Genomic DNA, 57,671 nt, shown 5'->3' on the forward strand with positions numbered 1-57,671 from the left:
TGGTTGCAGGTCTTCGCCGAAACGCCGCGAGGCAATGAGGCGGTGGATGTCGAGGCCGCCGACGCTGAAGACATCAATACCGACTGGGTGCTGATCAACCCGGAAACCGGCAAGCAAGGTGAGCCGGACAACCTGCTGCTGTGGGAAGGTCGTGGCGCGCCGATGCTGGAAGTCGAAGGCGGCGTGAATTCCCGTGTCAGCTTCTCGATGATCCGTCACAACGAGCCGGCGGCCGTCGCGGTACGCAACAAGCTGGCCAATGACGAGCTGCTCAACTTCTCGATCCACTCCCTGCCGCTGGAAGAGCAGGCGCTGTTCAAGACCATCCTGCTGATCCCTATCGGCGCGCTGGTCGTGGTGCTGCTGCGTGTACTGGTCGGTCTCAAGACCTCCGGTACCTTCATGCCGGTATTGATCGCCCTCGCCTTCATCCAGACAAGTCTGGTGACCGGCTTGATCGGCTTCCTACTGATCGTCGCGACGGGCCTGGTGATCCGCAGTTACCTGTCGCGGCTCAATCTGCTGTTGGTGGCGAGGGTCTCGGTGGTGATCATCACGGTGATCGCGATCATCTCCATCTTCTCGGTACTCGCCTATCGCTTCGGCCTGAACGCCGGCCTGACCATCACCTTCTTCCCGATGATCATCCTGTCGTGGACCGTCGAGCGCATGTCGATCCTGTGGGAAGAGGAAGGTCCCAAGGAAGTGCTCAAGCAAGGTGGTGGCAGCCTTCTGACCGCTGTGCTGGCCTATCTGGCGATGAACAACCCGTGGGTGCGTCACCTGACCTTCAACTTCCTCGGTCTGCAACTGGTGCTGATGGCCTTCATCCTGCTGCTCGGCAACTACACCGGCTATCGTCTGCTGGAATTGCGCCGCTTCAAGCCGCTGACGGAGGATTGAGATGCTCTCGTCATGGCTGAATCGCTGGTCGCGCAACTGGACCACGCCGGGCGCCTTGCGCGCCCGGGGGGTTGTCGGCATGAATCGCCGCAACATCGGGTATATCTCGAAATACAACGACCGCCGCCTCTATCCGCTGGTCGATGACAAGCTGCAGACCAAGCTGCTATGTCAGAAGTATGGCCTGGCCTCGCCGGAGATGATCGGCAAGGTCGCCAGCCAGTTCGAGGTCGAACGTGTCGTCGACATGGTGCGCGATCACGCGGGCTTCGTGATCAAGCCGGCCAAGGGCTCAGGCGGCAAGGGGATCCTCGTCATCGAGCACCATGATGGCGAAGAGTATGTGAAGCCCAGCGGCGCGCGCATCACGCGTGCCGACATGGAGCGCCACGTCTCCAACATCCTGTCAGGGCTCTATTCGCTGGGCGGCTCTCCGGACGTGGCGCTGGTCGAAGGCTTGATCTCCTTCGATCAGGCCTTCGCCGAGTTCACCTATGAGGGTGTGCCGGACATTCGCGTCATCGTCTTCAAGGGCTATCCCGTGATGGCGATGATGCGCCTGTCGACGGCGGCCTCGGATGGCAAGGCCAACCTGCACCAGGGCGCGGTCGGTGTCGGGTTGGATATCGGCAGTGGCTGGGCGGTGCGCGGCGTGCAGTACGATCGCCCGCAGTTCGCGCACCCTGATACCGGGCACGATATCTTCTCGCTCAAGGTGCCGCAGTGGGACACCCTGCTCGAGCTGGCTGCCGGCTGTTACGAGATGACCGGGCTTGGGTATCTGGGCACCGACATGGTGCTGGATCGTCGCCATGGCCCGATGCTTCTGGAGCTCAACGCCCGACCTGGGCTCGCCATCCAGATGGCCAATGGCGAGGGCTTGCGCAAGCGGCTCGAGCTGATCGAGCGTCAGCCCGACGGCGTGCCGGTCGCCGAGCGTGTCGCCTTTGCGCGCAAGCACTTCTCGCGCAGCAAGGAAGATGTCGCCAATGTCGGCATGGCGCCCATCGCGGACTGATGTCGGTCCCGAATGTTTGCTGACCGATGCCTTGGTTGATCGACCGCTCCAGCGTCTGGAAAGACAGAAACACCCCGCCTTGGCGGGGTGTTTCTGTTTGGTAAGTCGCAAGCGAAGCCTCGGCTCAGCCGGGGTCCATGCTCAACATCAGGCGACTGCCATTGGGCACCACCGGTGAGCGATGGATCAGCCCTCGCCCTTCGTTGCCCGGCCAGCACTCGCCCTTGAGCAACGCCAGGCTGCCCGGACGCAGCTCATGTATCTCGCCGGGGGCCAGGCAGATGTCCTGATGGCCGGGTTGGCCGTGGCCCAGCGCCAGTCTGTCGGCGGCATGTTCCGGCAACCACTGGGTGCCCGGGCCATCGTAGGTCGTCACCAATCTGACTGGGATGCGATCGACATGAAAGCGCGGGCACATGGCGCTCTGGGTCATCTCCAGTCGCATGCCGATATCCTTGACCTCGAAGAGTTCGCCCATGGCCTCACCCAGCACGCAGATGTCCTCTATCAGCGCAGCCCCGGCATCCGGTGCCGGAAGGTAGCGCTCCAGCGCCTCACGCAGATCACTGATCGGGCCGCGCCAGCGCATGCGCAGCGGGTAGGCACCCGAAGATTGAGCCTTGACCGCCAACTTCAATGCCGCATCGATGCGGCGTTGCATCACGGCCAGACTGATGTCGGGATCGAAGATCGCCCCCAGGTCATGTGCCTCGTGACCGATATGCCAATGGGCCGCGGGCCTTGGCGCCGACGCGAGGGTCGAAGGTGACGAACTGGCTGCCAGGCGTGTCTCGGGCCGTGTGTGAAGGGGTGGGTGCAGCGCCTCGAACTGGGCCATGAAATCCTCCTGTCAGGGATGGTCGCGGGTCTATCCCGCGACCAGAAAGCGATAATTGTTATGTTATATCATATTGATGGCTTGTCCATGCTTTCATGTCGGCCCCTGCGCCGTGCGTTGCCTTTGAGTGACTCACGCAGCCCCGATGCCTTTGCCGGTGGCCCGTCATGGCCCATTTGCCCTAGAATAAGCATCTGGTCATTCAGGCTGCGCGCTGACGCACTTGCCCTCATCGCGCTTGACGCCTTTTGACATCCGGGATTCACGACACTCAGGATTCTTCATGCCAGAGCCACTTTCGCTGATCGACCAGGCCGAACGTCAATGTCTGGCGCGCGGTGTGCGATTTACGCCGATTCGGCGACGTGTACTGGAAATGATCGCGACCAGTCATGGCGCACTCAAGGCGTATGACCTGCTGGATCAGCTCGCCAAGGAACATGGCGCTGCCCGCCCTCCCACGATCTATCGTGCACTGGACTTCCTGCTCGAACAGGGCCTCGTCCATCGCATCGAATCACTCAATGCCTACCTTGCCTGCCACTGCCCGGAACATCAGCACGGCTTTCAGCTGTTGATCTGCCGCGGCTGCGGTCGTGTCGAGGAAATGCATGATGACGATCTCGGTACTCGGCTAGTCGCCAGCGCCGATCGCTATGGTTTCTCGATCGAACGCCAGACCATCGAACTCGAGGGGCGTTGCCAGGATTGCACCTCTCAAGCAGCTGCCATGGCAGAAAACGCTCAGTGAACGGCGCTTGCGAGCGCTTTTGATACGATATAACATTTGCTTCCCACGGAGGACGTCACATGCTGGACATCCGCATCTCACAGGCTCAAGTCGTCAACGAAGGCACCATTTCCACTCAGGATGTGGGCATCAAGGACGGGCGTATTCACGCCATCGGCAGCGACCTGTCTCACCTCGATGCACGTGAAGTGATTGATGCCGCCGGCCGCCATCTGCTGCCGGGCATGATCGATGATCAGGTGCACTTCCGTGAGCCGGGCCTGACCGCCAAGGGCAACATCGCCACCGAGTCTGCCGCTGCCGTGGCCGGGGGGATCACCACCTTCTTCGACATGCCCAACGTCAAGCCGGCGACCCTGGACAGCGATGCACTGGAAGCCAAGTTTGCCGTGGCGGCCGGTCGTGCCCATGCCAACCACGCCTTCTATCTGGGTGCCAGCAACGACAACCTGGAAGCGATCAAGACGCTGGATCCGAACCAGACCTGCGGCATCAAGATCTTCATGGGCGCCTCTACCGGCAACATGCTGGTCGATGATCCGGAGATTCTCGAAGGCATCTTCAAGCATGCACCGACGCCCATCGTCACGCATTGCGAAGACACGCCGATGATTCTCGAGAACGAGGCGCGCTGGCGTGAGCGTTTCGGGGAAGACGTGCCCTTCTCCGAACACGGCCTGATCCGCTCGCGCGAAGCCTGCATCAAGAGCTCGCGTCTGGCGATCGACCTGGCGACCCGCAACGGTACCCAGCTGCATGTCCTGCACCTGACCACCGCCGAGGAAATGGCGCTGTTCAAGGCCGGCCCGATGAAGGGCAAGCAGATCACCGCCGAAGTCTGCGCGCACCACCTGTGGTTCAGCGACGCCGATTACGACACCCGTGGCAGCCTGATCAAGTGCAACCCGGCAGTGAAGACCGCCGAAGACCGCGCCGCCCTGCGCGCTGCCGTGATGGATGGCCGTATCGATATCATCGCCACCGATCACGCGCCGCATACCTGGGAAGAGAAGCAGAACCCGTACTTCAAGGCGCCTTCCGGCCTGCCGCTGGTGCAGCATGCCCTGCTGTCACTGATCGATCAGGTACAGGACGGCATCTATGACCTGGCGACCCTGGTGCAGAAGACCAGCCACAACGTGGCGGATCGCTTCTCCATCGTCGATCGCGGCTACATCCGTGAAGGGGCCTTCGCAGATCTCGTGCTGGTCGACCTCAATGGCGAGACCAGCGTCACGCGTGACAACGTGCTCTACAAGTGTGGCTGGAGCCCCTTCGATGGCGTGACCTTCAAGGCGCGTATCGATGCGACCTTCGTCAACGGCGTGAAAGCCTATGACGGCAAGACCGTCAATCCGGTGGCCAACGGCCAGCGACTCTCGTTCAACCGCGGCTGATGGCGGTCCTGGCGTGCCGGTTCTCGGCACGTCCTGCCCGCATCATGCCGTGATCACTAGCAAAGGAAGTGGTGTCATGAGTATGCATGCGGGCTCTCCCCTGTCGTCTCGCCAAGTGTTGTGTGAAAAGCTGCTGTCCCGGGTCCAGCGCACGCTGGGTCCGCGGGCTGCGCGTGCCCTGCCGCTGAGTGTGCTGGGCGCGCTTGCCGCGTTCGCGACGCCTGCCGCCCACGCCCAGGACAGCGCCCCTCTGCATGTGGCCGTCAGCGTGCCGCCCATCGCGTGGATGGTCGATCAGCTGGCCGGTGAGCATGTCGAGATCACCACGCTGGTCAAGCCGGGCGACAGCCCGCACGCCTACGACCCGACCCCGCGCCAGGTGGCCGAGCTGTCGACGGTTCCGCTCTATCTCGCCATCGGCGTGCCCTTCGAGCAGGTGTGGTTGCCGCGCCTGGTGAAGAACAACGCCGAGATGCAGGTCGTGCATCTGGAAGGGGGGCTCAACACACGCCACTTCGGCAGTGGTGAGGCGCATGACCATGGGCATGATGAAGCGCATGCTCATGAGCAAGAGCATGATGAGCATCACGGCGCGCATCACGATGATGAGCACGACGATCATGCCGACCATGATGAACACGGCGAGCATCACGGCGAGCACGAAGGTCACGAAGAACATCACGCCGAGCACCACGATGAGCATGCTGATCATCATGAGCATGGTGCCCAGTATGACGAGGATGAGGACCTCGGCGAAGCCGACCCCCACCTCTGGCTGGACCCGCAGCGCATGCAGACCGTCGTCGAGCGTGCCGCCGAGGTGCTCGAGGCACGCCTGCCGCAGCATGCCGGCGAGATCGATGCCAATGAGCAGCGTCTGCTCAAGACCCTGAGCGAGCTGGATGCGCAGATCGCTCAGACGCTGGCGCCCTACAAGGGCCGCAACTTCCTGATCTTCCATCCCAGCTTCGGCTACTTCGCGGACCGCTACTCGCTCGAGCAGCATGCCATTGAAGTCAGTGGCCGTGAGCCCACGCCGCGCGAGATGGCCACGCTGATCACGCGTGCCAAGGATGAGAACATCGGCACCATCTTCGTCTCGGGGCAGTTCTCCCAGACGGCGGCCAAGCGGATCGCCAGCTCGCTGGAGGCCGAAGTGGCCGTGCTGGACCCGCTGGCAGAGGACTATCTCGACAACCTGAAGCACGCCACCGAAGCGCTGAAGGCGGGTTTCGAGTTGACTGACAGCCAGTAATTGCCGGCCGGGTATTGCGCATATCGTCTGTTCTTGCACAATGCCCTGCCCCATCGAAAAGTCAGACGGGCGCTCATGCGCCCGTCTGCGTTGCAACGAGGTACCTTACGTCATGGTCAGCCCCATCTCCGTTGCGCACCCGCGCACGGACAGCCATCCGGAGGCGTCAGCCACCGGGCGCAGTGTCGGACCGGTCTTTCGCCCGGTGCCGGCAGATGCACCGGATGCCATTGATATTCGCGGCGTGACCTTCCGGTATGGCGAGCAGGTCATTCTTGACGATGTCGACTTTCAGGTCGGCGCGCGCGAGATAGTGGGACTGATCGGGCCCAACGGTGGCGGCAAGAGCACGCTGCTCAAGCTGATACTCGGTCTTCACAAGCCGGCGGCTGGCTGTGTCCGTGTGCTGGGGCGCTCGCCCAAGGCTGCCGCGCGCCATATCGGCTATGTGCCGCAGTTTGCCAACTTCGTGAAGCGCTTTCCCATCCGCGTGGAAGATGTCGTGCTGATGGGGCGTCAGGGGCGTCGTCGTCAGTGGGGACCCTGGCCACGCGCGGACCGTGAGGCGATCGGTGCGGTGCTGGAGGAAGTCGGCATCAGTCATCTGCGCCGTCGGCATATCGATGCCCTCTCCGGCGGTCAGCTGCAGCGTGTGCTGATCGCCCGCGCCCTGGCGGCCGAGCCTCAGCTATTGCTGCTGGATGAGCCCACCGCGAGTGTCGACAGCGACGGCGAGCGCTCCCTGTTCGAGCTGTTCAATCGGCTGGCCAACCGCATGAGCGTGGTGGTGATCAGTCACGATCTCGGTTTCATCAGCGACTACGTCGATCGGGTCGCCTGCCTCAACCGCAAGATGATCGTCCATGACACCGAGACGCTCACCGCTGAATCGATCGAGCGGCTCTATGGTGAAAACGTCCAGATGATCCATCACCATCACTGATGTCGCGGCCAGTGACTGTCCGTCTGGCCTGTTTCACTTCCTTCACGTCGCCCGCTCTGCGCTCTAGGCTTACATTACATGAATTTCATCACCGCCCTGGGCAGCCAGGATTTTCTCCAGAACGCCCTCTTCGCCGGTCTGCTGGCCAGTCTTGCGGCCGGTCTGGTCGGCCCCTATGTCGTGGTACGCCGCATCGGCTATCTGGCCGGGGGTATCGCCCATACCGTGCTTGCCGGCATGGGGATCGCCTACTTCATGGGCGCAAGCCCGCTGGTCGGCGCCTTCATCAGTGCCATTCTCGCCGCCCTGCTGATCGGTTACATCAGCCTCAAGGGCTTTGATCAGGAAGACACCGTCATCGGTGCGCTGTGGGCCATCGGCATGGCCACCGGCATCCTGTTCATCAGTCAGACCCCGGGTTACAAGGTCGACCTGATGAGCTATCTGTTCGGCAATCTGCTGCTGGTGCCCGCGGATGCCATCGGCACCCTGGCCTGGATGGTGGGAGGCCTGGCACTGGTGTTGCTGCTGGTGCATCGCCCGCTGACCGCGGTGATCTTCGATGAAGAGTTCGCGCGTCTGCGGGGCGTGCCGGTCAAGACGCTCTACCTGCTACTGCTGGTGATGGTGGCGATCACCGTCGTGCTGCTGTTGCAGGCGGTGGGTTTGATCATGGTGCTGGCCTTGCTGTCCTTGCCTGCCGCGCTTGCCGGTCATCATGCCCGCTCACTGGGCATGATGATCGTGATCGCGAGTCTGGCGGCCATGGCCTTCACCACCGGCGGCCTGGCGCTCTCCTGGCAGTTCGACCTGCCCGCCGGCGCGACCATCGTGCTGGTGGCCGGTGTCGCCTACCTGCTGTCGCTCATCTGGCGCAGCGCCCGTGGCGGACTGCGTCGCTGATTCGCGGCTTGTGATATTGAATACTGCGTGAGCCCCTGCCAGCGTGACATGACGCTTGAGGGGGCTTCGATATGAACTCTGCAAGGAAACACCCTCAATGGCACAGGATGGACTGCTCAAGTCGCTGGAGAATGCCGACGTCGGCGAGAAGGTCGCGCTGGAGGCGCTGATCGCTGCCTTGCCCTGGAATGGCGACGGCCTGATTCCCGCCATCGCGCAACAGCATGACAGCGGCGAGGTATTGATGATGGCGTGGATGAACGCCGAAGCCCTGCGCGAGACGCTCTCCACCGGTCGCGTGTGCTACTTCTCACGCTCGCGCAGCAAGCTGTGGCGCAAGGGCGAGAGCTCGGGCCAACAGCAGAAGCTGGTCAGTACGCATCTGGACTGTGATGGCGATACCCTGCTGGTCAAGGTCGATCAGACGGGCCCTGCCTGCCATACCGGCCGCAAGAGCTGCTTCTACTGGCGCCTGGATGCTGAAGGTGCCGAGATTACCGATGCACCGATCATTGATCCGAACACCCTGTATGGCAACGCCTGAACGTCGCCACTCCCTCAGGCGCGGCGTGACGTCGGTCATGACGCGCCTGCTGACCGGCTTGCTGCGCGGCTATCAGCTGGTGCTCAGCCCGCTGCTGGGGCCGCGCTGTCGCTTCTATCCTTCCTGCTCCAGTTACGGACTGGAGGCCATCAAGGTGCATGGGCCCCTCATGGGGTGCTGGCTCACGGCCAGGCGTCTGTCACGTTGTCACCCACTGGGTGGGCCGGGTGGCGTGGACCCCGTGCCACCGCGCAAGGATCACGCCTCGTCTGCCAGCTGCTGTGATGCGCATGATCAGGACGACGCGCCCAGGCCTTGAGGGCATACGCCTTGTGAGTGACTGGGTCGAGTGCCCTGCGAGCGGCGGAGTCTTGCGGCTGGCTGTGCGCATGTGAAGTGTTTCTGTGTTATTATTCACATGTGTATGGCGTCAGCTGTGACGTCATCGTCTGTCAGCAGGAGAATGTCATGTCCACCGCAGCCGCCCTCGATCGTGTGTCCCCGACCAGCCCCAGTGCGGGCCGCGTTGCCCTCAAGTCCTTCTTCAACATCATGGAGAAGTGGCAGTGCAGCGCGGCGGATCAGCGCGTGCTGCTGGGGGGCATCGGTACCACCACCTATCACAAGTATCGCAAGCTGCCGGAAGTGCGCCTGCCCAACGACACCCTGGAGCGTATCTCCTACGTGATGGGGATCCACAAGGCCCTGCGCATCCTGTTCAGCAATACGCCCGAGATGGCCCATGAATGGGTGCGGCGCCCCAATCGGGCGGCGCCCTTCAATGGCCAGAGTGCGCTGGACTACATGCTGGCCGGTCAGGTGGTCTCGCTGGCCGACACTCGCCGTTATCTCGACGGAGTGCGTGGATGAGCGAATGGACGAGCGAAGGCAAGCATGTCGATGACTCCGCCCTGCCCGCGCTGACGCTGCCGGACTGGCAGAACGCCTGGCGCGTGATCTCCAGCGCCTTCCCGCCCATTTCGGTATTCGAGGATATTCTCGAGCCTGATGAGCTGGAGATGGCGTTTGCCATCGAGGCGCTGACCAATGACCGCCTGCGCGAAGAAGCCGGCGAGCTGAGCCGTGTCGCGCCGCAAGACCGCATCAGTGGGCCGGGCTCCACGCCGGTAATGGCGGCCTTCACGCACATCGGGCGTGCCTCGCGCTTCACCGATGGCAGTTTCGGGGTCTATTACTGCGCCAGTACGCTGGATACCGCGATCAGCGAGACCCGCTTCCACATGGCGCGCTTTCTGGCCGATACCGCGCAGCCCAGTCAGGAAATGACCATGCGCAGCTACGTCAATCGCGTGACGCAGCCACTGCATGACATCCGCGAGGGCCATGACGCCCTCTGTCAGCCAGATATGGCCAGCTACCCTGCCGGCCAGGCCTTTGCTGCCAGGTTGCGGGAGGCTGGCAGCTTCGGCCTGCTCTACCCCAGCGTGCGCCACGCTGAGGTGGATGCAAGCGCCGAGTGCGCGGCCATTCTGCGCCCGCCGGCGGTCAGCATTCCCATTCAGGGGCCGCATCTGCGCTATGTCTGGGATGGTCAGCATCAGGCCATGACCCATGTGCTGGAAGTGCGCGAGCATCGCTGAGAGCGTGCAGGCGCCCTGCTGAACAGTCTGAAATTAGCCTGAGAACGCCCTGGGTGAGAAAGCCCTGAGAAATTATTTAGAAAGACACAAAAAAAAGACGCCCGCCATTCCGCTCGAAATCTCGAGACTGGAATGGCGGGCGTCTTGCGTTACTCGTGTTGGCTCAGATCTGAAGCACAAGACCTGAAGAATCAGAGCTAAAACGCCAGGCCTCAGGCGTTGGCGTGCAGCTCGGCGACGCCGTAGATACGCTTGAGCATCGCATGCAGGCCATTGGATCGCGTCGGCGACAGGTGCTTGTCGAGGCCGAGCTCATTGAGGAAGGTCGGCTGGGTGGCGACGATTTCCTGCGGCGTCCGGTCGTTGTAGATGCGCAGCACCACGGCGATCAGGCCTGCCACGATGGCGGCGTCCGATGTCGCCTGGAAATGCAGGCGCTGCTTACTGCCTTCGCCACGCACTTCAGGATGAATCCAGACGTTGGACTGGCAGCCGTCGATCTTGGTCTCAGGGCCTTTCAGGGCTTCCGGATATTCCGGCAGCGCCTTGCCCATGTCGATGATGTACTGATAGCGGTCCATCCAGTTGTCGAAGAAGCTGAATTCCTCGACCAGTTCCGCCTGCGCTTGTTGCGCGTCGCTCATGCTGACTCCCGATGATGTCACTGCAAAGTGTCTGAAGATACGCTGTCGCCATGATAACGCCTGACCTCGCCGGACGCACGGCGCCTTCAGGCATGAGCGCGTGTAGCAGCGCTCATGAGTCGTGTTCTGGCGTCGCCAGCGAATGTCTGGCCATCTGCTGCTGCCACTCGCTGTCTTCGGCGTGCAGGTATCGCGATGTCGTATCCAGTCGCGAGTGTCTGGCGGAGCGCGACAGAAAGCGCAGCTCTACCCCGGCCTGTGCCTGATGGGTGATCGCGGTGTGGCGCAGCCAGTGAGGGCTTGCCTGATCGAGGGTGCGTGCCATCAGCTCGCTGGCATCGCCGGGACTCTGGATTCGCTGGCGCATGTCAGCGGCAGCCTGTGTGAATGTCTGCTTGATCAAGCGGTAGAGCTGGTTGTCGCCGAGCGCTGTCATGCCATCCAGGCGTGCCAGCAGCGGCAGCGACTCGTCGGCGGGCAGTGCCTGCGGCAGATCACTGAGCCCGCGCAGGCGTCGCCAGCGAACCAGCGCCTCGAGCATCGGCGGCGGCAGCGGAATCTCGGCCAGCTTGGCGCCCTTGCCTATCACCCGCCACCACCACTGGCCTTCCCGCTTGACGATATCGCCCATCCTTGCGGCGGCCATTTCCGCGATGCGCGGCGCCATCAAGTAGGCGAATGCGAACAGAAAGCGCTGGCGCTCGGCCACGAAGCGCTCGCGGAACACCCCGCCCTCAGGTGAAGCACCGAGCGGTGTCAGCTCCTCGCAATGCGCTTCGATACGCCCCCACAGCCAGTCCCACAAGGGGCGCTCGAGATAGCGTTCGATGCGCAGCGTGCGGTTGTCCATGCGGCGCTTGTCGCGCATCAGGCGGAACGGATTGCGTGACAGGTAGCCGGCCTCGATCAGCCAGGCATACATGCCCTGCAGGATCACCAGGCTCTGACGGCGGCTGGCGGGGGCCAGCGGGCCGCGAAAGGGTCGCCACTGCGGATGCTTGCGGGCGCGCACGCTGCCGATCCAGACCTCTGCAGGCTGAGGGTCGGCCAGAAACGCCTCGAAGTGCTCGAGGCGTTCGCGATCCAGACTGGCCAGGGCGGATTCTCTGCCCTGCTCTCCCTCGGCCTTGAGCCATAGCAGCAGGCGCTCCGCTTCCTTGCGATAGGCACGCAGCGTCTGAGCGCTATGACGATATTCGTTGAGCCAGGCGGCCACGGCTTCGACATCCGTGCGGGCGCGAATCAGTGAGCGATCATCAGCGGCCGTCAGCTGGGCATGCTGCTGCGCTCTGGATAGCTCACCCTCCAGATGCCCGACCAGCGCCGTAATGCCGTCATGTGTGCTTTCTTCCACCGATCAACTCCAATTGCTGCCTCTCGACTGTATATCGCCCGTCTGGCGCGTCATATGAGGCGTGCGCCGCTCTGTGGCGCCCCTGTCCTTCTCTTGTCTGCCCTTTCCTGCTCTGTCCTTCCCTGTTCTGTCCAGGCTTGGCCTGTCCTCGGGGATGATTGTGACGTTATGGCCATGATAATTCAAGATAAGGCGCGTAATCATGAATTTATAGCTCTATCCGTATCGTAAATTACGTATTACGTAATATGTAATTATCTTTATCTTGTCAGAAAACATCGCTAAGATAGGCGCCATGCTGATGACAGGCTGACGGCAGAAGAAGGCGAGCGGCATCCACGCTGACGCTCTCGCCAGATGGCGCACCTCATCCGCTGCCTTTGCGTGTATGAGAGCGCGTGCTGGAGAGTGGTAGTTGGCCGCGCTTCGTGGCGTAATGGCGGTCAAGCAGCAACGACTGACGACGTATCAATGACAGACTACGTATCAATGACGGACTACGGACGGAGATTCCCATGGCGCGCACTGGCGTCCAGTACGAGGATGTACAACGAGCCATCGAGTCACTGATGGCACGGGGCGAGGCCCCGAGCGTGCAGAAGATTCGTGAAGTGCTGGGGACTGGCAGCTTCACCACCATCAGCGATCACCTGCGTGACTGGCGCCAGCGGCGCGCCGAGAAGCGTGATGAGCCGCTGAGCCAGGCCATGCCTGACAGTCTCACCGAGACCCTGGCCACGGTCTGGAAGGAGGCGCAGTCACTGGCCAATGAAAGCCTGGTGCACTATCGCCAGGAAGCGGACAAGCAGACCGTCGAGGCGCGTGAGGCCGAAGCGCAGGCACAGCGCCGCGCGGAAGATGCCGAACAGCGTCTCAGTGCCCTGTCCGAGCAATTGGCCCAGGTGCAGGCGCGCCTTGAAGAGCGCGTGCAGGCCTTGGCGACGTTGACCAATGAGCAGGAGCATTGGCAGCAGCTGCAGGACAAGCTCGAAAAGCGTCTGACCTTGGCCCAGGAAGATATCGCGGCCATGGAGCGCACGCGCGAAGTGGACCATGAGCGTCATCAGCAGGCGATTCAGGCACAGGAAAGCGAGTGGAAGGAGCGTCTGGCGCAGGAAGAGGCGCGTCATGAAGCCAGTGAAACGCGCCTGATGAAGATGCTGGATGATGCGCGCCTCGAGAAGAGCGAGCTCGACAAGCAGCATCGGCGCCGTCAGGAGCAGCTCGAGAAGCGCGTCGAGCGTCTCGATGCCCAGGCGGCCGAGCAACGCAAGCAGCTGCAGGAAGAAGAGCGTCGCCGCTTTGAGGAGACCTCGGCTCGCCAGCAGCGCGAGACGGAGCTCAAGGACATGCGCGCGCAGCTGGAGCACTCCTCGGCGGAATACTCACGCCTGGAGGCCCAGCTGGGGCAGCTGACGCATGAGAACAAGCTGCTCAAGGAACGCCTGGCCTTTGCGCCCTTGCCGCCCTTCGTATGCTGAAAGCCTTGTCGAGTGATCGCCACGCACTTGCGGCGTGAACTCCGTGACTGACATGACGTAATTCACACGAAAACGCCGCCCATCAGGGCGGCGTTTTTTGTCAGTGCTGTCGAGTTCTCATTCTCGTGATGTCAATCTCGTGATAGCAAGCTCGTGATATCAGAGCCGTCAGTGTCGTGATGGCGACGCCATCGGGTGACTATCAGATTGTCAAAGTGTGGCGCACACCTCACAGCAGCTCTTCCGCGACCAGCGCCAGACGTGAGCGCTCGACGCACTTGAGTGTCACGTGACTGGCATGCGGCCACGAGCTGAAGCGCTGCACTGCCACCGCAAGGCCGCAGGTGTTGGCGGTCAGATAGGGAGTGTCTATCTGGCCCACATTGCCCAGCAGTACCACCTTGGTGTTGGCGCCCGCCCGTGTCAGCAGCCCCTTGAGCTGCTTGGGTGTCAGGTTCTGGGCTTCATCGATGATCAGGAAGGTGTCGCTCAGCGTGCGACCACGCATGAAGGACGGTGAGCGAATCTGGACGCGATTGCCGATCCAGGCGCGCGTGGCCTCCTCGTTCCAGGCGCTGGTGCCTTCTCCCTCCTTGCGCAGCAGGTTGTCCATATTGTCGTGGAAGGCCCCCATCCACGGCGACATCTTCTCTTCCTCGGTGCCGGGCAGAAAGCCGATCTCTTCGCCCATCGCGATCGGCGCACGGGTGAAGATGATGCGCTCGAACCGCTTCTTCTCCAGTGTCTGCTCGAACGCGGCAGCCAGCGTCATGTAGGTCTTGCCGGTGCCTGCACTGCCCGCGATCGACACCATGTCGACGCTGTCGTCCATCAGCAGGTTGAGGGCGAAGTTCTGGCGACTGTCATGGGCATTCACCCCCCAGGCGCTGCGCTCGTTGCGATAGTTCTGCAGCACTTCCAGGCGTGCATAGTCGTGCTCCAGCTCGCGCACGATGGCCTCGAAGCTGGCGCCATCATCCCCATCGCAATCCGCGATCAGCATGCCCGGGTACCAGTCCTTGGGCATCTGGCCTGACAGCTCATAGAAGGTGCGATGGTGCTCGCGCGTGACGGTGACATCGACCTGCATGTCGTCCCAGACGCCCTGGCCGTCGTGGCCGGCCTCATGAAAGAGCTTGACGCCCTCGATCATGGCGTCGCTGTCGGTGAAGGCGCGATCCGTCAGATAGTCTTCCACCGCCATGCCCAGGGCGGCGGCCTTGATGCGTAGGTTGATGTCCTTGGTCACCAGGATGACCGAGGCGTCCTGACAGCGTGCAGACAGGCTGCGAGTCTCGGCGAGAATACGATTGTCGGCGCAGGCGTCGCTCTGATCGACATGGCCGGAGAGGAAGTGAAGGTTGCCCGCGCCATTCATGGAAGGCGGGAGCGGAATTCCACGCAGGATTTCCTGAGGTGTGACATCCGCGGTGAGATCGGACAGCGTGCGGCTGATCTGGCGGGCGGTATGGGCAATCTCCTTGTTGCCATTCTTGTGCTTGTCCAGCTCCTCCAGCACCGTCATCGGGATGACGACATCATGCTCGTCAAACTGGAACAGGGCTGAGGGGTCGTGAATCAGCACGTTGGTATCGAGGACGTACAGACGACGGGACTGCTTCTCGACTCTTACCATTGGCGACATGCCTTCCGTTGGAGTGTGCCCCTTGAAGCTAGCATGATGAATATGTCGATCGTGTTGCAAAAACGCGTTCATATTTCACGCTAGCCTTGCAGACAGGTCACGCAAGGTAGGCGCATACTGTTGCTCCCTCATGAAATGCCCTCTTGCCTGGTGCCTGACAGCATCATGCTGAGCAGCGCCACCTGGCAGCAGAGAGAGCCAGCCGCGCCGCAGGCAAAGTCAGCGCCTCAGGTATAAGACAGCGCCACAGGCATGAAAAAGCCGCCCACCGAGCATCTCGGGGGCGGCTTTTGTTTATCCCCTCACGGCATCCGCCGTGAGGGTTGGCGCTGAAACGCTATCTTGTCGCGCGGATAGCGCTTGGGCGTCAGGCAACAGCGGGTTGCTGACGACGTCGACGTACCTGCAGGAAGCCGATCAGCCACAGCAATGCCAGTGCCGGCAGCATGGCGATTTCCTTCGGCGGACGCTCAGCCGTCTGCTGGATGCCATCGATGGTGTAGTCGAAATCGATGCCGGCCTGCTGCGCCACGCTGCCGTACTCGATCATGCTGACCAGTACCTGCTCGTCGCTGATATCCAGCGTCAGGCCGACATCGGTCAGACGGGCTTCGCCACTCTCGGCGTCAGAGACCGGCAGCAACACGGTCTTGGAGACCTCGTCGCCGTCCAGATTGACGCCCGAGACGTGAATCGGCAGCTTGCTGTCCACCGGCGCTTCGGCGATCAGCGTCTCGATCTGCTGCGGCGCGGCCATGGTGGTGGGCGGATAGATCATGTCCCACCAGTAACCCGGACGGAACAGCGTGAAGGTGATCAGCAGCAGGCCGATGGTCTCGTACCAGCGCGTGCGCGTCAGCCAGTAGCCTTGCGTCGCTGCCGCGAAGACCAGCATCGCCGCGACGGCCGAGGCCACCGTGATCGCCAGGTGCCAGTAGCTGTCGATGTTCATCAGCAACAGGTTGGTATTGAAGATGAACATGAACGGCAGGATCGCGGTGCGGATATCGTAGGTGAAACCCTGGATACCGGTCTTGATCGGGTCTGCCTTGGCGATCGCGGCCGCCGCGAAGGCGGCTAGCCCCACCGGTGGCGTGTCATCGGCCAATATCCCGAAGTAGAACACGAACAGGTGCACGGCGATCAGCGGCACGATCAGGCCGTTTTCCGCGCCCAGATTGACGATGACCGGTGCCATCAGCGTCGAGACGACGATGTAGTTGGCGGTCGTCGGCAGGCCCATGCCCAGAATCAGACTGATCACGGCGGTGAAGAGCAGGATCAGCATCAGGTTGCCGGCCGAGATGAACTCGACGAAGGCGGTCATCTTGAGGCCCAGCCCGGTCAGGGTCACGGTGCCCACGACGATACCTGCCGCCGCGGTGGCCACGCCGATGCCGATCATGTTCTTGGCGCCGATCACCAGGCCATGGAAGAGGTCTTCGCCACCGCGTTGCGCGGCGCCGCCGACATTGCCTTCCTTGCGGAAGATGGCCACCAGCGGACGCTGGGTCACGGTGATGAAGATCATGAACAGCACGGCCCAGAAGGCCGACAGCCCCGGTGACATGCGCTCGACCGTCAGGCACCACACCAGCACCACGACCGGCAGCAGGAAGTAGAGACCGACCTTGACGGTCGGGCCGACCGGCGGCAGTTCATCGATGTCGCCTTCCCCAAGTTCCGGGAAGCGTGCTGAATAGGCGATCAGTGCCACATAGGAGGCCAGCAGCAGCGGCAGCACGATCCAGACCGCGCCATCCCCCGCCAGGGTCTTGATCCAGCCGATGCCGTAGTAGACGACCAGCGTGAGTATCCCCATGCCGATGAAGACGGTCAGGAAGGTCAGCAAGGTCGCGATCATGCTGGTCTTCTGGGTGCGCTTGAGGCCTTCCATGCCGGCCTTGCACGCTTCCAGGTGCACGATGTAGATCAGGGCGATGTAGGAGATCAATGCCGGCAGCAAGGCATGCTTGATGACGTCAAGGTAAGGAATGCCGACGTATTCGACCATCAGGAAGGCCGCGGCGCCCATGATCGGCGGCGTCAGCTGGCCATTGGTGGACGCGGCCACTTCCACGGCGCCCGCCTTGGTGGCCGGAAAGCCGACCTTCTTCATCAGCGGGATGGTGAAGGTGCCGGTGGTGACGACGTTGGCGATAGAGGAGCCGGAGATGATGCCGGACAGGCCAGAGGCGACGACGGCGGCCTTGGCCGGTCCGCCCCGCATGTGGCCGAGCATGGAGAAGGCCATGCGGATGAAGTAGTTGCCGGCGCCAGCGCGTTCCAGCAAGGCACCGAACAGCACGAACAGGAAGACGAAGTCGGTGGAAACGCCGAGCGCGACCCCGAATACCCCTTCCGTGGTCAGCCACTGGTGGCCGAGCAGCTTGTTGAGACTGGCCCCGGCATGCGCGATGACATCGGGCATGTAGGCGCCGAACAGGCTGTAGAGCAGAAAGACGCTGGCGACGACCGCAAGGGGCGGCCCGAGTGCGCGCCGTGTGGCTTCCAGCAGCAGGACCAGGCCGATCCCCGAGAACACCAGGTCCACGGTGGTATAGGCGCCAGCGCGACGTGCCAGTTCATCACTGAAGATCAGCACATAGGCGACACCCGCCACGGCGAAGATCGCCAGGGCCCAGTCATAGAGGGGAATGCGATTGGCGGGAGCACCCTTGTAGGCCGGGTACGCCACGAAGGCCAGCGAGATGGCAAAACAGAGATGCACGGCGCGCGCGGTGTCGGAATTGAGCAGTGACAGCGGCGAGGCGTGGTAAAGCTGAAACAACGACCATGCCAGTGGAATCAGCCACATGAAGTGGCGACCCACGAAGCCCACGGGATGACGGCCGCCGGTTTCCGACTCCAGCATCTCGAGGACTTCAGCATCATGATGCGTCTCGGCGTCTGGCGCCTGAGACGTTGCTGCAGTTTGGGTTTTGGTCATTTTTTGTGATCCGGTACGCGAGTCAGGCGATGGCTGACAGGTCACCTTCTTGCTCGACCAGAAGGCCCTGCTCAACCACATGCTTATCAAGCTGGTTACGTCTTCAGTATGTCCGGCCTGACAGATGTTTCCATTGATTCACCCGATCAGGGCGTAAATTTCCTGAACGGGCAGCGAGCTAGGCTCGTGACGAGCGTGAGACCTTGCCTGGTCACGCTTGTCCATGCTGCGGCTGCCGTCACGCCACTTGCCACTCGCAGGCAAGTCTTGATTGCGCAATGACGGCGGGTGTCTCTGCTGTGCTTTCCCTGCTTGGCCTTTTCCTGGTTGGCCCTTTCCTGCTCGACCTTTTCCTGCACGACCTAAGTGGCCGCCCGGGAATGCAGACTTTCCACAAGCACGGAGACCGCAACGAGTGCGGTCTCCGGGAATTCCCTGTGCTCCCTGTGCTCGGATCCCTGAGCGCAGGGTGAGCGTTCATGCACGGCGCCTCGCAGGCGAGGCGCGCAGGGCATATCACTCGCTCAGCAGGCCAGCTTCCTTGTAGTACTGCTTGGCGCCATCGTGCAGCGGCGCCGTCAGGGAAGCATTGACCATCTCTTCCTTCTTCAGGACCTGGAACGCCGGGTGCAGGCGCTGGAACTGATCGAAGTTGTCGAACACGGCCTTGACCACTTCATAGGCGACGCGGTCTTCGACTTCGGCACTGGAGACGATGGTCGCGCGGACACCGAAGGTGGTCACGTCGTCATCGTTGCCGCGGTACATGCCACCCGGGATGGTCGCGACGGAGAAGTAAGGCTTCTCTTCGACCAGCTTGGTGACGGCGTCGCCGGTGACATTGACGATGTTCGCGTCACAGGTGGTGGTCGCTTCCTTGATGGAGCCGGACGGGTGACCCACGACGTAGACGTAACCGTCGATCTTGTTGTCACACAGTGCGGAAGACATCTCGGAGGCCTTGAGCTCGGAGGCCACGGAATACACGCTGGTGTCCTTGTCCTGCGAGGACAGCAGAGTGTCGATGGTCGAGCGCTGACCGGAACCCGGGTTGCCGATGTTCATGCGCTTGCCTTCCAGCTGGTCGAACTCGGTCACGCCGCTGTCCTTGCGGGCGACGACGGTGAACGGTTCCGGGTGCAGGGAGAACAGTGAACGCAGGTCCTTGTTCGGGCCGAAGTCTTCGAAATCGCCCTTGCCTTCATAAGCATTGTAATGCGCGTCAGACTGGGCAACGCCCATGTCCAGCTCGCCGGTACGGATGCTGTTCAGGTTGTAGCCGGAACCGCCCGTGGACTCGACGCTGCAGCGAATGCCGTGTTCGGCCTTGCCACGGTTGACCAAGCGGCAGATTGCACCACCAGCCGGATAGTAAACGCCTGTTACACCGCCGGTGCCGATGGTTACGAAGGTCTGCTCGGCGGCGCTGGCGCCTCCGGAGATCCCCATCAGGCCAAGACCTGCGGTCGCGACCGCCGCTGTCAGCGACTTCTTGATCATGGTCATGTTGAAACTCCCTTTGCTGGCTTGTTATTGGTCTTGCCGTCGTGCACCTCGATACCGGCCAGGCCCTTGCTTGTATCGCGTGTGAAACAGGCCGATTTTCAGGCTTATCCACTGCCACATGGCTGATATTTCAGTAATTTGAGGTGCATAACGCTGCACTGAGACTAGCATAGCTGAAGTGCGCGAGTACCAGCTTGTCATGCTTTATGCTACGAAAGGTGTAGGTGTTGGCAGTGAACTGCGCAGACAACGACTTGTCCCCCGCCACACGAGGATTGCCACTTCCTCATTGCGTGCAAATTTCAGCGCGGATTCTGATAGTCGCTGCTGCTGACTGTGTAACCTGCACCGTTACTCAGTAACCATGACTCCCCTTTCGCAGTTGATTTTCCCCAGGGAGCACGCAGAAGACGCATGCAAGAACGCCCCACGGCAAGGCCGTGGGGCGTTCTGTTTTCGACGTTCTGTTTCGAAGCTCAGTCATTTCGACGAGCCGTCTTCGCGACTGGCTTGTCAGGTGCGCGTGACACTGCGCATGGTGACGAACTCTTCCGCTGCCGTCGGGTGAATGCCCACGGTCAGGTCGAAGTCGGCCTTGGTCAGGCCGGCACGCACGGCGATGCCGATGCCCTGCATGATCTCACCGGCTTCATCACCGACCATGTGCACGCCGACGACCTTGTCGCTGGCGTCATCGACGATCAGCTTCATCAGGCTGCGCTCATCGCTGCCGGACAGGGTGTGCTTGAGCGGACGGAAGTCAGCGGTGTAGACGCGGATGCTGTCGAACTTCTCGCGCGCCGCTTCCTCGCTGAGGCCGACGGTACCGATGTTCGGATGACAGAATACCGCTGTCGCGATGCTGTCGTAGTCCAGGCCACCCACGACGCCGTCGCCGAAGTGCGCACGTACCAGGTGCATGGCTTCTTCAAGTGCCACCGGCGTCAGTTCCGGACCGCCGATGATGTCACCCAGCGCGAGGATGGACGGGGTGGTGGTCTCGAAGCGCTCGTTGACGCGCACGGTGCCATCGACATTCAGCGCCACATCGACATTCTCGAGCCCCAGGCCTTCGATGTTCGGCTTGCGACCGGTGGCGGCGAGGATGCAATCCACTTCCAGCACCTGGCCATCGCTCAGGCGCACGCTGTAGACGTCGTCCTGCTTGTCGATGGACTCGACCGTGGTGTTGAAGTGCAGGTTGACGCCCTTCTTGGCCATCTCGTCACGCGTGAACTCGCGCACTTCGTTGTCGAAGCCGCGCAGGAACAGGTCGCCGCGATAGCTCAGGTGCGTCTCGGCACCCAGACCATTGAAGATGCTGGCGAACTCGACGGCGATATAGCCACCACCGATGACGAAGAAGCGCTTCGGGAAGCTTTCCAGATCGAAGATGCGGTTGGAATCCAGCGCATGTTCACGACCCGGGAAGTCCGGCAGGAACGGCCAGCCACCGGTGGCGACCAGGATCTTGGCCGCGGTGTGGCGCTCGCCATTGACGACGACGGTGTTGGCATCGGCGATGCTGGCACGGCCTTCGATCAGCGTGGCGCCGGAATTGTTGAGCAGATTGCGATAGATGCCATTCAGACGAGAGATCTCGGCGGTCTTGCGATCGCGCAGGGTCGCCCAGTCAAAGCGCGGGGCGTCGCCCAGATCCCAACCGAAGCCGGCGCTGTCCTTGAAGGAATCATGGTAGTGGGCAGCGTAGGAGTAGAGCTTCTTGGGCACGCAACCGACATTGACACAGGTACCGCCGAGGTAGCGGTCTTCTGCCACGGCAACGCGGGCGCCGGTCGCGGCGGCGGTCCGGGCAGCGCGAACGCCGCCGGAGCCGGCACCAATGACGAACAGGTCGAAGTCAAACTGGCCTGTCGCAGGCTGATGGGTCTGATCGGTCACGGGAATCTCCTTGATGAATTGGCCACATGGTATCAGGACTCGCGCGGCCTCGGGAGTCCCGTGTCGCTGGGCACGGTTACCCGCGTATCGGCCTTCAGGTTGACCCTGTGGCCTCTGACACGGTAAATATGTCCAACAAGCATGTTAGACAAAAGTTACAACGTGCTGGCACAGGGGCTTGCACCGTCATTGGCGAAGCGCTCCGCGGGCGCGTAACATTGTTGCTCGTAGCATTAGCGCTCTGACGTCTTGCCTGACACTGCCGTGAATGACTGCCTGTTGGCCTGAGCCAAGAGGCTCTACGCCCGAGAGGCACCACGGCCAACGCCCCTGTGCGACAACCGTCCCCTGCCCCCGTCATTTGAAAAAGTGGTCTCCCTGCCATGAGCAATATCGAAAAGCTGCTTGAGCAAAACAAGGTCTGGGCTGAATCCATGACCGAGCGCGACCCTGAGTTCTTCAAGCGCCTCTCGGACCAGCAGAATCCTGACTTTCTGTGGATCGGCTGCTCGGATTCCCGCGTACCGGCCAACCAGATCATCGACCTGCCGCCCGGCGAAGTTTTCGTTCATCGCAATGTCGCCAACCTGATCCACTACAACGACATGAACGCGTTGTCGGTGATCCAGTACGCCGTCGATGTCCTGAAGGTCGAACACATCATGATCGTCGGCCATTACGGTTGTGGTGGCGTGCGTGCCTCGATCACCGGCGGTGACAATGGCATGGTCGACTACTGGCTGCACACCCTGCGTGAGCTCTACAACCTGCACTATGACGAGCTCAAGGACCTGCCGCTGGATGAGCAGGTCGACCGTATGTGTGAACTCAATGTCCGCTCTCAGGTGCAGAACCTGGCCAGAACCAAGATCCTGCAGCGTGCCTGGGAGCGCGGTCAGAAGCTGGAAGTGCACGGCTGGGTCTACGGCCTGTCCGATGGTCGAGTGAACAACCTCGATTGCACCATCAGCAACCTGTCACAGGTGCCGCAGCTGTATCGTGTGGACCGCATCGAGCCTTTGCCGCAGCAGGACTGATCAGGCCGACCTGATCAAGCTGCCGGTACTGCAGGATGCCGGTAGCAACATCAGCGCCCTCCAACGCGCCTCCCACCCGGGAGGCGCGTCGCGTTTCAGGCCTCCCTCTTATCAAGACCGACCCTCCAGCGCCTTTACTCCCTCTGTCAGTGCTTTCCTGCATCGACTGCCTTGGCGTCTATTGAATGGAATCAGGCCTGGCAGTCACCGGCGCTGGAAAGTCTTTCACGTGTTTTCAGCGCAGCGTTAGGGGATTTTACAGCGCAGGATCGACTCTGCAGGCCCTCGTGGAGGGCCTCTGAGGCGCAACTTTGGTCGCAGAACGCTAGGCGCACCAATCAAGTGCAGAGACTGCACGCATTGGAAAATCACTGCCTATCCTGGCGGCTTTTCTGCCGCTGATGGTGTCTGTTTATCGCCAGGTGGCGTGAAGCCGGATTGGCGCTATTCAGCGTACGCAATGTCTCTCAATCAGGCGCCGTCGGCTGACGGAACTGATACACACCACGGCCATGCAGCGCCCGAGAATTCCCCCAGACCTCTATCATCAATGTTTCTTCAAATAGTTGATTCTATTGGAATTGACTTGTCATCAAGGCTTGCAGCGTGAACGAGGCAGACCAGTGTCACGGCGGCTTGCCCAGCATATGGCAGTGCTGAATCGCTCCGTATTGCCCTGAGAGAAAGCTTCCTCAGCTCGCGGCGTTATTGATGAGAGAGATGGCGTTGCCGTGTGACATCCGGGGTGTCGCTTCATCGATCTCGCGCCCTGCACCAGCCTGGATGACGTTGCGTGGTCAGGAAAAGGCTATTCACCACCTGCATCCGGCTACTCAACATTTCGATTGTCCCGCGACCAAGTGACTCTCTACTGTTAGAACGCATCCTGCGTGTCTGCCTCGACAGCCGCGCAGGATCGCCACAACAACAATCAAACTACACAAGCAAAGGGATGCTCATGACCCGTCAGAATGCCCTCCAGTCTTTCTTGCCCAAGAAGACCCTGTGTGCGCTGATCGGCAGCGCGACATTGGCCATGGCGGCTCCGGCAATGGCCGAAGACGTCACCCTGCGCATGGCCTACGACGCTGACCCCGTGACCCTCGATATCCACGAACAGCTTTCCGGCGGCACCCTGCAGCTGTCGCACATGGTCTACGATCCGCTGATTCGCTGGAACAAGGACCTCGGCTTCGATGGCCGCCTGGCCAAGAGCTGGGAGCGTGTCGATGACAACACCATGCGCTTCCACCTGCGCGAAGGCGTCAAGTTCCACTCCGGCAATGACTTCTCCGCCAAGGATGTGGTCTGGACCATCGAGCGCCTCAAGAAGAGTGCCGATTTCAAGGCCATCTTCGCGCCGTTCACCGACGTCAAGGCCGTCGATGACTACACCGTGGATCTGGTGACTGACAAGCCGTTCCCGCTGGTGCTGAATGCCGCCACCTACATCTTCCCGATGGACAGCGCGTTCTATTCCGGTGAGACCGAAGACGGCAAGGCCAAGGATGAGATCGCCAAGGCGGCCAACACCTTCGCCTCACGCAACGAGTCCGGCACCGGCCCCTACAAGGTCGCGGACCGTCAGCAGGGCGTGAAGATCAGTTTCGAGCGCTTCGAGGATTATTGGGATACCGAGTCGCCGGGTAACGTCGATGACATCGTGCTGACGCCGATCAAGGAAAACGCCACGCGTGTCGCGGCACTGCTCTCCGGCGACATGGACTTCATCGCGCCGGTACCGCCGACCGATCTGGAACGCATTCGCAAGCAAGACGGCGTGCACCTGGTCGAGATGGGCGGCACCCGCATCATCACCTTCCAGATGAACCAGGAGCGTGTCGAAGCCTTCAAGGACAAGCGCGTCCGTCAGGCCGTCAACTACGCCATCAACCAGGAAGGCATCGCCCAGAAGCTGATGAAAGGCTTCGCGACCCCCGCCGCCCAGATGTCGCCGGATGGCTATCAGGGCCACAACCCCGAGCTGACCCCGCGCTATGACGTGGCCAAGGCCAAGGAGCTGATGAAGGAAGCCGGATACGAGGATGGCTTCGAGATCAGCATGATGGCGCCCAACAACCGCTATGTGAACGACGCCAAGATCGCCCAGGCCGTGGCCTCGATGCTGGCCAGGATCAACATCACGGTGGATCTGAAGACCCTGCCCAAGGCCCAATACTGGCCGGAATATGATGCGCGCGCGGCCGACATGATGATGATCGGCTGGCACTCGGACACCGAAGACAGTGCCAACTTCTTCGAATTCCTGACCTTCTGCCCGGATGCCGACAGCGGTGTCGGTCAGTACAACTCCGGCAACTACTGCAATCCGGACGTCGACAAGATGGTCACCGAGGCCAACCTGGAGACCGACACAGAGAAGCGCGCCAAGATGCTGCAGGCCGCCGAGAAAGCCGTCTACGACGATGCCGGTTTCGTGCCGCTGCACTGGCAGAACCTGGCCTGGGGCGCGCGTGATGGCGTCAACATCGAGCCGGTCCTCAACGTGATGAACTTCCCGTACCTGGGGGATCTGGTCATCGACCAGGAGTGATCCCGCCGCGTGAGTGAGGGACAGGCACTGAACCGCCTTGCATCGTTCAGCGCCATGTTCCTGGCCACGCACCCCTCGCGACAGGCAAGTCAGGCAACCGGAGATAGCCTAAGCGAACTCTCTGGTTGCCCTGCTGACCTGAACGCGACGACTTACCCCCGCCTGTTCTTCCCCCTTGGTCATCGCCTGTCGGTGATGGGTTGGGGAGCCTGTGCCCGATGGCAGGCCAGCGACAGGCGGGATACCTGACACCCAGCGTGATCGGCCAGCATGGATAGGGCCGACGCGCGCGAGACCGTGATGTTCACGAGGAAGGTGGCGATCCATGATTGCCTTTCTGATCAAACGCCTGATGCACGCCGTACTGGTCATGTTCGTGATCAGCATCATCAGCTTCGCCATCCAGGACAACCTGGGCGACCCGCTGCGCGAGATGACCGGCCAGGCCGTGTCGGAAGCCCAGCGTGAAGTCATGCGCGATGAAATGGGCCTCAACGACCCCTTCATCACCCAATATCTGCGTTTTGCCGGCAATGCCCTGCAGGGCGATCTCGGCAACTCGTATTTCTACAAGCAGCCGGCGACCGAGGTGATTCTCAAGCACCTGCCCGCCACACTGGAACTGGTGATGGCCTCGAGCCTGATCATCATCCTGCTCTCGGCGCCCATCGGGGTGTTCGCGGCGATTCGCCCGCGCAACTGGCTGTCACGCCTGTTCATGGGTACCTCGATCATCGGTATCTCGGTGCCGGTCTTCCTGACCGCCATCGTGTTGATCCAGCTGTTCGCGATCGGCGTGACGGTGGACTGGTTCCCCAGCGACACCACCTGGGGCAGTGTCCTCAACGGCATGCTGTCCACCGATGGCGGCATGCCCTCCTACGGACGTGGTGAGCTGGTACACGTCGCGGGCACCTGGTCGAGCGGCTTCTTCACCGCCGATGGCCTCTGGCACCTGGTGCTGCCGGCCATCTCGCTGGCCTCGATCATGCTGCCACTGTTCATCCGCCTGATTCGTGCCGAGATGATGGAAGTGCTGCAGTCGGACTACATCAAGTTCGCGCGTGCCAAGGGTATCGGCCTCAAGCGTATCTACTTCCTGCACGCACTGAAGAACACCATGCTGCCGGTGATCACCGTCGGCGGCGTGCAGATCGGCACCATGGTCGCCTACACCATCCTGACCGAGACCGTCTTCCAGTGGCCGGGCATGGGCCTGATGTTCCTCGAGGCCATCACCCGCTCCGACATCCCGCTGATCGTGGCCTACCTGATGATGGTCGGCGTGATCTTCGTGATCACCAACACCCTCGTCGATCTGATCTACGGACTGGTCAACCCCACCGTCAAGCTTGCGGGGAAACCGGCATGAGCCAATCCAATACCCAATCGAGCAACGCGCCCGTCACCCCGAAGACCAGCTCCATCGTGGTCCCCGGCCGTTGGCAGCGTTTCCGTGAGTCCTACCTGGTCTACAGCTTCAAGCGTGACTGGATGGCTCAGGCCTGTCTGCTGGTGTTCATCGCCATGGTGCTCGGGGCCTTCCTCGCGCCGTGGATCGCCCCGGCTGATCCCTATGACCTGGCCAGCATCGACATCATGAATTCGGAGCTGCCGCCGGCGTGGATGGCGGGCGGTGATCCGGCCTTCCTGCTGGGCACCGATGCCCAGGGGCGTGATCTGCTCTCCACCATTCTCTACGGCACGCGCGTGTCGCTGTTGATCGGCTTCGGCGCGGTCATCCTGCAGGCATTGCTCGGCGTGACCTTCGGGCTACTGGCGGGCTATCTGGGCGGGCGTATCGATGCCTTCCTGATGCGCATGGCCGATATCCAGCTGTCGTTCTCGACCCTGATGGTGGCCATCGTGGTGGGCGCCATCATCAAGGCGACCTTCGGCGGCGCCGCCTTCTCGGACTACGCGCTGATCCTGTTGATCCTGATCATCGGGCTGGCGGAATGGCCGCAGTATGCGCGTACCGTCCGCGCCTCGGTGCTGGCGGAGAAGAACAAGGAATACGTCGATGCCGCGCGGGTAATGGGCTTCCGCTCCCGTCGCATCATGTTCCGTCACATCCTGCCCAACACCCTGTCGCCGATCTTCGTCATCTCCACGGTGCAGATCGCCAACGCGATCATCTCGGAGGCGGCGCTGTCCTTCCTCGGTCTCGGCATGCCGGAGACCCAGCCGTCGCTGGGGTCACTGATCAAGTCCGGCTTCGACTACCTGCAGTCAGGCAGCTGGTGGATCACGCTGATCCCCGGTGGCGTGCTGATCGTGCTGGTACTGGTCATCAACCTGCTGGGCGACTGGCTGCGTGATGTCATGAACCCGCGTCTCTACAAGGGCTGAAGCCGAGAGGAGTCAAGACAATGGCACTACTTGAAGTCAACAACCTCGACGTCCGCTTCGCCATGCGAGGCGGTGAGGTGCGCGCCCTGCGCGATGTCAGTTTCACCCTGGAACGCGGTGAGCGTCTGGGAATCGTCGGTGAATCGGGGGCCGGCAAGTCGGTCGCGGCCTTCACCATCCTGAATCTGATCGCCAAGCCCGGCTACATCGCCGGCGGCGAGATCAAGTTCGATGGCGAAGTGCTCAATACCCTCAAGCCCAAGGCGATGCAGTCGATTCGCGGCAACCGCATCTCGATGATCTTCCAGGACCCGATGATGACGCTCAATCCGGTGCTGACCATCGGCGAGCAGATGATCGAGTGCCTGAAGGCGCACCGGCGCATCTCGCGCAAGGATGCGCGCGCCATCGCCCTGCACAAGCTCAATCAGGTCTTCATTCCCTCACCGGAAAAGCGCCTCGATCAGTACCCCCATGAGCTGTCCGGCGGCATGCGTCAGCGCATCATCATCGCCATCGCGCTGCTGCTGGACCCGGACATCATCGTCGCCGATGAGCCGACCACCGCGCTGGATGTGACCATCCAGGCCGAGATCATGGAGCTGTTGCTGCTGCTGTGCGAGAAGCACAACGTCGGACTGATCCTGATCACCCACGACCTGGGCGTGGTCAGCCAGGTCACCCAGCGCACCCTGGTGATGTATGCCGGGCGCGTCATCGAACAGGGGCCGACCCGCGAGATCATCAATGATGCTCAGCATCCCTACACCCAGGGGCTGATCAACGCCCTGCCCCAGATGGCCACTCCGGGCAGCCGTCTGAACCAGATTCGTGGCTCGATGCCGACCCTGACCAAGATTCCGGCCGGCTGTGCCTTCAATCCGCGCTGTGATTTCGCGGCGAACATCTGCCTCGAGAAGGTGCCGGCCTTTGCCCACTCCGGCAACTGCAAGGTGGCCTGTCATATGGTCGATGCCATGGTGGCCGGCGAGCGCTGGACCCCGATCATCACCGATGCCAACGGCAATGGCGCCACTCCCACTGACAGCCACCGCACGGAGGTGAACGCATGAGCGCGGCAATTCTGAAGGACGCTCAGTCCTCCTCCCAGGCTCCCACCTGTGTGGATAGCGCCGAGCTTGGCGAAACCCTGGTGGAAATTCGTGATCTCGAGAAGCGCTTCTCGTTGTCCGGCGACTTTCTCGAACAGCTGACCTTCGAGAAGGGTCGCCTGCGTCGCAAGCAGGAATACGTGCACGCCATCAATGGCGTCACGCTGGACGTCAAACGCGGTGAGGCGCTGTGCGTGGTCGGGGAATCCGGCTGTGGCAAGTCGACGGTCGCGCGCACGGTGATGGGGCTTCTCAAGCCCAGTGGTGGCGAGGTCCGTTTTGACGGCACCCGCATCGACAATATGGCCCCGCGGGACCTGCTGCCCTACCGCCGTCGCATGCAGATGATCTTCCAGAATCCCTATGCGTCGCTGAATCCGCGCATGACCATCCAGCAGACGCTGGAGGAGCCGCTGCGCTTCCATCAGCCGACGCTCAAGGATGGCGAGGTGCGCGACAAGATCGAGGAGGTGATGCGCTCGGTGGGCATCGACCCGGACTGGGGCAAGCGTTTCGCCCACGAATTCTCCGGCGGCCAGCGTCAGCGTATCTCGATCGCCCGTGCGCTGGCGGTGGACCCGGAATTCATCGTCGCCGATGAGCCGATCTCGGCGCTGGACGTGTCGATCCAGGCGCAGGTGCTCAACCTGATGATGGAGGCGCAGGAGCAACGCAACCTGACGTATCTGTTCATCACCCACGACCTGGCCGTGGTCGAGCACTTCGGCACCCGTGTCGCGGTGATGTATCTGGGCACGCTGTGCGAGCTGGCGGACACCCGTTCACTGTTCGCCCGCCCGCGTCACCCCTACACCCAGGCGTTGATGTCGGCGATCCCGCGTCTGCACGATGACAAACCCAATCACATTCGCCTCGAGGGCGAGGTGCCGACGCCGGTCAATCTACCTTCGGGCTGCGTCTTCCATGGCCGTTGTCCGCATGCCAATCAGCGTTGCCGCACGGAGATTCCGCGCCTGATCGCCACGGAAACTGGTCAGGTCGCCTGCCACGCCGTGGAAGAAGGCCGCATCGACTGATGTGATGGCAGTGACGGAAGTGATGACGGCGATGTGATGGGCGCCATCGATCATTGCGTTTCCGGCCCCAAGCAAGGAAAGACCGCGCAAGGTTGCCATTGTCATCGGCAACCTTGCGTCTTGCCCTCATTGACGATTGCATCTCGCGTTTTGTGTGGGCAAGATTTCGCACATCCGCTACTGACCAACAGGTCAATTGGCGCCATTGCCCGCGATGCTAGAAGAAGATTCAGCGTGGCACCGGGCCCCGATGACGCATCCCCAAGATACTCTGGTGTGACACGTCCGAAGAGATGTGCGCCCGACCTCCTGACATGGCCTGTTCCCCGGCCGACGAGGCACTCCGATTACATGGAAATTCGCTGGCTCGAAGATTTCATCGTTCTGGCTCAGACCCGACATTTCTCGCGGGCAGCCGATGCACAGAATGTCTCTCAGCCCACCTTTTCCCGCCGCATCAAGTTGCTGGAAGAGGAGATGGGCACCACCTTGATCAATCGTCAGACCCTGCCGCTGTCGCTGACTCCCGCCGGAGACGAGTTTCTCCAGCTGTGCGAGCAGATCACCGAGCGCGTGCGCATCACACGCGAACGCCTGCAGGACATGGCCCAGCAGCAAGCCAGCAAGATATCGCTGGGAGCACCGCAGTCTCTGGTGTCGCACTTCCTGCCTGATTGGCTCGATCAGCTTCAGCTGCGTGAACAGGTGCTGCCCTATCTGCGTGCCACCGGCTGGCTGGCGGCCGACTATTTCCACGGGCTGGATCGCGGCGAATGTGATCTGGCGCTGTGCTATTGGCCCCAGGCACGTGTGGACCTGGGCTTTGAGCTGGACAGTTACCAATACCTGGTGGTCGGCGAAGAAACCTTCATTCCGCTGTGCGCGCCCGGCGCGGATGGCAATCCTCGCCATCAGTTGCCGGGCACGCGGCGCAATCCGCTGCCGTTCATCAGCCCGCATCCGCGCGCCGTCATCGCCACCTCGCTGATGGCCCATCTCGCTCAGGTCCCGATTCAGGCGCATCTGGTCACCATGAACGAGAATATCCAGGCGGCCAACATCAAGGCGCTGGTGTTGCAGGGCTATGGCATCGGCTGGTTGCCGCAGCGGCTGGCCGCAGAGGAAATCGCCAGCGGCAAGCTGGTACGTGCCGGTGACCCGCGCTGGGACCTGAGCCTGCATATCCGCCTGTATCGCCCGCGCGTGCCGCGCCACGACAGTGTCAGTGAACTCTGGCACCAGCTGGAAGCCCGTTTCTCGTGAGTCATCCGGGCAGGAGGGTCGACGGCGCCGTCTCAGCGGCGCTCTCCCCTTCATTCCTACATTCTCCAACACTTCACGCCATTGACGTTCACTCCTCCAGGTCAGGCGTGCCGACCGTTTGCAAGGAAACATGATGTCTGACAGCCAGCTCAACGACCCGACACTCACCCACGCCGCGGCACACCGCGCGCATCTGGCGGCGCTGCAATCCGGCTACGAAATCGCCATGCAGCAGCATGATCTGGACGCCATCGTGCTGCACAGTGGCAAGCCGAAACGGCATTTCGCCGATGACCAGGATGCCAGCTTCAAGTCGCATGCCCATTTCCTGCACTGGGTGCCGATGGCGGGTCTCAGCGATAGCTGGCTGGTGATTCGCCCGGGCGAGCGCCCGACGCTTTACCTCTATGCCCCCGATGACTTCTGGCATCTGTCACCCAGCCTGCCGACGCCGGACACTGCGCCCTGGGCCGAGCAGTTCGAGATCGTCCATCTGCGCAAGCCGACACTGCCAGAGCGTCCCGAGGGTCGCGTGGCGCTGCTGGGTGAAGTCGCCGAGCTCAACCCGCAGGTGGTCAGCGAACTTGAGGCACTGCCCAACCCGGTCGGCCTGGTGCGCCAGCTCGACGAGGGGCGCGTCTGCAAGAGCGAATTCGAGATCGCCTGTCTTGAAGAAGCCAGCCTGCGCGCCGCGCGTGGCCATCTGGCTGCCCGGCGCACCTTCATGGAAGGCGGCGCGGAGCTCGATATCCAGCTGGCCTATCTTGGCGCGTCACGCCAACGGGAATCGGATGTGCCCTACGGCAACATCGTCGGTCTCAACGCGCATGCCGCGGTCCTGCATTACCAGCATTATGCTTTGCAGGCTCCCGCCGCCCGTCACAGCCTGCTGGTGGATGCCGGCGCCAGCGTGCACGGCTATGCCTCTGACATCACACGTAGCTGGGCAGGCGATGATGCGCTGCCGCTCTATCGCGCGCTGATCGAGGGCGTGGAGGCGCTGCAGAAGCGTCTGATCGCAAGGCTCGCGCCCGGTGTGGACTATGTCGACCTGCACCTCGAGATGCATCGCGAGCTGGGTGAGCTGCTGCGGGAACTGGGCGTGGTGTCCCTGCCCGCCGAGGATCAGGTCGCACAAGGCATCACGGCAGCCTTCTGCCCGCATGGTCTCGGGCATCTGCTGGGACTGCAGGTCCATGATGTGGCGGGTCGCATTCCTGATCACACCACCGGCGACATCCGTCAGCCGCCGCAAGGTCACCCGATGCTGCGCCTGACGCGTGTGCTCGAGACCGGCATGGCCATCACCATCGAACCGGGCTGCTACATCATCCCCATGCTGCTGGAACCGCTGCGCAACGATGCACGCGGTGAGCATATCGACTGGAAGCTGGTCGAGGCGCTGGCACCGCATGGCGGTGTGCGTATCGAGGACAATCTGGTCATCACTGCAAACGGTGCCCTCAATCTGACACGCAGCCCGGCGACGGGCCTGTAATCAGGCCTGTCACAACACTGTCTGAGCCTCTCGCTGTGACGCTTGCCGTCACATGCCTGCCTCACGCCGCCATGGGCCCTGTGCCGATGGCGGTTTTTTGTCGCGTGTCGTGAGGCTGAGTATTCGAGCACCAGGCCAGGAATGTGATCCAGGGTCGAGCTAACGCGGTTGGCGTCGATGCGTATGCTGCACTGCGACTAGCGATTGGCGTCGCCAAGTGAAATGATGCCAACGATATCCGTGCAGAAATTCCTGTCAGATCTTGCTGCAGGCCACCGCCATCAAGGGCATGTCCATCACCCGACCACCAACGTCATCGCCCTGGCCTGCCACTGGAGCTACCTCACATGCCGCACTCCATCTTCACGTCAGAGTTTCGCCCTGCCCTTGGCCTGCGCAATCGCCATGTCCAGACCTTGTTGCCGCGATTTCTGCCCCGCGCGCCCCTGAGTCGTCGCACCGAGATTCTCAATCTCCCCGATGGTGACTTCGTCGAGCTCGCCTGGGTCATCAGCGACGGTCATGAAAAGCGTGAGCGTACGACGGCCCTGAGCGACGATGCGCCCCTGTTCGTGCTGTTTCATGGCCTTGAGGGTGACTTGAGCTCGCCTTACGCCCGTGAGCTGCTCAATGCAGCCGCCCGGATGGGCTGGCGACCGGTGATGATGCATTTCCGTGGCTGCGGGCAATCTCCCAACCGCCTGCCACGCGCCTATCACAGCGGGGATACCGCAGACGCCTATTGGGTGCTCGGCGAGCTGGGGCGACGCTATCCGCACGCCATCAAGGTCGCTTGTGGTGTATCGCTGGGTGCCAACATGCTGCTCAAGCTGGTGGCCGAGCAAGGCGGTGATGGTCTGGACCTGGCCGGCGCGATCGCCATCAGCGCCCCGCTGGACCTGGCAGCCAGCGCGGACGTGCTCAATCAGGGTTTCTCGCGCCTCTACCAGCGCCATCTACTCAAGGGCTTGAAGGCCAAGGTGGCGGCGAAGCTTGCCAATGGCCCGCTACCCATCTCGATCGGAGCGCACCAGCTGACGCAGCTCAACAGTTTCTGGGCCTATGACAACGAAGTCACCGCACCCCTGCATGGCTTCACCTCGGCGAGTGATTACTACACGCGCTCCTCGGCGGGCCGTCTGTTGAGCGAGATCGAACTGCCGACGCTGATACTGCAATCGCTGGATGACCCCTTCATGCCACGCGATCTGTTCGCACGCTTTCACCAGCCCTCCGAGGCCGTGCGTATCGAGCTCAGTGAGCGCGGTGGGCATGTCGGCTTCGTCGAGTGGCGCCGTGGGCGACTGAGCTCCTGGTTGGCTCGCCGTGTCAGTCAGCAACTGGATGCCTGGAGCGGGCTGCCCAAGCCGCAAGCGCAGGCAGAGGTGCAGAGCGAAGCGCACTGAGCTGCCTGCATTGAACCGGCTGCATTGAACTGTCGGCATTGCCCGCCATTCAGACGCCAACACGCTTTCCCCTCCCTGGCTTTCTTGTCCTTGGCTTTCCATGCCTCTTTTGGCTTCTTCCACCCTTGCTCGCCTTCCCACCCTCAGATCCGGTGGGAAGGTCTTAACCCTGACTACGACCGTATGCTTTTCAGGATAGCCAAATCTTGAGTAACAAAAACGATAACGGTATACAGGATGTATGGTGTGAAGGGTGACACGGATCACTGTCACGATTGAGGGAGAATGGTAGACTGCGCGCCCATCCTACGTTCAAGACTCTACTGGCCTGATAATGAACCTGATTTTTCGCCTGGTGCTCGGCATCGTGGCTGGCATACTGCTGGGACAATGGGCTCCCGAATCCCTGATACGCGCCCTGCTGACTTTCAAGGTACTGTTCGGTGAACTGCTGGAATACGCCATTCCGCTGATCATCCTGTTCTTCATCATGAGCGGGATCGCACGTCTCGAGCGCTCCTCGGGCCGTCTGCTGACCCTGACCATCGTGCTGGCCTATGCCTCGACCACGCTGGCAGGACTGTTGGCGGGCATCGTCGGGCTGGAAGTCGTGCCGCATATCGTGCAACAGGACCAGCTGCCGGTCAGTCATGCCATCAAGCACTTGAGCCCCTACTTCACGCTGGATATTCCGCCACTGACCGATATCAGCACGGCTCTGGTGACGGCCTTCCTGTTCGGCATCGGCATTTCCGCCACCGAGCATGACGGCATGCGTCAGCTGGCCGACGGCGGCCGCGACATCGTCGAGCGCTTCATCGCCAAGGCGTTGATTCCTGCCCTGCCGTTCTATATCGCCGGCCTGTTCTGCGAGATGACGATCGCCGGCACGGTGGCCAATACCCTCAAGAGCTTCGGCATGATCCTGCTGCTGGCGCTGACCCTGCACTGGCTGTGGCTGAGCTTGCTCTACGTCACCAGCGGCACCAGCACCGGTCGCTCGCCCATGAAGGCGCTGGCCCACATGCTGCCCGCCTACTTCACCGCGGCCGGTACCATGTCTTCCGCGGCCACGATTCCGGTCACCGTGCGCCAGATGCACCTCAATCACATCTCGCCGTCCGTGGCGAGCTTTGCGGTGCCGTTGCTGGCCACCATCCACATGTGCGGCAGTGCCATCACGCTGACCGTGTGCGCCATTGGCGTGATGCTGGTCACTCCCTCCCTGGCAACGCCCGAGCTCACCACCCTGCTGCCGTTCATTGCCGCGCTGGGCGTGACCATCATTGCCGCGCCCGGCTCGCCCGGCGGGGCCGCGATGACCTCGGTGGGCGTATTGCAGAGCCTGCTGGGCTTCGATGCCGCCGCCGTCGGCCTGATGATGGCGCTCTATCTGGCGCAGGACAGCTTCGGCACCGCGTGCAACGTCACCGGCGATGGTGCCCTGGTGCAGTGGATCGATCGCTTTGCAGAGGCCGAGCAGGATCGACAGCGCTACCGCTGACACTGTGCATCGCATCGCCTGACCGAATGCTGCTCCAGACAGAACAAAGCCTCATGGTGGCCGTGAACTGCGCGGCGACCATGAGGCTTTCGTGTCTCTCAGCGGCAATCTCTCTCCAACAGGCTCATGACAGCGATGTCATGGCAGGCAGGACATGACTGCCGAGGCTGTCAGCCGATGGGACAACTGATTCCCGTGCCTTTCAGGCCGCAGTAGCCGCCCGGATTCTTGGCCAGATACTGCTGGTGATATTCCTCGGCGTAGTAGAACTCGCGCAGCGGTGCGACCTCGGTGGTGATACGGCCGAGGCCGGACTGGTCCAGCGCCTGCTGGTAGTCGGCCATGCTCTTCTCGACGATGGCGCGCTGGTCTTCGCGGGTGTAATAGATCGCGCTGCGGTACTGGTTGCCGATGTCATTGCCCTGACGCATGCCCTGGGTCGGGTCATGGGCCTCGAAGCTGGCCCGCAGGATCTCCGGCAGGCCGATCACCGTCGGGTCAAAGATCACGCGTACGACCTCGGTGTGGCCTGTCTTGCCGGTGCAGGTCTCTTCATAGCTAGGATTCGGCGTATGGCCGCCGGCATAACCGACCGCCGTCACCTTGACGCCCGGCAGCTGCCAGAAGAGGCGCTCGGCTCCCCAGAAGCAGCCCAGCCCCAGCACGATCTCCTCACACTCACTGTCGAACGGCGGTACAATCGAGCGGCCATTGACGTGATGAACGCCGCTGATGCGAACCGCTTCACTGCGCCCTGGCAAGCTGTCCTGCGCTGAAGGAATGGTCTGCTTATCTTCCGTTATCCACATGGCGGACTCTCTCCTGTGTCGCGTCGTGCAATCGTGTATAGGTTCAATGATGTCATCTCTGCCCCCCAAGATCTGCCCCTGCCAGCCCAACAGCGCCCAGGCGCGACGCTACGCCGATTGCTGTCAGCCGATTCATGCTGACATCACCCGCGCCGAACGCCCCGAGCAATTGATGCGCGCCCGCTACAGTGCCTTCTGCCTGTCGCTCAGCGATTTCCTGATCGACAGCTGGGACCCGGCCCATTGCCCGGCACGCGCCGATCTCGAAGGTGCTGGCCCGCAGTGGCTGGCATTGGAGATTCTGGACAGCGGACAAGACGCCGATACCGGCATGGTACGCTTTCATGCCACCTTCTTCGAGCAGGGAAAGTTCCAGCAATTGCAGGAACTTAGCCGCTTTCATCACGATGGCCATCACTGGCGTTATGTCGACGGTGATGCCGAGTGGCAGACACTGACGCCGGGGCGCAACAGCCTGTGTCCCTGTGGCAGCGGCAAGAAGATCAAGCGTTGCTGCACTGCGTGACCGTCAACGTCCTGTGCTGTCGCGCGTGCGCTTGATCTCTCAAGCATAAGCCAAACGAGCACCTCTGAAACGCCCCCTCCATAACAAGACAGCCCCCACCGAACCTGTCGATGGGGGCTGAACCTGTGGCAATCAATTGGCCTGACGTGTCATCTGTCCTTGCCGACTCTGGGCGCCAGCTCGCTGCGACCCAGCGAGAAGCTGTAGAGCAGATCCACGGCCTGCGCCGTGCCGGATACCGCTTCGGCATACAGATTGCGGAACAGCTTGTAGCGCAGCGTCAGCTCCGCGATCGGCGAGAACAGCCCGACGCCGTAACTGAGCTTCAGGTCCGGAGCGATATAGCCGCTGACCACCACCTGGCTGTCATCCCCACTGCCGGAGCTGTCCAGACTCAGGTCACGCACGCCGAAGGTTTCCCCGATCTGGCCGACCACCTGGCCACTTTGCGCCAGTGACATGCCGATCAGGGCGGACGTGACCGCACTGTCACTGCTGGTGTCGCTGTCCAGGCCTTCGCCGCGCAGCAGATAACTCAGTGCCGAGGACTCATCCATCGACGGGTCCGAGAAGATCTCGACGCTGGGTGACGAGGCAAGTCCGGTCACACGCACCCCTGCGGTCACGTCGTCCTCGGTGTTGTCAGGATCACGGATCGCCTCGATATTCAGACGCGGGCTAGAAGGCGGTCCGGCCAGCAACACCTGCCCCTTGCTGATCTGCAGGTCCTGCCCGAAGCTCTTGTAGGTCCCGTCGACCAGATTGACCTCACCGAAGACCTGCACGCCGCCCTTGGACTGGCGCACATCGAGATCGCCTCTGAGCTTGGTCTTGAGCCCCATCGCCTCCAGGCGTGCATCCGGCCCGATATGGATGCCGATACGCACATCCAGCGCCATGCCGGCCTCGTTGAGCGCCTTGGCGGTATCGCTGCCATCGGCAAGCTCGGCCGGGTTGGAGGTGTCCTCATCACTGGGACGCTCGATGATGATGGTGTCACTGGAGGGTGACACGGCAGACGGCGGCACCTGGTCCACTTCGATGCGTGTCCACGGCACCTTGACGTCACCCCGCAGCTTGAGCAGCGTGGGGCTGGCATTGATCTCGAGATCCGGCGCGACGCGCATGCGGCCGATCCCGGCGATATGCAGCTCGAGCGGATTCTTCGCACCGTCGAGGTTAAATGACGCCGTCCAGTCCTCAAGCGTCGGCCAGGCCGCCTCGCCATCGATGCCCCAGCGCGCATCATTGCCCACCAGATAGCCATCGATATCGGCACTGTTGCCATCGAAGTCGACGGTGAACTGGGCATCCGACAGCGACACCGGCAGGCCTTCGCCCTGCACCTTGACGCCGGTCAGCGCGATCGGGCCGGTCAACGACGGCAGGCTCAGGTTGCCGCCGACCTCGACGTCACCCGCCAGCTTGCCTTCCAGCTGAGTCATGCCCGCCACCAGCGGACGATACGGCGAGAGGTCGATGTCGCGGATGGCCAGCGAGCCATCCAGCTTGCCTGCGCCCGCCGGGTCGAGGACCGACACGGTGAGACCGATTCCGCCAGCGCTGTCGAGGCGAATCTGGGTATCGAGATCGGCCTTGTCGGGCGTGGCTTCCAGCGCCATTTGCAGGGTGGTCTCGGGCAATGACCAGGCATTGCCGTCGGCGTCTTCACCGGCCAGCGTCAACTTGCCCGCCAGCTCCGCGTCAGCATTCCAGCGTTGGCCACCCTGCTTCCAGCTTGCCGTGATCTTGCCGCCCGTGGCACCGCCGATGGTCCAGCTCTCCGGCATGGCGCTCTGGGCCATGTCCAGCGGAATCCCCTCGAGAGTCACCACGGCCTGGCCGTCATTGCCCGCGCTCAAGGGCTCGGCGACACAGATCTGGCCGCCCTGTTCGCGACTCAGACAGAACGGCTGCACCAGCACGCTGCCCTTGGCGAGATTGGCATCGAAGCTCGCCGGTGTGTCGAAGTTGAAGTCCCCGAAATCGGTATTCGCCGTCAGCGGAGACAGCGCACCGCGATAATGCTCACGCGCCTTGTCGAGTCCCCCCTTGAGGGTCAGTCCCAGACGAGAAAGCGGCATCTCACCGGCCATCTCGGTATCGAACTGCAGGGTGTGATCGCTCAGGAAGCCTCCCAGCGTCAGCGCGACCGTCGCGATCTGCTGTCCGCCAGCTCTGACATCATCGGCATTGAGAGCGATATCCAGTGCCGGGTCATCAATGCCTCGCTTGCGAGCATCGACACCGGCCGACAGCGCCATGTCGGAGATACGGTTCTCACCGATCTGCAGGCGTCGTGCGGTGAAGTTGCTGGCCAGCTGAGGCTTGTCGAGCGTGCCCGAGGCATCGATCTTGCCCTTGAGCTCACCCGCGATATCCGGCATCAGGGTCGAGAGCGCCGGAAAATCGATGTTGGCCGCCAGGGTGATGGTCTTGGCAATCTTGCCATTGGCGCTCAGCCGGTTCTGGCCCTGACGCAGCTCCAGCGCGTTGACGTCCCACTGCATGTCGGCATTGCCTGAAAGCTTGCCGGTCAGCGTGAGCGGACGCTCGAGCAAGGTGCCATGAATATCCAGCTTGCTGACATCGATGGCCCACGGGCCTTGCCGCGGCTGTTGGAAGCTGGCCACGAGATTGCCGCTCAGCTCACCACGCACGGTTTTCTGTCCTCCTCCGGTCGGGGCCGGCAGCAAGTCTTCGGGATGCAGCTTGTCGAGGGCCAGCTCGGCGGCGACCTGAATACCTTCCTGCCAGTGAATCTCGCCACGGGTAGTGGCAGAGCCACGCTTGAGGGCGATCTTGAGCGGCTGCCAGCGGTAATGCGCGAGATCGCCGTCGCCTGCCAGTGACAAGGTAGCGCGGGGAATGTCACGCCCCTCGATGATGGCATCCAGCGTGGTCGTATACCCCGACAGTGAGCCCTTGGCGACCAGCGCCAGATTCTCGACTTTATAGTCAGGCGTGAAGGCGGCAGCGGAGGCAGACGTGTTGTTGCCATCCTTGGCTTGCGTCGCTGTCTGACCGCCTTTCTGCGCACCCGCGGAGGTATCATCAGAGGCATCAGTGACGGCAGCAAAGGGCCAGGTGATCCGCTCGGAGCTCAGGCGTGCCTCGAAGGGCAGATCGCTATCCAACACATCCGCGCTGGCCACAAGCTCAGCGGCAAGTGGGCCGTCGGCCTTGAGAGAGGCTTCAAGATCCGCCAGCGAGCCTTCCAGAGACAGGCGCAGCTTTTCATGACGCATGGGATCAATCAGGGTCTCGGCATTGAGCGTGGCGCTCAGGGGATACTCGTCCTTCAGGGTGACCTGCGCCACGAGATCGGCGTTCACGTCGCGGGAATCGACCTCGAGACGCGAGAGCGTGATGTCATGCCCTTCCGCCTTGAGTGCCAGCGACAGGCGGCTGACCTCATACGGGCTTGGCCCCTCGAGCACAAAGTCTTCGATGGCGAGATCGGGAACCTCGATGGTCAGCGGAATATAGACTTCCGGCAAGGCGATGCGCCCGGCCTGTGCTGTCTGATCTATGGTTTCAGCGGCAGTCTTGCCAGATACATCTGCGGCGTCATCAGTGACGGTCTCATCAGTTACGGTCTCATCCGTGATGGCCTTGTTCGAGATGGCCCTCGCGGCGCTCTCGGCTTGAGGCGCCACGACCTGAGTGTGGACCACTGCACTTGCCGCTTGCTGAGCCTCAGGCGTGATGCTCACTCCCTCGAGGCTGACAGTGTCTGACGTCGTTTGCGCCGCGGTGGCATCGGCCGGAATGAAACGACTGGTGATCAGGCGTGTCTCGCCCAGCGTCAGCGTACTCACTGACAGCGCGGCCGAGGTATGGAAGTGATCAAAGGTGACGCGACTGCCATCCGCCAGCGCCAGGGCGAAGTCATCAATGGCGACCTTGCGCACTTCGATGGGAATCGGCACCACGATGGGCACGTTGAGACTCTCGCCGCTCTCCGGTTCCGGCTCGTTGCTGGCACCGCTATCGCTCAGGGTGATCGCGAGGCCACTGGACTCCAGCGACTCGAGACACAGCTTGCCCTTGAGCAGACAGTCCTCGCCCCAGGCCAGCGACAGCGAGTCGGCATTGATGGCCAGCCCCGGCAGGTCCAGCGAGACGTCCTTGAGCGACAGTGCTTCCAGCGGTGAGCCGGAGGCCTGGGAGTAATCGATGAAGCCACGCGAGCGCGCCTGATCGAGCACCAGCCCGGTGCCCCACGGGGACAGCACGCCCCCGACCAGCAGCATCGTCAGCCCGATCAGGAACACGAGCAGCCATATCAGCAACCGGATGACCAGGCCGCCCCGACGTACATAGGGATTAGACAATTCCAACATCTCCATATCTTTTTTATCAGCTCACCCGCTCAGCTGATGGTCCTTTGCTGGCGCTTGATCCGCACGACACTCGCTCAAGAGACGCGAGCCGCTCAGAATTCCGGCCCGATCGAGAAGTGAATACGGTAATCGTTGTCATCGTCATCGAAGGGATGAGCGATATCGAGACGAATCGGCCCCACCGGCGAAATCCAGCGAATCCCCATGCCGGCCGCCGTCTTGAGCTCGAGTGCGTCCCAGCCATTGAAGGCGTTCCCGGCGTCGTAGAAGGTCGCGCCCCACCAGTCGCCGGTCAGGCGGTAATCGTATTCCAGGCTGCTGGTGAGCAATGAGCTACCGCCTTCCAGATCGCCATCATCATCTTCCGGGGCGAGTGTCTCGTAGGAATAGCCACGCACACTGTTGTCGCCCCCGGTGAAGAAGCGCATCGAAGGTGGCATGTCATCAAAGTTGTCGGTATCGACGTGGCCGACGCCCATGCGCGCCACGAAACGATGGTTGTCGCCGATGGAGCGTATCCAGTTGGTGTTGAACTGGGAGCGCAGGAAGGTCACGTCCGAGCCCCACATCTGATCGCCGTATTCGAAGGTCAGCTGTTGACGGTCGCCCCACATCGGGAAGGTCTTGGGGCGCGTGCGGGTACGGTTCCAGCTCACGCCGGGATACAGCAGCAGCACGGCTCCGGATTCATCCGCCTGGGTGTAGTCCTCATAGGTGGAACCGAAGAACACCCGCTGGGTCCAGCCATTGTCGAACTTCCACTCGCGGGTGAAGCGCACGGTGGTCTCGAGACTCTCGGTATCTTCATCGTCGGTGTTCGACATCCCGTACTCGAGGACATAGCTATCCTTGAGCGGGTCTTCGAGCGGCATGCGGTATTCGCCCTCGAAGGTCTGTTCCGGTGAGGACAGGAAAAGACTGTTGGTCAGGCTATGGCCATAGCGATTGACCCACGGCATCTCCCAGCTGAACTGCAGGCGTGGCCCGACGTCCGTCGCGTAGCCGATACCGGTCTCGAACTTGTGACGGTCAGCGGGAATCAGGCTGATGTCCACGGGAATGATGGGACCGTTGGCCGTCTTGACCGCGGCCTCCAATGCATCGCCCGTCAGCACCGGCGTGTCATTGCCGACGGCTTCGGTAGTGCCAGCCACAGCGGAGCCAACGTCATCAGCCTCCACGGCGGCCTGCGCGACGGGCGCCGTCGAGTCCGAGCGGGACGCCGCGTCAGCGCGACGGCTCTCATCCCCCGTCTGCTCGCCCTCAGCACCCTCAACTTCAGCTCTCTCGATTTCAGTCCTCTCGACATCGGCAAGCCATGAGCCCTCATAGCCCTGTGCCTCGGCATAAGGTGTCTTGATCTCGCTGTCGGGGCTGGTGGCCTTGAGTTCGGCGCCCGGGTTGAGCTGTGGCTTGATCGCGGCCGAGCGGAACCAGCCGGCCTCACTCAGCCGCTGGTTGAACTGGGTCAACTTGCCGGCTTCGTAATAATCACCAGTCTCGAACGGCTGCATGGCCTTGACGCGATCCAGCTCTATCTGACTGTTGAGGTAGGTGATATCACCGAAGCGGTAGCGCTGACCGCTCTGCATGACCAGATAGATGCGTGCCGAGTGCAGCCAGGGGCGTACCTCGATGCGCTGCTGGGAGAAGGAGGTGTCGAAATAGCCGCGTTCTAGGCTGAGCGACGTAAGAGTCGACTTGAGGCTGTCATAGCGAGAGTGACGCAGCACATCGCCTTCCTCGAGGTCGGCGTCGGCCAGCACCTTCTTCATGACCTTGTCGCGCGCGGCGTCGCCCTCGAGTCGCAGCTCCAGCATCTCGATGGTGACCGGCTCACCGGCATCCACCGTCACGACCACATCATCGCCGCCCAACAGCCCCTTCTCGGGATAGCTGAGCGTGATCTGGGCATCGTAGTAACCGAAGGCCTGCAGCGCTTCCTGGGTGCGCCGGATGATCTCATCCTCATAGCGCTCGGCCGGCGCATCGCCCTCAAGCGTCATCCCGGCCAGGAAGTTGACCACGTTAGTGGCCGTCGCGCCCTTGACGCCCTTGACGGCGGCATCGATCGCCAGCGCCTGTGGCGCGAAGCACAGGCCGCCACACACGATCAGCGGCGTTAGATAGCGATGCGGCAAACCGCGCGTCCCGGTCGCTCGAGCAGACTCTTTGTTGTCGCCACTCATGATTCGTCCTTTGTTGAGTGCTGGTGGAAAGCACTGTCCATCGTTCCCATTCATCATGTCGTGCGGCGCTCGGTCATCACGGGGCGTGTCACATGGCCCGCCAGAGTGGCGGACCACGCCATATCTCATTGCTTATATCCCTGCGGAGCCAGCTCAGCGACGTTCCAGTCGACTGACGCGCTGCTCAAGCTCAGACACCTGGCCCAGCAGCGACGCGACACGGCCACTCAGCTGACGGCGGCTGGCATCCAGCGAGCGCAACTGCTCTAGCGTGTCCTCTGACGCCCCCTGAGAACTGGCTTCCAGGCCGGCACTGAGCGCTGTCTGCTGACGGCGCAGCTCGCCCATCTGGGAGGCCAGTGAGCGTTGCGCGGTCTCAAGCGCAGCCAGCTCGTCAAGCGGCGCGAAGCGGCCCTTGAGCTTGCTGGCCAGTTCATCGCCATCAGCAGCCGCCACAGGCTCCGGCAGTGCCTTCAGCGTCTCGCTCAGTTGCTGCTGCGATTGCTGCAAGGCGCGCGTCTGGGTCTGTTGCGTGGCCAGGTCCGTCTTGAGTGCCGTGAGGCGAGTCTCGAGCGAGGCCAACTGCTCGGCGCTATTGTTCTCAACCTCGCTTTCAATATCGCTCTGCAAGCTCTCGATGCGGGCAGCCAGCGTGTCCAGGGTGCTGGAGGTCTTGTCCACCAGCGGCTCGAGGTGTTCAAGCGTTGCCGACTGGGCGTCCAGGCGCGCGCCCAACGCTGCACGGCCATCACGGCTGAGTGATTCCAGCGCCGCCATCGAGCCTTGCAGTGCCGTGATCAGGGTCGCGTGGTTGTCATCTGTCTGGGCAAGCGTCGTGACGCGACCGTCCAGGCGATCAAGCGCCTCGTCCATGGCGGTCAGACGCGCTTGAGCGCCATCCGCGTCCTTTGCCACCTTGGCTTCCAGCGTCTCGAGGCGCGCGACGGCCTTACTCGACAGGGACGCCTTGTCCTTCTGCAGGGTGGTCAGCGCCGGCAGGACAGTGTCATTCAACTGGCTGTCCAGGGCGCTGAGTTGCTCACCCAGTGCATCACGCAGTTCGCTCAGGCGCTCATCACCCTGCTGCTCAAGCTGTGCCACGGAACGTTCGAGCTGGCTGACACGCGCGCCAAGCTGATCGCGTTGATCACCCCCGAGGGTCTGCAGGTCATGCAGCTGCCACTGTTGCCAGCCCACCACGCCCCCCAGGGCGAGGAGGCAAAGCCACGTCGGCCAGCGTCTGGGCGCGGGGGGACGGGTGTGATGCACGCCAAGCGCATCGTCGGGACGCGCGATCAGCGCATCGTCCGGTGAGTCATTGAGAGACGGTTCAGCATTGTGCGGCCGCATTCTGGCTCCAGGTCCGGCAAACGATCAGCAGCGAAAGGTTCAGCGCAGCATCTTCAGGGCGGCGCAAGACGACCGGAAGTGCGCTTTTTCGCCTTGCTGTATAAAAATACAGTCATGCAGGTTCTGCAAAAGATAAGTCACGGTTCACGTACAGGAAATCGAGTCTAACAGCTGACCTCGGTCATCTCATCAGGTTCCCGCCACGGCCCGTCATCGAGGGCAGAGTGGCAGGAATGTGGCAAAAGCCTGGCAATGCACGTGAGCCTTGCAAGACGCTTGAGAGGATCCCGCGGTCAGTGCCCACCAGCGTTGGCCTGTCGGTGTCTGGGTGCTATAGTGCCAGACACTGCGATACGCGCAGCCTCTGTCTTCGTAGCTATCTGGATTCACAAGGTTTTTCACGCTGATTGCACATTTCATGCGCGTAGCCACGGCATGAAGGATGCACGGCGAGTCATGCACTTTCGCCCTTGCCCGCTGCCTGAGCGGGTGGCCAGTTTCAGGGCCGGGAGTGATGCTGGTCGCGGAGCTTGAGTCTGTGCTTGTCTGACCCTCTTCCATCACGCGATGGCAGGTCAGGCATTGAAATACTCAGCCCCAAGCCCCACGAAGGCAGAGTACGACCCAATTGGTGAGGAAAAGGAGCTGATCCCCATGGCATTTGAACTTCCAGCACTGCCGTACGAAAAGAACGCACTCGAGCCGACCATCTCTGCCGAGACCCTTGAGTACCATTACGGCAAGCATCACCAAGCCTACGTCACCAAGCTGAACAGCATGGTCGAAGGCACTGCTGACGCAGAAAAATCTCTCGAAGAGATCATCCAGAGCGCCCAGGGTGGTCTGTTCAACCAGGCAGCTCAGGTGTGGAACCACACCTTCTACTGGCACTGCCTGTCCCCGAATGGTGGTGGCGAGCCGTCCGGCCCGCTGGCAGACGCCATCGTGGCCAAGTGGGGCTCCGTTGCTGACTTCAAGGAAGCCTTCAACACTTCCGCCGCTGGCAACTTCGGTTCCGGTTGGACCTGGTTGGTCAAGAACGCCCAGGGCGAGCTGGAAATCGTCAACACTGACGACGCTGACACCCCGATCGCCAAGTCTGGTCAGACTCCGCTGCTGACCGTCGACGTCTGGGAGCACGCCTACTACGTCGACTACCGCAATGCGCGTCCGAAGTACCTGGAAAGCATCTGGAACATCATCAACTGGGAATTCGCTGCACAGAACTTCGCAGCCTGAGCTTTTCCAGATTGAGTTTGGCTAGACCAAGCTTGGCTAGCCTCAGGAGGCCGAGTCGTTTACCGCTCGGAACTCCAGCTGAGCCAAGGCATCCGACGTCACCCTGATATGACGCCTGGATGACCTGCTCTGAAAACCCCGCCAACTGGCGGGGTTTTTTTCGTTCAAGACAACGTCACCCAGCCGCGAGCCTGCTACACGCAAGGCTTGGCTACGCTGTATGCACCACCTGGAGAAGAATCTCGTCTGTCGACTTGCAAATGACGGCGGTGCCCCTATCTAATGATGTAGAAGTAGAACATACGCTCTACCTCGTTGCGTACCCTTGATCGCTCACAGGGATTCGACGACAAGAGACTCGACGACATGGTTGGCACACACTGCTTGAAATGCATTCTTTGACTGCACGAAATACATACTTTGAAAAAAGGGAATACCGATGCCCACTGACACCTCGACCTCCTCTCTGCCCGACTCCATGCTGGCGATCGTGACCACCGGCCATGGGGGTTATGAATGCCTCGAGACGCAGCAGCGCCCGGTGCCGGCCCCCGGTGAAGGCGAGGTGCTGATCAAGGTGCTGGCGGCTGGCATGAACAATACCGAGATCAATACGCGTCTGGGCTGGTATTCCTCCACGATCACTACCGCGACCCAACAGGCCAGCAGCGTGCATGACAACGCGGATGCAGACGCGGCGACCGACAAGCCGGCGCCGCCGGAAGGTGGCTGGAAGGGAGAGACGCCCTTCCCCCTGATACAGGGCACGGATTGCTGTGGCGAGGTGGTGGCATTGGGCCCGAATGCGGATGCCAGCCTGCTGGGCAAGCGCGTGCTGGTGCGCTCCTGCATGCGCAGCGAGGGCTGGGACTCACTGGAAAATGAATGGATGGGCTCGGACTTTGACGGCGCCTTCGCGCAGTTCGTCAGCGTGCGCGCCAGTGAAGTGTTCGCGGTGGACTGTGACTGGAGCGATGTCGAGCTTGGCTCCCTGCCCTGTGCCTACGGCACGGCGGAGAACATGCTCGAACAGGCAGAGCTCAAGGCGGGCGAGCGTGTGCTGATTCTGGGCGCCTCGGGCGGGGTCGGTTCCGCTGCATTGCAGCTGGCCAAGCGCCGCGGCGCGACGGTGTATGCGGTGGCGGGCGTCGCCAAGCATGAGGCTCTTGCAGACCTTGGCGCCGACAGACTTCTGGACCGCAAGGCCGATCTGCTCGAGCAGCTGGGCCATGAAAGCGTCGACCTGGTGGTCGACAATGTCGCGGGCGACAACTTCCCGGTCATGATGAAACTGCTCGCGCGTGGCGGCCGTCTGGTGACCACCGGCGCCATCGCCGGCCCGATGGTGACGCTGGACCTGCGCGACCTGTACCTCAAGAACCTGCGCCTGCTGGGCACCACTGCCTGGTGTGAAGCCACCTTCCCCAATCTGATCCGCTACGTGGAGCAAGGCGAGATTCGCCCGCTGATCGCGGCCAGCTTCCCGCTGACCGAGATCGTCACTGCCCAACAGCAGTTTCTGAGCAAGGGCCACGTGGGCAAGTTCGTGCTCGAGCCCTGGGCCTGAAGCCAGCCTGGCGGTCTTCAGGAAAGGCCTGGCGGTCATCATGCAAAGCCTGGCGGCCTTGATTTTAAACCTGAGCCCACGACAAAAAGCCCTCATCCGAAACCGGACGAGGGCTTTTGCATACTGAGCACGCAAGGGTCAGCCTGAAGGAGCGTCAGTCTGAGAGAACATCAATTACAGAGCCCGTCAGCCTGACCCACCGAGATGCCCGTCAGGGGCTGGCACGGCGGCCGATGCCGCGATAGACCAATCCCTGGCTTGCCACGTAACGCGGGTCGAAGATGTTGCGACCATCGAGCACCAGGCCCGCGCCTAGCTCACGCTTCAGGCGCTGCCAGTCCGGGTTCCAGTAGCACTTCCACTCGGTGACCAGCATCAGGGCATCAGCGCCCTCCAGGGCGTCATACATGTTGCCATCGACCAGCTCCAGCAACGGATGCGCACCACAGGCCTCACCCAGCGCCGACAAGGCCGCGGGATCATGCACGCGAACGCGCACGCCCTGGGCCCACAGCGCCTCAAGCAGAGTCAAGACCGGCGCATGGTCGATACGCGCGGTACCCGGCTTGAAGGCCGCGCCCCAGATCGCCACGGTACGACCGCGCAATTCACCATCGAAGTGCTGCCACAGCTTGCGGAACAGCGTCTCCTTCTTGGCCTCGTTGATGTCGAGCACATGCTCGAGCAACATCGATTCCCGCCCTGTCTGGTGCTGGACATCGGCCAGACGCATCAGGTCACGCGAGAAGTTCGGGCCACCGAACCCACAACCCGGATAGAGATAGCCGAAGCCGATACGCGGGTCGGCGCCCATGCCCTGACGCACATATTCCACATCGACGCCGAGGGAGTCGGACAGACCCGCCACTTCGTTCATGTAGCTGATACGCGTCGCGAGCATGCCGTTGATGGCCAGCTTGGTCAGTTCGGCGGCGCGGCGCGGCATGATCTGGAAGACATCTTCACGCCGGTTGAAGGCACGCAGCAGCTCCTGCACCCGCAGGGTGGCAGGTTCCGCTTCGCTGCCCAGCAACCAGCGGGCCGGACGCTCGAAGGTGGCCAGTGAACGGCCCTCCTCCAGCATGTCCGGCAAGGCGACGGCGTACTGGTCGTCACGCGGCAGCAACGCCTCGAAACGCTCGGTCGTGCCCACCGGGAAGGTCGAGTTGTTGACCAGCACCAGCGGCTCATCCAGGGTCGCCACCAGCTGCTCGACACGGCTCAGCGCGCTTTCGCGCTGGTCCGGCGAGACGGCGATCCAGTGGATATCGATGCGCCGCAGTGACTTGAGATCCTCGATGAGAGTGAGATCGCCCCGCTCCCGATGGCGATCAAGACGTTCGCGCAGGCCTGGCTCACTGTTCAACCAGTCGACGCGTTCCAGGGCAGCCCAGTCCATGTCCTCATGTGGCCACCACCAGACACGGTGACCCACGCTCGCCAGAGCGGCGCTGGCCGTTGCCGCCGCCAGTTCGCTTCCGTGCACCAGCACCTGCATGGCTTATTTCTCCTGGTAGCGAGTCAGCAGCTCGCGGAAGCCTTCACCGAAGGTCGGGTGACGCTTGGCGAAGGAAAGAGTCGCTTCAAGATAGCCCAGCTGGTGGCCGCAATCGTAGGTATCACCGGCCATGCGGTAGGCCGCGACGGCCTTGTCGTCACGCAGGGTGTCGATGGCATCGGTCAGCTGGATCTCACCACCCGCGCCCGGCGGAGTGTTCTCCAGAAGCTCGAAGATACGGCCCGGCAACAGATAACGGCCGATGACCGCCAGGGTCGACGGCTCGGTGCCCGGGGCCGGCTTTTCGACCATGCCATTGATCAGGGCAGACTTGCCGGCTTCCGGCGTGTCACCGTCGATCGCGACGATACCGTACTTGTAGGCCATGTCCTGCGGGACATTCTCGACCATGATCTGGGCGGCGTTGGTGGCTTCATAGGCCTCCATCATGCGCGCCAGGTCATTCTTCTCGAGACCTTCGCCATCGACCAGCACGTCCGGCAGCATGACGATGAACGGCTCATCACCGACGATCGGCTTGGCACACAGCACGGCGTGGCCCAGGCCCAGCGGCTCCGGCTGGCGCACGCTGATGATCTTGACGTCATCCGGGATGATGTTACGCAGCTGTTCGAGCAGCTCGAGCTTGCCCTTGGCTTCCAGGGTAGTTTCCAGCTCGAAGTGCTTGTCGAAGTGGTTCTCGATGGCATTCTTGCTGGAATGGGTGACCAGCACGATTTCCTTGATACCGGCTGCGACCGCTTCTTCCACCACATATTGGATCACCGGCTTGTCGACGATGGTGATCATTTCCTTGGGGATGGCCTTGGAGGCCGGGAGGCAACGTGTGCCGAGACCGGCAACAGGCAGAACAGCCTTGCGTATCATGTAGCGTCTTCCTTGTGTCTATGTCGTGGTGAAGCCCGTCGAAGGACCTCCACCGGGTTACTGTCGTCGAAGCCAATCAACGACCATCCTTCATCATAGGCAGAGATTATGCCAGTTTGATCAAGGAGTGCGAAATTCCTGCACTATCCGAGGCTTGCTAAGCGCTACCACCCTGTGAAACGCCATCAGCGGCGCATGGCGCGCCCGAGCAGCGCACCGACACTGTCGCTATCGGGCGACTCTACCACGCCATGTTCGGTGACGATGGCATCAATATACTCATGCGGTGTGACATCAAAGACCGGATTGAAGACATCGATGTCCTGCGGCGCGATCTGGCGTCCGCCTGCCTCGCGCAGCTCGGCGGCGTCACGTGTCTCGATGGGGATGTCCGCGCCACTGGCCAGGCTGCCATCGAAGGTGGCCAGCGGGGCCACCACCATGACCTTGATGCCGTGGGCGCGCGCCTGAACGGCCAGCGAGAAGGTACCGATCTTGTTGGCCGTGTCGCCGTTGGCGGCAATGCGGTCCGCGCCGACGATCAACCAGCGCACCCCTTCCGGTGTCCGGGCACCCTGCTGCATGATCAGCGAGGCTGCGCCTTCCACGGCCAGACGCGCGGGAATCTTCTCCTGCACCAGCTCCCACGCCGTCAGGCGAGAGCCTTGCCACCAGGGCCGCGTTTCATTGACATGCACACGGCTGAGGATGCCCTGGGCGTAGGCGGTACGAATCACGCCCAACGCCGTGCCGTGGCCGCCGGTGGCCAGCGCGCCGGTATTGCAGTGAGTCATGACCTCGCACCGCGTCTCGCCCTGCGCGAGAGAGGCCGCAATCACCTGAGCGCCAAACTCGGCCATTCGCAGATTGTCATCCAGATCCTGCTCGTGAATGCGCACGGCCTCCTTCAGCAACGCCTCATACGGGGCCTGCGACCGGGTGGCGTGTCCGGCAATCACCTTGCGCATGCGATCCAGCGCCCAGAACAGGTTGACCGCTGTCGGGCGCGAGGCAGCCAGCACATCACAGGCGCTGGCCAGGCGTGACTGCCAGTCACCGCCCTCGCGGTTGATGACGAAAGCCTCCAGCGCCACGCCATAGGCGGCGGCGATCCCGATGGCCGGTGCACCGCGGACCACCATGTCGGTAATGGCAGTCGCGACCCCGCGTGCATCCTCGAGCAGCACCTCGCGGGTCTCACCCGGCAGCAGACGCTGGTCGAGCAGCGCAAGCTTCACCGCCGGCTGAGTGACATCAGAAGTGACATCATGAGTGACGTCAGCGCTGGCATCGGGCGGGGTGCCTGCCGTGTCTTCTTCCTGCGACGCACACTCTTGCTGGCTTACCCAGCGAATCGGAACCAGGCTCATGACCACTCCCCGTTGCTACATGACAATAATGACGACTGGTCATCGCGCGTGGCGCGACGCCCCGCCCCATCGTAACGCAAGTGCCCGTCATGATGAGTTTTTTGCGCTGGACGCTGACCCGCGACGGCAGTCGGATTAGAATGGTGGAATCGTGCCCGAGGGTAAGGTGCCTGTACAGGCCTGCCACTTCCCGAACAGCACTTCCGTAACGGTAAGGATGCAAAGATGAGCGATAACGACACCCAGCAAGATGCCCAGCCCCAGGACCATCTGGGCAATGTCGATGCCAGCGAGATCGCCAAGTTCTCGGCATTGGCCAGTCGCTGGTGGGACCGTGACAGTGAATTCAAGCCGCTGCATGACATCAATCCGTTGCGGGTCGACTATATCGACACCCACGCTGGCCTGGCAGGCAAGCGCGTGATCGACGTCGGCTGCGGCGGCGGCATTCTCTCCGAAGCCATGGCGCATCGTGGCGCCCAGGTGACGGGCATCGACATGGGTGAGGCGCCGCTTTCCGTTGCCCGCCTGCATCAGCTGGAGTCCGGTGTCGAGGTGGACTATCGCCAGACCACCGCCGAAGCCGCCGCAGAAGAGATGGCCGGCCAGTTCGACGTCGTCACCTGTCTGGAAATGCTCGAGCACGTGCCGGACCCATCCTCGGTGATCGCGGCCTGCGCACGGCTGGTCAAGCCCGGCGGCATGGTGTTCTTCTCGACCATCAACCGCAATCCCAAGGCGTATGCCTTCGCGATTCTCGGCGCGGAATATGTGCTGCAGATGCTGCCGCGTGGCACCCACGAGTATCGCAAGTTCATCCGTCCGGCCGAGCTGGGTCGCTGGACCCGCGATGCGGGCCTCAAGATGGAAGGCTCCACCGGCATGACCTACAACCCGCTGACGCGCAAATATCGCCTGAATTCCTCCGACCTGACCGTCAACTATCTGATGCACACGCGTCGCCCGACCGAGGAAGAGCTTGCGTGAGCCTGCCGGCAGCGCTACCTCGTCCCGCCGCCTTGATCTTCGATCTCGATGGCACCCTGGTGGACACCGCGCCAGACCTGGCGCGCGCCACCAATGAGCTGCGTCAGCATCACACCCTGCCGGCGCTGGACTACGACGTGATTCGCGCCGAAGTCTCGCATGGTGGCAGCGCTCTGGTGACCCTGGCCCTGGGTCATGAGCTCGATCACCCCGAGCATGCCAGCGAGCGCACTCGCCTGCTGGAATTCTATGCCCGCGATGTCGCGGCTCACAGTGTGCTGTTCCCGGGCTATGACGCCCTGATCGAGATCTGTCAGCGCGCAGGCCTGCCGTGGGGCATCGTGACCAACAAGCCCCGTCAGTTCGCCGAGCCGCTGATCGCCGCGCTCAAGCTCACGCCCGGCTGCCTGCTGTGTGCCGATGACCTGCCGGTCAAGAAGCCGCATCCAGAGCCTCTGTGGGAGGCGGCACGCTGCCTCGGTGTCGACGCCTCCGAATGCTGGTATCTGGGGGATCACGACCGTGACATGCAGGCGGCACGCGCGGCGGGCATGCTGGCGGTCGCGGTGCGCTACGGCTATGTCCGTGAGGGCGACGATGTAGACGCCTGGCCTGCCGATGTGTGGTTTGACACCTCGGAAGAAGTCATCAATGCCGCGCTGCGGGCAGCGGACCTGCGCTGACCGAGCGACACGCACGTAGCGCTCACAAGAAGCTCGCACGAACCAGCCCCCACGAGCGAATGATGCGCAGATGAATATCAGAAGATAGACACAAGCAGCTAGAAACAAACCGCTAGACACAAGAACGCCGACGGCCAATGCCGTCGGCGTTCTTGTTGCAGGGTATGGCGAATGACCCGCCTGGCGGCGTCACTCGTCATCCAGTGAGATGACAGTCGACAATGGCTCAGACTTTCGGCGGCTGAGCGTCGAACATCTCGCCGGTATGACCACGACTGTCCGGCCCCATCAACCACAGATAGGTCGGCATGATGTCGGCGGGCGTACGCAGGGTATCGGGGTCTTCGGCCGGAAACGCCGACTTGCGCATCGGGGTCCGCGTCCCACCGGGATTGAGCGTATTGACGCGCACCTGGCTGGTATTCTCCAGTTCCTGTGCCAGCATCTGCGAGAAGCCTTCCGTAGCGAACTTGGAGACACTGTAGGCGCCCCAGAAGGCACGCCCCTTGCGCCCGACACTGGAGCTTGTCAGCACGACGGAGGCATCTTTCGAGGCCTTGAGCAACGGCAGCAATGCCTGGACCATCCAGATGGGTCCATTGATATTGACCTGCATGACCTGCTCCCACAGCGCCGGATCATACTGCTCGAATGGAGTGATCTTGCCCAACAGGCTCGCGTTGTGCAGCAGGCCATCCAGACGACCGAACTCGCTGTGCAGGGTATCAGCCATCTGCTGATAATCCTTGAGCGATGCCCCTTCGAAGTTGAGCGGATAGATGGCCGGTTGCGGTGCTCCCAAGGCCTCGATCTCGTCGTAGACTTCTTCCAGCTTGGCAATGGTTCTGCCCAGCAATATCACCGTCGCCCCATGACGCGCATATTCGACTGCCGCTTCACGCCCAATGCCGGACCCCGCCCCGGTCACCAGAATGATTCGCCCTTTCAGCATGTCGTCCGGGGCCTGATAGTCGATCTTGCACTCTGCCATGGTGATATCCCTGTCTGAGATCTGTCGTCAACCGCCGATGAGAGTCACTGTCTCCGCACCGGCAATACTCGCTCGGCCACATGAATCGAATGAAGCGCGCCCGGGTCGCCTGCCGATGGCATGAGGCGCCGAGCGCCAAATAACACAAAGCCCGCACCTGGTAGAATACCAAGCGCGGGCTTTGGGGAATACAGGTGGACAATGGCCACGGGCACTCAGGCGCCGGAGGACAGGAAGTCCTTGGCCATGGTGCCAGCCTTGCTGTCCGGATACTGCTGGACCAGCTTCTCGAGCAAGGAGCGACTTTCCTGCGCCTTGCCTTGACGCGCCTTGACCAGACCCAGCTTGTACATCGCATCCGGCACCTTGCTGGATTGCGAGAATTCGCTGATCACGGTGTCGAAGGCCTGGGCAGAAGCATCCAGCTGGTTCTTGGCCGAATACAGCTCTCCCAGCCAGTAATGGGCATTGGCGGCGAGGTTGGAATCCCCATGGTCCACCACGAAGGCTTCAAAGGCGACAATGGCACCGTCGAAGTCGCGAGACTGCACCTTGGCGAAGGCATTCTCGTAATCCTTCTGGGCAGCTGCACCGCTGTCGGCATTGCTGGCGCCATTGGTGCTGGCTGCACCACCGGCACTTGCGCCGCCAGTGACTGCCGCTGCTGCCTGTGAATCGACAACCTGACCGTTCTCCCCGGCAGAAGCGCCGCCAGAAACCCGCTGTTCCAGATCCAGGTAGCGTTGCTGCGACATCTCGGTCAGACGCTTGAACTGGTATTCCAGCTCATCGATCCGGCCGCGAAGTCGGGCAATTTCCTGTGCCTGTTCGTCGAGTTGATTGAGAAGGGTCAGGGTGCCGCCGCCACTCAAACGAGTATTGGCCTGCTGATAGAGCGAGTTTGATTGCCCAGTGAGGTCCTCGACCGTCGGTGCGGCCAAAACGGACAACGGGAGCAACAAGGCTCCCGCACCGAACAACCCTTTCAGGCTGTGTTTCATGCTGTCGGCTCCGCCGAATCATCATGGTATCGCGCAAGCAAGCCCGGGGTTCAAGGTCACGCCTCTTGCCCGGGCCAGCTCAACACAAGTTTCTAGCGTCTCCACGCCTCATTGGAGAGTCGCGGAGAGGAACCGTACTTAGTAGTCGAAGACCACACGACGATTCTTGGCGTAGGAAGACTCGCCGTGGCCCTGAACAGCCGGACGCTCTTCACCGTAGGAGACGATCTCGATCTGTGACGGAGACACGCCCTGGACAGTCAGGAAGCGTGCGACAGACTTGGCACGACGCTCGCCCAGACCCAGGTTGTATTCACGAGTACCGCGCTCATCAGCGTGGCCTTCCAGAACGACATTGGCGCTGGTGTTGGCTTTCAGGTACTGAGCGTGACCCATCAGGACGCTTTCGAACTCAGGACGGATGGTGTCCTTGTTGAAGGCGAAGTAGATGGTACGCACGTCAGGCATGGTGGCGTTGCTCATCTGGTTGGCGTTGCTGTTGGCACCAGTGTTCATGCCGGCAGTGTTCGCACCGCTGTTGGCTGAATCCATGTCGCCGTCCTGAGCGCCGCCGCTGCTGGAACAACCTGCCATGACGCTCAGGGACAGGGCAACCAACAGACCTTTTGCATACGGGGTGAACTGCATTGTGAAACTCCTTGCTCTAATGGGTACGAATGCCAAGCCTTTCTTGGTGGCTCAGTTGCATTCTAGTGGTTTAGTTCAGGAACGGCGACCACGCAGGTTCACGCACGTCGCCTTGTGCTGACGGCAGGGAGAATTGTGCCCTTCCGTCTGCCGACACCTGGCCCAGGACCCCGCGGGTTCCTTGCTGAGTGGCATATATCACCATAGTGCCATTCGGCGCAACACTTGGTGATTCATCCCACTGAGTATCGGTCAGGGAGGTAACCCGACCGCTCTTCAGATCTTGCTTGGCAACCTGATAACCGTTGCCTGCGCGGTTGATCATGAACAGGTTCTCTCCATCGGGTGAGATGCGCCCGCGGGAGTTGTAATTGCCGGTATATGTCACACGTTCCGTGCCGCCGGACAGATCAAGACGATAGATCTGTGGGGAGCCTGCACGATCAGAGGTGAACACCATACCGCTGCCATCCGGCAACCAATCCGGCTCGGTATCGATCGCAGGATTGTTGGTCAGACGCTGGAACTGACGGCTGGCAATATCCATCACATAGATTTCCGGCTGGCCATCCTTTGACAATGCCATTGCCAGTTTACGTCCGTCCGGCGACCAGGCCGGGGCACCATTGATGCCTCGGAAACCTGTCAGTTTTGCACGACGACCACTGCCCAATTCCTGCACATAGATAGCGGGACGTTCGGCTTCAAAACTGACATAGGCCAGCTTCTTGCCATCCGGCGACCATGCCGGTGACATGATCGGCTCATCGGAGGCCAGAACCTCCTGACTATTGTGGCCATCTGAATCCGCCACGTACAGGGCAAAACGAATATTGTCGCCAACACCATTGGCGGTAATGTATGCGATTTTTGTCGAGAAAGCACCGCGAATTCCAGTGATTTCCTCAAATATCTCATCGCTCATATAATGGCCACGCGCGCGCAGCTCACCATTGCTTCCGGTGATGACTTCGCCAAGCATGCGCTTGTTGCCCAGCACATCCATCAGCTCATACTGGATGCTATAACCGCCATTGCTGGCCGTCTTTACCTGACCCACCACGAGGTAACTGGCCCCCAGGCGCTTCCAGTCATTGACGAAGACATCCTGGGTCGTGCCCGGCAACGCGATTAGATTGTCGCGCTTGATCGGGTCGAACTGGCCACTGCGCGCCAGGTCATCGGAGATGATGCGCGCGAGGTCCTGCGGCAGACTTCCCCCGGTCAGATTCTCGAACGGCACGACAGCGATAGGTGTGGCGCTGTCATTGCCCTTGGTGATCTCGATGGTCAGGTCAGCTCTTGCCAGGCTGGTCACTGCCAGCAAGGCGGCTGCCATCATCCATGCGGTCAATCGTCTCATCGGCCCAGGTCCTCTGGATTGAAGTACAGGTTGAAGTTTCGGAACTGGCTCTTGGCACCAGCCGGCAGGTCCTGCATCTCGGTAAACGGCGCTGCTTTCTGGATCGCCTGAATCGCGGAGCGATCAAAGGCGGCGTTACCACTGCTTTTGCTGACCGCTGCCGTTACCAATTCGCCTGTCGGCAACAATGACACTCTCAGCGTGACCGTCATACCGGGAACGGAGCCCGAGGGCCGGTTCCAATTCTGTCCGACATACTTCTGAATCAGGCTCTTAAAGCCGTTAGCTACCTGAGCAGCCTGTTTGGCGCCGCTGATGGCGTCGCTTTCATTGTCTATCAGGCTATCCAGCGAGCCGGCAGAGGCCTGCGCCGCTTTCTCGGCAAGTGCCTTCTGGCGTGCGGCTTCAGCGGCCGCCTTCTTGCGCGCTTCTTCCGCCGCCTTGGCCTTGGCTGCCTTCTCCTTGGCGGCCTTGTCGGCTGCCGCCTTTTCCTTCTCGGCCTTCTCCGCAGCTGCCTTGGCCTTGGCTGCCTTTTCGGCTTCCGCTTTCTTGGCTTCAGCGTCTGCCTTGGCCTTGGCCGCCTTCTCCGCTTCGGCTTTCTTGCGCGCTTCTTCTGCGGCTTTTTCCTTGGCGGCCTTTTCGGCTTCCGCCTTGGCCTTGGCAGCCTTCTCGGCTTCCGCCTTCTTCAAGGCATCGGCCTTGGCCTGCTTTTCCGCTTCGGCTTTCTTGCGGTCAAGGGCAATCGCCTTGGCTTCCTCTGCACGCCTGGCCGCTTCTGCCTTGGCCTTTTCGGCCGCCGCCTGCTCAGCCTTCAACTG

At 61.9% G+C, this 57,671-nt stretch carries 46 protein-coding genes (2 of these 46 running past the window's edge); 27 read left to right on the plus strand and 19 right to left on the minus strand.

Features of this window, described 5'->3' with window-relative positions; all coding sequences use genetic code 11:
- Together MSG32_RS05135 and MSG32_RS05140 are read left to right on the plus strand one after the other, a co-directional pair.
- Window positions 1–903, plus strand: partial view of an inactive transglutaminase family protein gene (locus MSG32_RS05135; protein ID WP_248378256.1) — the 3' portion only. 660 nt of this gene lie to the left of the window's left edge; the window shows 903 of its 1,563 coding nt (coding positions 661–1,563); its start codon lies off the left edge, out of view; it ends in the stop codon at window positions 901–903.
- A 1-nt stretch (window position 904) separates the two neighbouring features.
- A complete protein-coding gene (locus MSG32_RS05140) occupies window positions 905–1,921 on the plus strand; it encodes an alpha-L-glutamate ligase-like protein (protein ID WP_043334235.1) in 1,017 nt (338 codons plus the stop codon).
- A 124-nt stretch (window positions 1,922–2,045) separates the two neighbouring features.
- Here MSG32_RS05140 and MSG32_RS05145 read toward each other — a convergent pair whose 3' ends face one another.
- Window positions 2,046–2,759, minus strand: a complete 714-nt coding sequence (locus tag MSG32_RS05145; RefSeq protein ID WP_248378258.1) for a DUF1826 domain-containing protein — start codon at window positions 2,757–2,759, stop codon at window positions 2,046–2,048.
- Window positions 2,760–3,042: 283 nt separating this feature from the next.
- Between MSG32_RS05145 and MSG32_RS05150 the strand changes: the two genes are divergently transcribed.
- The 9 genes from MSG32_RS05150 to MSG32_RS05190 all read left to right on the plus strand — a co-directional run bounded on the left by MSG32_RS05150 (window position 3,043) and on the right by MSG32_RS05190 (window position 10,153).
- Complete coding sequence (locus MSG32_RS05150; RefSeq protein WP_248378260.1) at window positions 3,043–3,510, plus strand: transcriptional repressor; 468 nt, start codon at window positions 3,043–3,045, stop codon at window positions 3,508–3,510.
- Window positions 3,511–3,569: 59 nt separating this feature from the next.
- Window positions 3,570–4,907 (plus strand): dihydroorotase, encoded by a 1,338-nt coding sequence (locus tag MSG32_RS05155; protein WP_248378261.1) that lies wholly within the window; start codon window positions 3,570–3,572, stop codon window positions 4,905–4,907.
- A 76-nt stretch (window positions 4,908–4,983) separates the two neighbouring features.
- Window positions 4,984–6,162: a zinc ABC transporter substrate-binding protein gene (locus MSG32_RS05160; RefSeq protein WP_248378271.1), complete on the plus strand. Its 1,179-nt coding sequence runs from the start codon at window positions 4,984–4,986 to the stop codon at window positions 6,160–6,162.
- Window positions 6,163–6,274: 112 nt separating this feature from the next.
- Window positions 6,275–7,105, plus strand: a complete 831-nt coding sequence (locus tag MSG32_RS05165; RefSeq protein ID WP_248378273.1) for a metal ABC transporter ATP-binding protein — start codon at window positions 6,275–6,277, stop codon at window positions 7,103–7,105.
- A gap of 78 nt (window positions 7,106–7,183) precedes the next feature.
- Complete coding sequence (locus tag MSG32_RS05170) at window positions 7,184–8,008, plus strand: metal ABC transporter permease (protein WP_043334239.1); 825 nt, start codon at window positions 7,184–7,186, stop codon at window positions 8,006–8,008.
- Window positions 8,009–8,105: 97 nt separating this feature from the next.
- The gene (gene hisI / locus MSG32_RS05175) at window positions 8,106–8,552 is read left to right on the plus strand and encodes a phosphoribosyl-AMP cyclohydrolase (protein WP_248378275.1); all 447 of its coding nucleotides are present in this window, start codon (window positions 8,106–8,108) and stop codon (window positions 8,550–8,552) included.
- A gap of 37 nt (window positions 8,553–8,589) precedes the next feature.
- Complete coding sequence (gene yidD / locus MSG32_RS05180) at window positions 8,590–8,871, plus strand: membrane protein insertion efficiency factor YidD (protein WP_248378277.1); 282 nt, start codon at window positions 8,590–8,592, stop codon at window positions 8,869–8,871.
- A gap of 149 nt (window positions 8,872–9,020) precedes the next feature.
- A complete protein-coding gene (locus MSG32_RS05185) occupies window positions 9,021–9,422 on the plus strand; it encodes an MbcA/ParS/Xre antitoxin family protein (protein WP_052384668.1) in 402 nt (133 codons plus the stop codon).
- The gene (locus tag MSG32_RS05190) at window positions 9,419–10,153 is read left to right on the plus strand and encodes an RES family NAD+ phosphorylase (protein ID WP_248378279.1); all 735 of its coding nucleotides are present in this window, start codon (window positions 9,419–9,421) and stop codon (window positions 10,151–10,153) included. Before MSG32_RS05185 ends, MSG32_RS05190 begins: the two co-directional genes overlap by 4 nt.
- Before the next feature lie 212 nt (window positions 10,154–10,365).
- On the opposite strand, the gene MSG32_RS05195 is transcribed toward MSG32_RS05190, so the two are convergent.
- Both MSG32_RS05195 and MSG32_RS05200 read right to left on the minus strand, forming a co-directional pair.
- Window positions 10,366–10,797 carry a SufE family protein gene (locus MSG32_RS05195; protein ID WP_248378281.1) on the minus strand — a complete coding sequence of 144 codons (432 nt, stop codon included), beginning with the start codon at window positions 10,795–10,797 and terminating at the stop codon, window positions 10,366–10,368.
- 112 nt (window positions 10,798–10,909) lie between these two features.
- Entirely contained in the window at window positions 10,910–12,151 is a 1,242-nt protein-coding gene (locus MSG32_RS05200; RefSeq protein ID WP_348983956.1) for a site-specific integrase, read from the minus strand.
- 515 nt (window positions 12,152–12,666) lie between these two features.
- Between MSG32_RS05200 and MSG32_RS05205 the strand changes: the two genes are divergently transcribed.
- Entirely contained in the window at window positions 12,667–13,632 is a 966-nt protein-coding gene (locus MSG32_RS05205; RefSeq protein ID WP_248378283.1) for a DNA-binding protein, read from the plus strand.
- A gap of 229 nt (window positions 13,633–13,861) precedes the next feature.
- Here MSG32_RS05205 and MSG32_RS05210 read toward each other — a convergent pair whose 3' ends face one another.
- From MSG32_RS05210 to gorA, 4 genes are all read right to left on the minus strand, one after another.
- Window positions 13,862–15,268 (minus strand): PhoH family protein, encoded by a 1,407-nt coding sequence (locus MSG32_RS05210; RefSeq protein ID WP_043334244.1) that lies wholly within the window; start codon window positions 15,266–15,268, stop codon window positions 13,862–13,864.
- 376 nt (window positions 15,269–15,644) lie between these two features.
- Window positions 15,645–18,227, minus strand: coding sequence for a TRAP transporter permease (locus MSG32_RS05215; RefSeq protein ID WP_248378285.1), 2,583 nt, complete (start codon window positions 18,225–18,227; stop codon window positions 15,645–15,647).
- Window positions 18,228–18,743: 516 nt separating this feature from the next.
- On the minus strand, window positions 18,744–19,733 hold the full coding sequence (locus MSG32_RS05220) for a TAXI family TRAP transporter solute-binding subunit (protein ID WP_054556669.1): 990 nt from the start codon (window positions 19,731–19,733) through the stop codon (window positions 18,744–18,746).
- 513 nt (window positions 19,734–20,246) lie between these two features.
- Entirely contained in the window at window positions 20,247–21,635 is a 1,389-nt protein-coding gene (gorA, locus tag MSG32_RS05225) for a glutathione-disulfide reductase (RefSeq protein WP_248378287.1), read from the minus strand.
- 383 nt (window positions 21,636–22,018) lie between these two features.
- Between gorA and can the strand changes: the two genes are divergently transcribed.
- The 10 genes from can (at window position 22,019) to MSG32_RS05275 (ending at window position 35,398) form a co-directional block, all read left to right on the plus strand.
- The gene (gene can / locus MSG32_RS05230; RefSeq protein ID WP_043334249.1) at window positions 22,019–22,672 is read left to right on the plus strand and encodes a carbonate dehydratase; all 654 of its coding nucleotides are present in this window, start codon (window positions 22,019–22,021) and stop codon (window positions 22,670–22,672) included.
- Between the two features lie 958 nt (window positions 22,673–23,630).
- A complete protein-coding gene (locus MSG32_RS05235) occupies window positions 23,631–25,226 on the plus strand; it encodes an ABC transporter substrate-binding protein (protein WP_107334799.1) in 1,596 nt (531 codons plus the stop codon).
- Between the two features lie 325 nt (window positions 25,227–25,551).
- A complete protein-coding gene (locus MSG32_RS05240; protein WP_054556671.1) occupies window positions 25,552–26,598 on the plus strand; it encodes an ABC transporter permease in 1,047 nt (348 codons plus the stop codon).
- Window positions 26,595–27,578, plus strand: a complete 984-nt coding sequence (locus MSG32_RS05245) for an ABC transporter permease (protein ID WP_052384673.1) — start codon at window positions 26,595–26,597, stop codon at window positions 27,576–27,578. Before MSG32_RS05240 ends, MSG32_RS05245 begins: the two co-directional genes overlap by 4 nt.
- Before the next feature lie 20 nt (window positions 27,579–27,598).
- Window positions 27,599–28,651: an ABC transporter ATP-binding protein gene (locus tag MSG32_RS05250; protein ID WP_082388765.1), complete on the plus strand. Its 1,053-nt coding sequence runs from the start codon at window positions 27,599–27,601 to the stop codon at window positions 28,649–28,651.
- Entirely contained in the window at window positions 28,648–29,727 is a 1,080-nt protein-coding gene (locus MSG32_RS05255) for an oligopeptide/dipeptide ABC transporter ATP-binding protein (protein WP_248378299.1), read from the plus strand. Before MSG32_RS05250 ends, MSG32_RS05255 begins: the two co-directional genes overlap by 4 nt.
- A gap of 351 nt (window positions 29,728–30,078) precedes the next feature.
- The gene (locus MSG32_RS05260; protein ID WP_153635763.1) at window positions 30,079–30,990 is read left to right on the plus strand and encodes a LysR family transcriptional regulator; all 912 of its coding nucleotides are present in this window, start codon (window positions 30,079–30,081) and stop codon (window positions 30,988–30,990) included.
- 133 nt (window positions 30,991–31,123) lie between these two features.
- Window positions 31,124–32,488, plus strand: coding sequence for a Xaa-Pro dipeptidase (pepQ, locus tag MSG32_RS05265; protein WP_248378301.1), 1,365 nt, complete (start codon window positions 31,124–31,126; stop codon window positions 32,486–32,488).
- A 347-nt stretch (window positions 32,489–32,835) separates the two neighbouring features.
- A complete protein-coding gene (locus tag MSG32_RS05270; RefSeq protein ID WP_043334253.1) occupies window positions 32,836–33,894 on the plus strand; it encodes a hydrolase in 1,059 nt (352 codons plus the stop codon).
- A gap of 334 nt (window positions 33,895–34,228) precedes the next feature.
- Entirely contained in the window at window positions 34,229–35,398 is a 1,170-nt protein-coding gene (locus MSG32_RS05275) for a dicarboxylate/amino acid:cation symporter (RefSeq protein ID WP_131432039.1), read from the plus strand.
- A gap of 170 nt (window positions 35,399–35,568) precedes the next feature.
- Here MSG32_RS05275 and msrA read toward each other — a convergent pair whose 3' ends face one another.
- Window positions 35,569–36,207 (minus strand): peptide-methionine (S)-S-oxide reductase MsrA, encoded by a 639-nt coding sequence (gene msrA / locus MSG32_RS05280; RefSeq protein ID WP_131432038.1) that lies wholly within the window; start codon window positions 36,205–36,207, stop codon window positions 35,569–35,571.
- A 49-nt stretch (window positions 36,208–36,256) separates the two neighbouring features.
- Between msrA and MSG32_RS05285 the strand changes: the two genes are divergently transcribed.
- On the plus strand, window positions 36,257–36,733 hold the full coding sequence (locus MSG32_RS05285) for a YchJ family metal-binding protein (RefSeq protein WP_225346666.1): 477 nt from the start codon (window positions 36,257–36,259) through the stop codon (window positions 36,731–36,733).
- A 149-nt stretch (window positions 36,734–36,882) separates the two neighbouring features.
- Here MSG32_RS05285 and MSG32_RS05290 read toward each other — a convergent pair whose 3' ends face one another.
- From MSG32_RS05290 to MSG32_RS05300, 3 genes are all read right to left on the minus strand, one after another.
- Entirely contained in the window at window positions 36,883–41,079 is a 4,197-nt protein-coding gene (locus MSG32_RS05290) for a translocation/assembly module TamB domain-containing protein (protein ID WP_248378303.1), read from the minus strand.
- A gap of 92 nt (window positions 41,080–41,171) precedes the next feature.
- On the minus strand, window positions 41,172–43,268 hold the full coding sequence (locus tag MSG32_RS05295) for an autotransporter assembly complex family protein (RefSeq protein ID WP_248378305.1): 2,097 nt from the start codon (window positions 43,266–43,268) through the stop codon (window positions 41,172–41,174).
- Window positions 43,269–43,421: 153 nt separating this feature from the next.
- Window positions 43,422–44,618 (minus strand): hypothetical protein, encoded by a 1,197-nt coding sequence (locus tag MSG32_RS05300; RefSeq protein WP_248378307.1) that lies wholly within the window; start codon window positions 44,616–44,618, stop codon window positions 43,422–43,424.
- Between the two features lie 654 nt (window positions 44,619–45,272).
- Here MSG32_RS05300 and MSG32_RS05305 point away from each other — a divergent pair.
- Together MSG32_RS05305 and MSG32_RS05310 are read left to right on the plus strand one after the other, a co-directional pair.
- On the plus strand, window positions 45,273–45,857 hold the full coding sequence (locus MSG32_RS05305) for a Fe-Mn family superoxide dismutase (protein WP_043334256.1): 585 nt from the start codon (window positions 45,273–45,275) through the stop codon (window positions 45,855–45,857).
- Between the two features lie 439 nt (window positions 45,858–46,296).
- The gene (locus MSG32_RS05310; protein WP_248378309.1) at window positions 46,297–47,424 is read left to right on the plus strand and encodes an alcohol dehydrogenase family protein; all 1,128 of its coding nucleotides are present in this window, start codon (window positions 46,297–46,299) and stop codon (window positions 47,422–47,424) included.
- Between the two features lie 211 nt (window positions 47,425–47,635).
- Here MSG32_RS05310 and MSG32_RS05315 read toward each other — a convergent pair whose 3' ends face one another.
- The 3 genes from MSG32_RS05315 to mtnA all read right to left on the minus strand — a co-directional run bounded on the left by MSG32_RS05315 (window position 47,636) and on the right by mtnA (window position 51,180).
- A complete protein-coding gene (locus tag MSG32_RS05315) occupies window positions 47,636–48,922 on the minus strand; it encodes a nucleotide sugar dehydrogenase (protein WP_248378318.1) in 1,287 nt (428 codons plus the stop codon).
- Between the two features lie 3 nt (window positions 48,923–48,925).
- Window positions 48,926–49,810: a UTP--glucose-1-phosphate uridylyltransferase GalU gene (galU, locus tag MSG32_RS05320; protein ID WP_054556681.1), complete on the minus strand. Its 885-nt coding sequence runs from the start codon at window positions 49,808–49,810 to the stop codon at window positions 48,926–48,928.
- 185 nt (window positions 49,811–49,995) lie between these two features.
- Entirely contained in the window at window positions 49,996–51,180 is a 1,185-nt protein-coding gene (gene mtnA / locus MSG32_RS05325) for an S-methyl-5-thioribose-1-phosphate isomerase (RefSeq protein ID WP_248378320.1), read from the minus strand.
- 270 nt (window positions 51,181–51,450) lie between these two features.
- Between mtnA and ubiG the strand changes: the two genes are divergently transcribed.
- Both ubiG and MSG32_RS05335 read left to right on the plus strand, forming a co-directional pair.
- A complete protein-coding gene (gene ubiG / locus MSG32_RS05330) occupies window positions 51,451–52,167 on the plus strand; it encodes a bifunctional 2-polyprenyl-6-hydroxyphenol methylase/3-demethylubiquinol 3-O-methyltransferase UbiG (RefSeq protein WP_054556732.1) in 717 nt (238 codons plus the stop codon).
- Between the two features lie 2 nt (window positions 52,168–52,169).
- Window positions 52,170–52,850, plus strand: coding sequence for an HAD-IA family hydrolase (locus MSG32_RS05335; protein WP_153636861.1), 681 nt, complete (start codon window positions 52,170–52,172; stop codon window positions 52,848–52,850).
- A gap of 226 nt (window positions 52,851–53,076) precedes the next feature.
- On the opposite strand, the gene MSG32_RS05340 is transcribed toward MSG32_RS05335, so the two are convergent.
- The 5 genes from MSG32_RS05340 to tolA all read right to left on the minus strand — a co-directional run.
- Window positions 53,077–53,841, minus strand: coding sequence for a YciK family oxidoreductase (locus tag MSG32_RS05340; protein ID WP_054556682.1), 765 nt, complete (start codon window positions 53,839–53,841; stop codon window positions 53,077–53,079).
- Window positions 53,842–54,056: 215 nt separating this feature from the next.
- The gene (gene ybgF, locus MSG32_RS05345) at window positions 54,057–54,842 is read right to left on the minus strand and encodes a tol-pal system protein YbgF (RefSeq protein ID WP_107334807.1); all 786 of its coding nucleotides are present in this window, start codon (window positions 54,840–54,842) and stop codon (window positions 54,057–54,059) included.
- Window positions 54,843–54,980: 138 nt separating this feature from the next.
- Window positions 54,981–55,490, minus strand: coding sequence for a peptidoglycan-associated lipoprotein Pal (gene pal, locus MSG32_RS05350; protein ID WP_054556684.1), 510 nt, complete (start codon window positions 55,488–55,490; stop codon window positions 54,981–54,983).
- 70 nt (window positions 55,491–55,560) lie between these two features.
- Window positions 55,561–56,853: a Tol-Pal system beta propeller repeat protein TolB gene (gene tolB / locus MSG32_RS05355; RefSeq protein WP_248378323.1), complete on the minus strand. Its 1,293-nt coding sequence runs from the start codon at window positions 56,851–56,853 to the stop codon at window positions 55,561–55,563.
- A protein-coding gene (gene tolA, locus MSG32_RS05360; protein WP_248378325.1) for a cell envelope integrity protein TolA crosses the window boundary here: on the minus strand, window positions 56,850–57,671 show its 3' portion. It continues 369 nt past the right edge of the window; the window shows 822 of its 1,191 coding nt (coding positions 370–1,191); its start codon lies off the right edge, out of view — the gene reads right to left on this strand; its stop codon occupies window positions 56,850–56,852. Before tolA ends, tolB begins: the two co-directional genes overlap by 4 nt.

This window comes from Cobetia sp. 1CM21F (assembly GCF_023161745.1).
Lineage (GTDB): Bacteria > Pseudomonadota > Gammaproteobacteria > Pseudomonadales > Halomonadaceae > Cobetia > Cobetia amphilecti.

Coding starts and splice junctions, on each gene's coding strand:
- MSG32_RS05140 (WP_043334235.1), top strand. CDS start 905: ATGCTCTCGTCATGGCTGAATCGCTGGTCGCGCAACTGGACCACGCCG.
- MSG32_RS05145 (WP_248378258.1), bottom strand. CDS start 2,759: ATGGCCCAGTTCGAGGCGCTGCACCCACCCCTTCACACACGGCCCGAG.
- MSG32_RS05150 (WP_248378260.1), top strand. CDS start 3,043: ATGCCAGAGCCACTTTCGCTGATCGACCAGGCCGAACGTCAATGTCTG.
- MSG32_RS05155 (WP_248378261.1), top strand. CDS start 3,570: ATGCTGGACATCCGCATCTCACAGGCTCAAGTCGTCAACGAAGGCACC.
- MSG32_RS05160 (WP_248378271.1), top strand. CDS start 4,984: ATGAGTATGCATGCGGGCTCTCCCCTGTCGTCTCGCCAAGTGTTGTGT.
- MSG32_RS05165 (WP_248378273.1), top strand. CDS start 6,275: ATGGTCAGCCCCATCTCCGTTGCGCACCCGCGCACGGACAGCCATCCG.
- MSG32_RS05170 (WP_043334239.1), top strand. CDS start 7,184: ATGAATTTCATCACCGCCCTGGGCAGCCAGGATTTTCTCCAGAACGCC.
- hisI (WP_248378275.1), top strand. CDS start 8,106: ATGGCACAGGATGGACTGCTCAAGTCGCTGGAGAATGCCGACGTCGGC.
- yidD (WP_248378277.1), top strand. CDS start 8,590: ATGACGCGCCTGCTGACCGGCTTGCTGCGCGGCTATCAGCTGGTGCTC.
- MSG32_RS05185 (WP_052384668.1), top strand. CDS start 9,021: ATGTCCACCGCAGCCGCCCTCGATCGTGTGTCCCCGACCAGCCCCAGT.
- MSG32_RS05190 (WP_248378279.1), top strand. CDS start 9,419: ATGAGCGAATGGACGAGCGAAGGCAAGCATGTCGATGACTCCGCCCTG.
- MSG32_RS05195 (WP_248378281.1), bottom strand. CDS start 10,797: ATGAGCGACGCGCAACAAGCGCAGGCGGAACTGGTCGAGGAATTCAGC.
- MSG32_RS05205 (WP_248378283.1), top strand. CDS start 12,667: ATGGCGCGCACTGGCGTCCAGTACGAGGATGTACAACGAGCCATCGAG.
- MSG32_RS05210 (WP_043334244.1), bottom strand. CDS start 15,268: ATGGTAAGAGTCGAGAAGCAGTCCCGTCGTCTGTACGTCCTCGATACC.
- MSG32_RS05215 (WP_248378285.1), bottom strand. CDS start 18,227: ATGACCAAAACCCAAACTGCAGCAACGTCTCAGGCGCCAGACGCCGAG.
- MSG32_RS05220 (WP_054556669.1), bottom strand. CDS start 19,733: ATGACCATGATCAAGAAGTCGCTGACAGCGGCGGTCGCGACCGCAGGT.
- can (WP_043334249.1), top strand. CDS start 22,019: ATGAGCAATATCGAAAAGCTGCTTGAGCAAAACAAGGTCTGGGCTGAA.
- MSG32_RS05235 (WP_107334799.1), top strand. CDS start 23,631: ATGACCCGTCAGAATGCCCTCCAGTCTTTCTTGCCCAAGAAGACCCTG.
- MSG32_RS05240 (WP_054556671.1), top strand. CDS start 25,552: ATGATTGCCTTTCTGATCAAACGCCTGATGCACGCCGTACTGGTCATG.
- MSG32_RS05245 (WP_052384673.1), top strand. CDS start 26,595: ATGAGCCAATCCAATACCCAATCGAGCAACGCGCCCGTCACCCCGAAG.
- MSG32_RS05250 (WP_082388765.1), top strand. CDS start 27,599: ATGGCACTACTTGAAGTCAACAACCTCGACGTCCGCTTCGCCATGCGA.
- MSG32_RS05255 (WP_248378299.1), top strand. CDS start 28,648: ATGAGCGCGGCAATTCTGAAGGACGCTCAGTCCTCCTCCCAGGCTCCC.
- MSG32_RS05260 (WP_153635763.1), top strand. CDS start 30,079: ATGGAAATTCGCTGGCTCGAAGATTTCATCGTTCTGGCTCAGACCCGA.
- pepQ (WP_248378301.1), top strand. CDS start 31,124: ATGTCTGACAGCCAGCTCAACGACCCGACACTCACCCACGCCGCGGCA.
- MSG32_RS05270 (WP_043334253.1), top strand. CDS start 32,836: ATGCCGCACTCCATCTTCACGTCAGAGTTTCGCCCTGCCCTTGGCCTG.
- MSG32_RS05275 (WP_131432039.1), top strand. CDS start 34,229: ATGAACCTGATTTTTCGCCTGGTGCTCGGCATCGTGGCTGGCATACTG.
- msrA (WP_131432038.1), bottom strand. CDS start 36,207: ATGTGGATAACGGAAGATAAGCAGACCATTCCTTCAGCGCAGGACAGC.
- MSG32_RS05285 (WP_225346666.1), top strand. CDS start 36,257: ATGTCATCTCTGCCCCCCAAGATCTGCCCCTGCCAGCCCAACAGCGCC.
- MSG32_RS05290 (WP_248378303.1), bottom strand. CDS start 41,079: ATGTTGGAATTGTCTAATCCCTATGTACGTCGGGGCGGCCTGGTCATC.
- MSG32_RS05295 (WP_248378305.1), bottom strand. CDS start 43,268: ATGAGTGGCGACAACAAAGAGTCTGCTCGAGCGACCGGGACGCGCGGT.
- MSG32_RS05300 (WP_248378307.1), bottom strand. CDS start 44,618: ATGCGGCCGCACAATGCTGAACCGTCTCTCAATGACTCACCGGACGAT.
- MSG32_RS05305 (WP_043334256.1), top strand. CDS start 45,273: ATGGCATTTGAACTTCCAGCACTGCCGTACGAAAAGAACGCACTCGAG.
- MSG32_RS05310 (WP_248378309.1), top strand. CDS start 46,297: ATGCCCACTGACACCTCGACCTCCTCTCTGCCCGACTCCATGCTGGCG.
- MSG32_RS05315 (WP_248378318.1), bottom strand. CDS start 48,922: ATGCAGGTGCTGGTGCACGGAAGCGAACTGGCGGCGGCAACGGCCAGC.
- galU (WP_054556681.1), bottom strand. CDS start 49,810: ATGATACGCAAGGCTGTTCTGCCTGTTGCCGGTCTCGGCACACGTTGC.
- mtnA (WP_248378320.1), bottom strand. CDS start 51,180: ATGAGCCTGGTTCCGATTCGCTGGGTAAGCCAGCAAGAGTGTGCGTCG.
- MSG32_RS05340 (WP_054556682.1), bottom strand. CDS start 53,841: ATGGCAGAGTGCAAGATCGACTATCAGGCCCCGGACGACATGCTGAAA.
- ybgF (WP_107334807.1), bottom strand. CDS start 54,842: ATGAAACACAGCCTGAAAGGGTTGTTCGGTGCGGGAGCCTTGTTGCTC.
- pal (WP_054556684.1), bottom strand. CDS start 55,490: ATGCAGTTCACCCCGTATGCAAAAGGTCTGTTGGTTGCCCTGTCCCTG.
- tolB (WP_248378323.1), bottom strand. CDS start 56,853: ATGAGACGATTGACCGCATGGATGATGGCAGCCGCCTTGCTGGCAGTG.